53 protein-coding genes and 1 pseudogene (2 of these 54 cut by a window edge) are annotated in these 57,671 nt (G+C 39.6%); 24 read left to right on the plus strand and 30 right to left on the minus strand.

Annotation, left to right across the window (positions count from 1 at the left end; genetic code table 11):
• A protein-coding gene (locus tag QNN06_RS21510; RefSeq protein WP_213120577.1) for an ABC transporter permease/substrate-binding protein crosses the window boundary here: on the plus strand, positions 1-1,548 show its 3' portion. It extends 12 nt beyond the left edge of the window; only the last 1,548 of its 1,560 coding nucleotides appear in the window; its start codon lies off the left edge, out of view; the stop codon is at positions 1,546-1,548.
• A gap of 36 nt (positions 1,549-1,584) precedes the next feature.
• On the opposite strand, the gene QNN06_RS21515 is transcribed toward QNN06_RS21510, so the two are convergent.
• Positions 1,585-2,202, minus strand: coding sequence for a GntR family transcriptional regulator (locus QNN06_RS21515; protein WP_213120576.1), 618 nt, complete (start codon positions 2,200-2,202; stop codon positions 1,585-1,587).
• Between the two features lie 148 nt (positions 2,203-2,350).
• Between QNN06_RS21515 and QNN06_RS21520 the strand changes: the two genes are divergently transcribed.
• Both QNN06_RS21520 and QNN06_RS21525 read left to right on the plus strand, forming a co-directional pair.
• The gene (locus QNN06_RS21520; protein WP_284035933.1) at positions 2,351-2,917 is read left to right on the plus strand and encodes a DUF2238 domain-containing protein; all 567 of its coding nucleotides are present in this window, start codon (positions 2,351-2,353) and stop codon (positions 2,915-2,917) included.
• A gap of 15 nt (positions 2,918-2,932) precedes the next feature.
• A complete protein-coding gene (locus QNN06_RS21525; protein WP_213120574.1) occupies positions 2,933-3,511 on the plus strand; it encodes a DUF2238 domain-containing protein in 579 nt (192 codons plus the stop codon).
• A 32-nt stretch (positions 3,512-3,543) separates the two neighbouring features.
• Here QNN06_RS21525 and QNN06_RS21530 read toward each other — a convergent pair whose 3' ends face one another.
• From QNN06_RS21530 to QNN06_RS21565, 8 genes are all read right to left on the minus strand, one after another.
• Entirely contained in the window at positions 3,544-4,905 is a 1,362-nt protein-coding gene (locus QNN06_RS21530) for an aspartate kinase (protein WP_213120573.1), read from the minus strand.
• 169 nt (positions 4,906-5,074) lie between these two features.
• Positions 5,075-5,695, minus strand: coding sequence for an NUDIX hydrolase (locus tag QNN06_RS21535; protein ID WP_213120572.1), 621 nt, complete (start codon positions 5,693-5,695; stop codon positions 5,075-5,077).
• A gap of 110 nt (positions 5,696-5,805) precedes the next feature.
• Positions 5,806-6,969: a homogentisate 1,2-dioxygenase gene (locus QNN06_RS21540; protein ID WP_217037414.1), complete on the minus strand. Its 1,164-nt coding sequence runs from the start codon at positions 6,967-6,969 to the stop codon at positions 5,806-5,808.
• A 40-nt stretch (positions 6,970-7,009) separates the two neighbouring features.
• Positions 7,010-8,125 (minus strand): 4-hydroxyphenylpyruvate dioxygenase, encoded by a 1,116-nt coding sequence (gene hppD / locus QNN06_RS21545; protein ID WP_284035934.1) that lies wholly within the window; start codon positions 8,123-8,125, stop codon positions 7,010-7,012.
• A 221-nt stretch (positions 8,126-8,346) separates the two neighbouring features.
• Positions 8,347-9,141, minus strand: coding sequence for an ABC transporter ATP-binding protein (locus QNN06_RS21550; protein WP_213120570.1), 795 nt, complete (start codon positions 9,139-9,141; stop codon positions 8,347-8,349).
• The gene (locus QNN06_RS21555) at positions 9,116-10,147 is read right to left on the minus strand and encodes an ABC transporter permease (protein WP_213120569.1); all 1,032 of its coding nucleotides are present in this window, start codon (positions 10,145-10,147) and stop codon (positions 9,116-9,118) included. The genes QNN06_RS21550 and QNN06_RS21555 overlap by 26 nt, the downstream gene beginning before the upstream one ends.
• 122 nt (positions 10,148-10,269) lie before the next feature.
• Positions 10,270-11,268, minus strand: coding sequence for an ABC transporter substrate-binding protein (locus tag QNN06_RS21560; protein ID WP_213120568.1), 999 nt, complete (start codon positions 11,266-11,268; stop codon positions 10,270-10,272).
• A 226-nt stretch (positions 11,269-11,494) separates the two neighbouring features.
• Entirely contained in the window at positions 11,495-11,626 is a 132-nt protein-coding gene (locus QNN06_RS21565) for a hypothetical protein (protein ID WP_284035935.1), read from the minus strand.
• Between the two features lie 204 nt (positions 11,627-11,830).
• Here QNN06_RS21565 and QNN06_RS21570 point away from each other — a divergent pair, with 204 nt between their 5' ends.
• Positions 11,831-13,138 carry a cbb3-type cytochrome c oxidase subunit I gene (locus QNN06_RS21570; protein WP_284035936.1) on the plus strand — a complete coding sequence of 436 codons (1,308 nt, stop codon included), beginning with the start codon at positions 11,831-11,833 and terminating at the stop codon, positions 13,136-13,138.
• A gap of 38 nt (positions 13,139-13,176) precedes the next feature.
• Here QNN06_RS21570 and QNN06_RS21575 read toward each other — a convergent pair whose 3' ends face one another.
• The 3 genes from QNN06_RS21575 to ltaS form a co-directional block, all read right to left on the minus strand.
• On the minus strand, positions 13,177-14,337 hold the full coding sequence (locus QNN06_RS21575) for a cation:proton antiporter (protein ID WP_213120567.1): 1,161 nt from the start codon (positions 14,335-14,337) through the stop codon (positions 13,177-13,179).
• A 206-nt stretch (positions 14,338-14,543) separates the two neighbouring features.
• A complete protein-coding gene (locus tag QNN06_RS21580; RefSeq protein WP_284035937.1) occupies positions 14,544-17,945 on the minus strand; it encodes a hypothetical protein in 3,402 nt (1,133 codons plus the stop codon).
• A 754-nt stretch (positions 17,946-18,699) separates the two neighbouring features.
• Entirely contained in the window at positions 18,700-20,658 is a 1,959-nt protein-coding gene (gene ltaS, locus QNN06_RS21585) for a lipoteichoic acid synthase (RefSeq protein WP_213120565.1), read from the minus strand.
• A gap of 431 nt (positions 20,659-21,089) precedes the next feature.
• Between ltaS and QNN06_RS21590 the strand changes: the two genes are divergently transcribed.
• Entirely contained in the window at positions 21,090-21,269 is a 180-nt protein-coding gene (locus QNN06_RS21590) for an H-type small acid-soluble spore protein (RefSeq protein ID WP_213120564.1), read from the plus strand.
• 36 nt (positions 21,270-21,305) lie between these two features.
• Positions 21,306-21,467, plus strand: a complete 162-nt coding sequence (locus QNN06_RS21595) for a hypothetical protein (protein ID WP_213120563.1) — start codon at positions 21,306-21,308, stop codon at positions 21,465-21,467.
• 70 nt (positions 21,468-21,537) lie between these two features.
• Here QNN06_RS21595 and QNN06_RS21600 read toward each other — a convergent pair whose 3' ends face one another.
• The 3 genes from QNN06_RS21600 to QNN06_RS21610 all read right to left on the minus strand — a co-directional run bounded on the left by QNN06_RS21600 (position 21,538) and on the right by QNN06_RS21610 (position 24,780).
• Positions 21,538-22,686 (minus strand): acyl-CoA dehydrogenase family protein, encoded by a 1,149-nt coding sequence (locus tag QNN06_RS21600; protein ID WP_213120562.1) that lies wholly within the window; start codon positions 22,684-22,686, stop codon positions 21,538-21,540.
• A 71-nt stretch (positions 22,687-22,757) separates the two neighbouring features.
• A complete protein-coding gene (locus tag QNN06_RS21605; protein WP_213120561.1) occupies positions 22,758-23,411 on the minus strand; it encodes a potassium channel family protein in 654 nt (217 codons plus the stop codon).
• 28 nt (positions 23,412-23,439) lie between these two features.
• Positions 23,440-24,780, minus strand: coding sequence for a TrkH family potassium uptake protein (locus QNN06_RS21610; RefSeq protein WP_213120560.1), 1,341 nt, complete (start codon positions 24,778-24,780; stop codon positions 23,440-23,442).
• A 308-nt stretch (positions 24,781-25,088) separates the two neighbouring features.
• Between QNN06_RS21610 and QNN06_RS21615 the strand changes: the two genes are divergently transcribed.
• Together QNN06_RS21615 and QNN06_RS21620 are read left to right on the plus strand one after the other, a co-directional pair.
• Positions 25,089-26,579, plus strand: a complete 1,491-nt coding sequence (locus tag QNN06_RS21615) for a nitrate/nitrite transporter (protein WP_284035938.1) — start codon at positions 25,089-25,091, stop codon at positions 26,577-26,579.
• Positions 26,580-26,797: 218 nt separating this feature from the next.
• Complete coding sequence (locus tag QNN06_RS21620) at positions 26,798-28,105, plus strand: MFS transporter (protein ID WP_213120558.1); 1,308 nt, start codon at positions 26,798-26,800, stop codon at positions 28,103-28,105.
• Positions 28,106-28,381: 276 nt separating this feature from the next.
• Here the strand turns inward: QNN06_RS21620 and QNN06_RS31260 are convergent, their stop codons facing one another.
• From QNN06_RS31260 to QNN06_RS21635, 3 genes are all read right to left on the minus strand, one after another.
• Positions 28,382-29,230 carry a 3D domain-containing protein gene (locus QNN06_RS31260; protein ID WP_213120557.1) on the minus strand — a complete coding sequence of 283 codons (849 nt, stop codon included), beginning with the start codon at positions 29,228-29,230 and terminating at the stop codon, positions 28,382-28,384.
• Between the two features lie 221 nt (positions 29,231-29,451).
• Positions 29,452-31,494, minus strand: coding sequence for a formate dehydrogenase subunit alpha (gene fdhF, locus QNN06_RS21630; RefSeq protein ID WP_284037966.1), 2,043 nt, complete (start codon positions 31,492-31,494; stop codon positions 29,452-29,454).
• A 152-nt stretch (positions 31,495-31,646) separates the two neighbouring features.
• On the minus strand, positions 31,647-33,827 hold the full coding sequence (locus tag QNN06_RS21635) for a PAS domain-containing protein (RefSeq protein ID WP_284035939.1): 2,181 nt from the start codon (positions 33,825-33,827) through the stop codon (positions 31,647-31,649).
• Between the two features lie 269 nt (positions 33,828-34,096).
• On the opposite strand from QNN06_RS21635, the gene yhfH (QNN06_RS21640) reads away from it, so the two are divergent.
• From yhfH (QNN06_RS21640) to QNN06_RS21650, 3 genes are all read left to right on the plus strand, one after another.
• Positions 34,097-34,231 (plus strand): protein YhfH, encoded by a 135-nt coding sequence (yhfH, locus tag QNN06_RS21640; RefSeq protein WP_213120553.1) that lies wholly within the window; start codon positions 34,097-34,099, stop codon positions 34,229-34,231.
• Between the two features lie 86 nt (positions 34,232-34,317).
• A complete protein-coding gene (gene yhfH / locus QNN06_RS21645; protein WP_213120552.1) occupies positions 34,318-34,452 on the plus strand; it encodes a protein YhfH in 135 nt (44 codons plus the stop codon).
• A gap of 105 nt (positions 34,453-34,557) precedes the next feature.
• Complete coding sequence (locus tag QNN06_RS21650; RefSeq protein ID WP_213120551.1) at positions 34,558-34,743, plus strand: hypothetical protein; 186 nt, start codon at positions 34,558-34,560, stop codon at positions 34,741-34,743.
• Between the two features lie 58 nt (positions 34,744-34,801).
• On the opposite strand, the gene QNN06_RS21655 is transcribed toward QNN06_RS21650, so the two are convergent.
• A complete protein-coding gene (locus QNN06_RS21655) occupies positions 34,802-35,056 on the minus strand; it encodes a cold-inducible protein YdjO-related protein (RefSeq protein ID WP_254124869.1) in 255 nt (84 codons plus the stop codon).
• 14 nt (positions 35,057-35,070) lie between these two features.
• Here QNN06_RS21655 and QNN06_RS21660 point away from each other — a divergent pair, with 14 nt between their 5' ends.
• Positions 35,071-35,208 (plus strand): hypothetical protein, encoded by a 138-nt coding sequence (locus QNN06_RS21660; RefSeq protein WP_213120550.1) that lies wholly within the window; start codon positions 35,071-35,073, stop codon positions 35,206-35,208.
• A gap of 292 nt (positions 35,209-35,500) precedes the next feature.
• Here the strand turns inward: QNN06_RS21660 and QNN06_RS21665 are convergent, their stop codons facing one another.
• Positions 35,501-37,426 carry an endonuclease MutS2 gene (locus QNN06_RS21665; protein WP_284035940.1) on the minus strand — a complete coding sequence of 642 codons (1,926 nt, stop codon included), beginning with the start codon at positions 37,424-37,426 and terminating at the stop codon, positions 35,501-35,503.
• Positions 37,427-37,851: 425 nt separating this feature from the next.
• Between QNN06_RS21665 and QNN06_RS21670 the strand changes: the two genes are divergently transcribed.
• Positions 37,852-38,454 carry an SCO family protein gene (locus QNN06_RS21670; protein WP_284035941.1) on the plus strand — a complete coding sequence of 201 codons (603 nt, stop codon included), beginning with the start codon at positions 37,852-37,854 and terminating at the stop codon, positions 38,452-38,454.
• Positions 38,455-38,505: 51 nt separating this feature from the next.
• Here the strand turns inward: QNN06_RS21670 and QNN06_RS21675 are convergent, their stop codons facing one another.
• A complete protein-coding gene (locus tag QNN06_RS21675) occupies positions 38,506-38,643 on the minus strand; it encodes a hypothetical protein (protein WP_213120547.1) in 138 nt (45 codons plus the stop codon).
• A gap of 227 nt (positions 38,644-38,870) precedes the next feature.
• Here QNN06_RS21675 and QNN06_RS21680 point away from each other — a divergent pair, with 227 nt between their 5' ends.
• Positions 38,871-40,490 carry an ABC-F family ATP-binding cassette domain-containing protein gene (locus QNN06_RS21680; RefSeq protein WP_284035942.1) on the plus strand — a complete coding sequence of 540 codons (1,620 nt, stop codon included), beginning with the start codon at positions 38,871-38,873 and terminating at the stop codon, positions 40,488-40,490.
• Between the two features lie 52 nt (positions 40,491-40,542).
• On the opposite strand, the gene QNN06_RS21685 is transcribed toward QNN06_RS21680, so the two are convergent.
• The gene (locus QNN06_RS21685; protein WP_213120545.1) at positions 40,543-40,683 is read right to left on the minus strand and encodes a YuzL family protein; all 141 of its coding nucleotides are present in this window, start codon (positions 40,681-40,683) and stop codon (positions 40,543-40,545) included.
• A 98-nt stretch (positions 40,684-40,781) separates the two neighbouring features.
• On the opposite strand from QNN06_RS21685, the gene QNN06_RS21690 reads away from it, so the two are divergent.
• Positions 40,782-41,024, plus strand: coding sequence for a YkuS family protein (locus QNN06_RS21690; protein WP_217037401.1), 243 nt, complete (start codon positions 40,782-40,784; stop codon positions 41,022-41,024).
• Between the two features lie 40 nt (positions 41,025-41,064).
• On the opposite strand, the gene QNN06_RS21695 is transcribed toward QNN06_RS21690, so the two are convergent.
• Both QNN06_RS21695 and QNN06_RS21700 read right to left on the minus strand, forming a co-directional pair.
• Entirely contained in the window at positions 41,065-41,481 is a 417-nt protein-coding gene (locus QNN06_RS21695; protein WP_217037402.1) for a hypothetical protein, read from the minus strand.
• An 85-nt stretch (positions 41,482-41,566) separates the two neighbouring features.
• Complete coding sequence (locus QNN06_RS21700; RefSeq protein WP_217037403.1) at positions 41,567-42,061, minus strand: Hsp20/alpha crystallin family protein; 495 nt, start codon at positions 42,059-42,061, stop codon at positions 41,567-41,569.
• Positions 42,062-42,209: 148 nt separating this feature from the next.
• On the opposite strand from QNN06_RS21700, the pseudogene QNN06_RS21705 reads away from it, so the two are divergent.
• Together QNN06_RS21705 and modB are read left to right on the plus strand one after the other, a co-directional pair.
• Positions 42,210-42,481, plus strand: a pseudogene (locus tag QNN06_RS21705) (hypothetical protein).
• Positions 42,482-42,586: 105 nt separating this feature from the next.
• The gene (gene modB, locus QNN06_RS21710; protein WP_213120541.1) at positions 42,587-43,249 is read left to right on the plus strand and encodes a molybdate ABC transporter permease subunit; all 663 of its coding nucleotides are present in this window, start codon (positions 42,587-42,589) and stop codon (positions 43,247-43,249) included.
• Between the two features lie 32 nt (positions 43,250-43,281).
• Here the strand turns inward: modB and QNN06_RS21715 are convergent, their stop codons facing one another.
• A complete protein-coding gene (locus QNN06_RS21715) occupies positions 43,282-44,433 on the minus strand; it encodes a D-alanyl-D-alanine carboxypeptidase family protein (RefSeq protein WP_254124870.1) in 1,152 nt (383 codons plus the stop codon).
• Positions 44,434-44,562: 129 nt separating this feature from the next.
• Positions 44,563-47,103, minus strand: a complete 2,541-nt coding sequence (gene mprF / locus QNN06_RS21720) for a bifunctional lysylphosphatidylglycerol flippase/synthetase MprF (protein WP_308170454.1) — start codon at positions 47,101-47,103, stop codon at positions 44,563-44,565.
• Between the two features lie 222 nt (positions 47,104-47,325).
• Between mprF and QNN06_RS21725 the strand changes: the two genes are divergently transcribed.
• The 6 genes from QNN06_RS21725 to QNN06_RS21755 all read left to right on the plus strand — a co-directional run bounded on the left by QNN06_RS21725 (position 47,326) and on the right by QNN06_RS21755 (position 53,963).
• Positions 47,326-47,778: a cupredoxin domain-containing protein gene (locus tag QNN06_RS21725; protein ID WP_217037405.1), complete on the plus strand. Its 453-nt coding sequence runs from the start codon at positions 47,326-47,328 to the stop codon at positions 47,776-47,778.
• A 300-nt stretch (positions 47,779-48,078) separates the two neighbouring features.
• Positions 48,079-50,304 (plus strand): formate C-acetyltransferase, encoded by a 2,226-nt coding sequence (gene pflB / locus QNN06_RS21730; protein WP_284035943.1) that lies wholly within the window; start codon positions 48,079-48,081, stop codon positions 50,302-50,304.
• Between the two features lie 84 nt (positions 50,305-50,388).
• A complete protein-coding gene (gene pflA / locus QNN06_RS21735; RefSeq protein ID WP_217037407.1) occupies positions 50,389-51,138 on the plus strand; it encodes a pyruvate formate-lyase-activating protein in 750 nt (249 codons plus the stop codon).
• Positions 51,139-51,272: 134 nt separating this feature from the next.
• Positions 51,273-51,575, plus strand: coding sequence for a hypothetical protein (locus tag QNN06_RS21740; RefSeq protein WP_284035944.1), 303 nt, complete (start codon positions 51,273-51,275; stop codon positions 51,573-51,575).
• Between the two features lie 21 nt (positions 51,576-51,596).
• Positions 51,597-52,373, plus strand: coding sequence for a membrane protein insertase YidC (gene yidC, locus QNN06_RS21745; RefSeq protein ID WP_213120535.1), 777 nt, complete (start codon positions 51,597-51,599; stop codon positions 52,371-52,373).
• Between the two features lie 1,011 nt (positions 52,374-53,384).
• Positions 53,385-53,963: a YhcN/YlaJ family sporulation lipoprotein gene (locus tag QNN06_RS21755; RefSeq protein WP_213120534.1), complete on the plus strand. Its 579-nt coding sequence runs from the start codon at positions 53,385-53,387 to the stop codon at positions 53,961-53,963.
• Positions 53,964-53,995: 32 nt separating this feature from the next.
• Here the strand turns inward: QNN06_RS21755 and QNN06_RS21760 are convergent, their stop codons facing one another.
• Together QNN06_RS21760 and QNN06_RS21765 are read right to left on the minus strand one after the other, a co-directional pair.
• Positions 53,996-54,199 (minus strand): DUF6501 family protein, encoded by a 204-nt coding sequence (locus QNN06_RS21760; RefSeq protein ID WP_213120533.1) that lies wholly within the window; start codon positions 54,197-54,199, stop codon positions 53,996-53,998.
• A gap of 81 nt (positions 54,200-54,280) precedes the next feature.
• Positions 54,281-55,918: an AMP-binding protein gene (locus QNN06_RS21765; protein ID WP_217037408.1), complete on the minus strand. Its 1,638-nt coding sequence runs from the start codon at positions 55,916-55,918 to the stop codon at positions 54,281-54,283.
• Between the two features lie 257 nt (positions 55,919-56,175).
• Here QNN06_RS21765 and sda point away from each other — a divergent pair, with 257 nt between their 5' ends.
• Entirely contained in the window at positions 56,176-56,301 is a 126-nt protein-coding gene (gene sda, locus QNN06_RS21770; RefSeq protein WP_372447641.1) for a sporulation histidine kinase inhibitor Sda, read from the plus strand.
• A gap of 54 nt (positions 56,302-56,355) precedes the next feature.
• Here the strand turns inward: sda and odhB are convergent, their stop codons facing one another.
• Positions 56,356-57,639 carry a 2-oxoglutarate dehydrogenase complex dihydrolipoyllysine-residue succinyltransferase gene (odhB, locus tag QNN06_RS21775; RefSeq protein ID WP_213120530.1) on the minus strand — a complete coding sequence of 428 codons (1,284 nt, stop codon included), beginning with the start codon at positions 57,637-57,639 and terminating at the stop codon, positions 56,356-56,358.
• Positions 57,632-57,671, minus strand: partial view of a 2-oxoglutarate dehydrogenase E1 component gene (locus QNN06_RS21780; RefSeq protein WP_213120529.1) — the end only. 2,810 nt of this gene lie beyond the right edge of the window; only the last 40 of its 2,850 coding nucleotides appear in the window; its start codon lies off the right edge, out of view — the gene reads right to left on this strand; it ends in the stop codon at positions 57,632-57,634. Before QNN06_RS21780 ends, odhB begins: the two co-directional genes overlap by 8 nt.

The following is a 57,671-nucleotide window of genomic DNA, read 5'->3' on the forward strand; positions in this document are numbered from 1 at the left end:
TGGAACTATGCAAGTAACAACTATAACCAAATCCTTGAACTATTAGGACAGCATATATATCTAAGTATCATTTCTGTTTTGATTGCAACCTTAATTGGAATTCCGCTCGGAATATTGATTTCACGAGAGCCTAAGCTATCAAAATCGGTCATTGGCACAACAAACGTCATTCAAGCCGTGCCGAGTCTGGCCTTGCTAGGATTTCTAATCCCGTTCATTGGCATCGGCAGTACTCCTGCCATAGTAATGGTGGTACTTTACTCGTTGCTGCCAATTGTCAAAAACACCTATACGGGATTAACCAATATTGATCGAGACATTCTGGAAGCCGCCAAAGGCATCGGTCTGACCAAGGGTCAAACAATGAGAAAAGTGCAGCTGCCGCTCGCCTTCCCGATGATTATGGCGGGTATCAGAATTTCAGCCGTTACGGCTGTTGGGTTAATGACGATTGCCGCATTCGTCGGAGCCGGCGGACTTGGTTATCTTGTCTTCTCTGGTGTGCAAACTGTCGACAATGCCATGATTTTGACAGGTGCGATTCCGGCCTGTATTCTGGCACTATTGATCGATTTTATTGTCGGTAAATTAGAGACATCTCTTTCTTATAAGACAAAACAATCTTCTGCATCAAAAACAGGAAAAACAACAAAAAAAATTATTCTTGCCTTTGCGAGTTTGCTTTTGGTTATTGCTGGTGTTTTTACAGTTTATTCAAAGGCCCAGGCTGGCGATAAAATTGTCATTGGTTCAAAGAATTTCAGTGAACAGCTAATTCTTGGTAATATGCTTGCAGATTTAATCGAAAATAAAACCGATTTAGAAGTTGAAAGAAAGCTAAATCTTGGCGGTTCTCAGGTTACCTTCAGCGCCCTTAATAGCGGTGATATTGATGTTTATGTAGAATACACCGGAACAGGACTTGTCAATATTTTAAAACAGCCGCCACAGAATAATCCTGAGCAGGTTTATGATTATGTTCAAACAGAATTTAACAAAAAGTATGGAATTAGATTGTTAAAGCCGCTTGGTTTTAATAACACCTATGCATTGGCCATCCGACAGGATACCGCTAATCAATACGGACTAAAAACCATATCTGATTTGGCCAAGGTCAGCAACGAGTTAATCATGGGTCCGACCATTGAATTCCCTAATCGTGAAGACGGATTAATCGGTCTCTCCAAAACGTATAATATGCAATTTAAGGACGTTAAAGCCGTTGACGGGGGCTTGCGTTATACAGCGCTTGATAATCATAAGAGCGACGTCATTGACGCTTTTTCAACCGATGGCTTAATTGAAGCATTCAAGCTAAAAGTGTTAAAGGATGATAAGAACTTTTTCCCTCCTTATTATGCTGTTCCAATCATTAAGGAGGAAACATTAAAAGAACACCCGGAATTGAAAAATGTCCTTAACAGCTTAGCCGGAAAGCTGACTGAGGAGAAAATGAGGGAACTAAACTATAAGGTAGATAGTTTGAAACAATCCCCAGCAAAAGTAGCAAAGGAATTTTTGGAAAAAGAGGGTTTATTAGATAAATAAAACAACAGGAGGCTGACAACACGTCGCCTCCTGTTCTTATTCCTGTATAAAATGAACCACCCTGTCATAGGTTTCCTCGCTGCCAATCACGAGCAATACATCCCCTTCTAGAATGAGCGCGTACGGTCCTGGAGAGATCACGAGGCCTCCCTGTCTTTTAATCCCAATTACCGTGCCGCCCGTGTTTTGCCAAAATTTCAAATCCGAAATAGTCTTGCCAATATGGCTGCAGTTTGGAAGAATTTCGACTTCAATCGGGGCAAGCGGATTCGTGTGACGAAGCTTCCCTGAATAATCCAATATTTTTCGGAGCGTATCAAACAACTGGTCATCCAGCTTATTTCGTTCCAACATAAGTGTATTCATTTGTTTTTCTAATTCCTTAATGCTAGCCAGATTAGAAAAACGTGAAATATATTTAAAAGCATTTTCACGGGATGAGATGACAATGCCGCTTCCCTTTGTGGACTGGACAATTTCCACATCCTCCAAAATCTTGATGGCCCTCCTGACTGTTTCCGGAGATACCTTGTAATCACTAGCCAATGTCGATCTTCCATGAATCTTATCCCCAACTTTAAATTCCCCATCGTAAATTCGATTGGCCAAATCGATGGCGATTCGTTCATATGTCGGTATTTGTGCCCTTTGCATAAGAAGCCTCCACAAAGTTATTCAATATCTATTCCAGTATTACTATACATTTTTAATTAGCAGTTGGCGAGTGCCGGATACATACTCGGGTAAAATCGGAACATAATGGGCATAATATCAGGCAGGACTCTTGTAATGAGGTGCAATTATGTGGCGAAAGGTTCTTGTTGTTTTAAGTGTGATTTTTATTTTATTTATGACTATCCTATTTATTATATACATCATGAAGGGGGACTCAACCAGATGGCAGGTAGCTCTCGGTGGAATATTAGTCAGCGCCCTTCCACTTTTTTTATTGCGTTTTAAAAAGAATCCCTTCAACCTTCCCATTATCATAGGGTATTATTTCTTTTTATTTTGCACGTTATTTTTAGGGTCAATCTCCAGTTTTTATTTACATTACAAATGGTGGGATTCCACTCTTCATTTTTATAAAGGGGTGTACGTAGGGATTGTGGGAATTGCCTTATTTAAGAATATGATTACAACGAAGGCACGAAATGAAGTCTCCTCTTGGATTCTTTTCCTTTTCGTCCTCTCATTATCCGTTTTGGCCAGTGTACTATGGGAGATTTACGAGTTTTTAGGGGATATCACCTTTACGCACACCATGCAAAGAGGCGGGAATAAAGATACGATGCTTGATTTGCTATTCGGTCTTGCAGGGGGTATTCTCGTGGCTGTTTATGCAAAAATTAGAAAACAGACTGTGTAGGTTAGGGTGGCATATATGAATCGAAAACTTGTCCTTTTATTAAGCGGGTTATACGTAATTTTCATGGCAATTTTAGCTGTCTATTATCATAATCAGGGGCAATCCTTTAAATCAACCGTAGCCATAGGCGGCATCGTCTGCGGTGCAATCCCGCTTCTCTTGGCGTTATTTACAAAACTCCAATTTAATCTGCCCATCGTCATTTCCTATTTAATTTTTTTAGTGGGCTCACAATATTTGGGTTCTATCCGCGGCTGGTATGGGCTCGGGTGGTGGGACACCTTTATGCATGTCGTCAGCGGGGCAATTTTAGCTTTTGCCGCCATCGCCTTGTATGAACGGCTAATTCACCGGTCTGCCGGAGGAGACATATCTCCCTGGTTTGTGTTTTTATTTACGTTATCATTTGCCGTTCTCGGCGGTGTGCTATGGGAGGTTTATGAATTTAGCTGTGACCAGTTTTTTGGGATGACTTTACAAGGCGGCGGGAATAAAGATACGATGACCGACCTGATTGCTGACACCCTTGGCGGTTTAGTGATTGCGATATGGTCCGGGATAAGGACAAAAATAAAACTGAACAAGAGAAGATAAAAGCAGCCCTAATCACTAAGGCTGCTTTTATCTTAAACAGTCACCGCTGTAAAAAACTCCTCATAAATCGCCTTTACCGCTCTTTTTTCGTCAACTGATTTCACACCAAACATCATGCTAACCTCGGAGGAACCCTGGTTAATCATTTCGATATTAACCTTCGCTTCGGCCAAGGCCTTCGAGGCTCTGGCCATAGTGCCTACATTTCGGCGCATTCCCTCTCCAACTACCATGATCAGAGAAAGTCCATGGACAAGCTTTACTTCATCAGCGTGTAGTTCTGTTTTAATACGCTTCAGAATTTCCTTTTCCATTTCCCCGTCAAACTGATTTTCTCGTAAAATCACGGAAATATCATCAATTCCCGACGGGGTATGCTCATATGATAATCCGAAGTCTTCTAAAATCCCGAGAAGTTTACGTCCGAAGCCCACTTCACGGTTCATTAAGTATTTGCTCACATAAATGCTGCAAAAGCCTTTATCACTGGCAATCCCGATGGCAGGCCCGTTGGTGTTTTCCCGCTCAGACACAATCCTCGTACCCGGGGCACTTGGATTATTAGTGTTCTTGACATGAACTGGAATTCCCGCACGGAAGGCCGGTACAAGCGCCTCATCATGTAATACACTAAAACCTGCATAGGAAAGCTCCCGCATTTCTCGGTACGTTAATTCCTTTATTTCCTTTGGTTTTTCAACAATATAAGGATTAACGGAATAAACGGCATCCACATCCGTAAAGTTCTCATACAAATCAGCCTTTAAAGCATTTGCGAGAATGGAGCCAGTAATATCGGAGCCGCTTCGTGAAAACGTAAAGACTTCACCTTCTTCGCTGTAGCCAAAGAATCCTGGAAAAATTAAAATGCCTGGCTGATTACGGAGTGCAAATAAGCGTTTATATGCTTCAGGCAGTGCCTGTGCATTTCCCGGTTCTGGGCTTACAACCAGCCCAGCCTCTTTCGGATCGACATAATAGGCTTCCACTTCCCGCTTGCGGAAAAATGCTGCCACCAATTTGGCATTATTATCTTCACCAGCGGCTTTTAACCGGTCTATGTAACGATCAGGCTTATCCTTGTCACCGTTCAATCTTGCAAATAAATCATCCTCGATATCTGCAATGATTTCTCCCGGAAGCGAAAGCTCCTCTGCAATATCCCGATATCTTGCTAGAACGGTGTTAATTTCTTCTACAGGATTACTGTTTGCCAGCGATTTTTCGGCACATGTTATTAATAAATCAGTTACTTTTATATCTTCCGGGTTCCGCTTACCCGGTGCTGATACAACAACCACTTTGCGTTCAGGATCTGACATGACAATTTGGAATACCTTTTCAAGTTGTTTTCCTGAAGCTAAAGAGGAGCCCCCAAACTTAACGACCTTCATTCTGACATCTCCTAATTTTTAAAAATATAAACTTAATTTTAGTACAATTTTGAAATTATTCAAGTGTTTTTTCCGTTATACGTGTACAAATGTTCATTCCAGGTGGACATTTAGAGAAAACGGAAAAAAACAGTGTATTTTAAGATAAACACACTGCCTGAACGAAAGCTTATTCTCCGCGGATTAGCTCAATAAAATGGGCAAGAATTCTGGCTGTTAATCCCCAAATGACTTTATCTTCATAAAGATAGAAATATTCTTCCATCCCTCGTGCCCGCCAATTATAATTCTCACCGCCCACAATCAAATCAAACGGAAAATTCTTCTCCGGCTCCATTTTAAATTCAATATGATAAATTTCCGGCTCTTTTTCGAAAAAGAATGACAATGGCACGGTAAAAACTTCTCCAACTTCAGATGGATTTGGGTTTACCTTTTCCAAATTCTTTATAAATCCTGCATAAGGATATATAATCATGCCAAAGGGCGAAACCATGTAATCAAGCGGATAGACTTTTGATATCTCTTCTCTGTCAATCCGGAGTTCCTCATTTGTTTCACGGATAGCAGCAGCTTCAGCGTCCTCGTCATGGGAATCAATCTTGCCGCCAGGAAAACAGATTTCACCCGGCTGTCTTTTTAACTGAAGAGACCGAACCTCAAATAAGACATGAACTTCATCACCTTTTAATACAAGCGGCACCATAACCGCATATTTTGAAAATTTCTTGCTCCCTAGTATTTCTGGAGTATGCTCCTTTAATTTTGCTAATATAGCTTCCAATTTCATTCATTTCACCTCTCACAAAAACCTCTATCTAAAGCATACCATTTTTATTAAAATAATCCTCCTTAAAAGAAAAAACAACCCAACCTTAATGTTGGATTGCTTCAGCCATTCTATTCTTTCCTTTCGTACCAAGAATACATATAGGCAGGGTCCTCATATTCATGAGCATTTTTTACAGCCTTCAATGGGTGAAAGGTATCAATCATAACAGCCAATTCAAGTGTCTCTTTCTTCCCAATGCTCGCCTCCGTTTTCCCCGGGTGAGGTCCATGCGGAATTCCGCTCGGGTGCAGGGTAATAGATCCTTCCTGGATACCCTTACGGCTCATAAAATTGCCCTTTACATAATAGAGAAGCTCGTCACTGTTTACATTGCTATGGTAATATGGTGCCGGGATGGCCTCAGGATGATAATCGTAAAGACGTGGAACAAATGAACAAACAACAAAATTGTTTCCTTCAAATGTTTGATGAACCGGCGGCGGCTGATGAATCCTTCCTGTAATTGGTTCAAAGTTTCCTATATTAAAGGCCCACGGGTACAAATAACCGTCCCAGCCCGCCACATCAAGCGGATGATGGCCAATAATGTGCGAATGGATAGCCCCGCGTGACTTCGTTAACACCTCGAATTCCCCAGATTGATTATAGGTTTCTAACCTTTCCGGCCCGCGAATGTCCCGTTCGCAAAACGGACTATGCTCCAGCAGCTGCCCGTATTCGTTCCGATAACGCCGAGGTGTCGTGATTTGACTGAATGCCTCAACAAACAGCATCTTTGTCGGTTCAGCACCTTTAGGAATTAATCTGTGTATTGTTCCAATCGGAATGAGTAGGTAATCACCTGGTCCGTACGATAGCGTCCCAAACATCGTCTCAAGCTTTCCTGTGCCGGTATGAATAAACAGCATCTCATCTCCGTCACTATTTCGATAAAAGCTGTTTATCCCTTCTGTGACAGTCGCCGTCCCGATTAACAGATCTTGATTTCCCAAAAGGTACTCTCTTGCCTTTAAGAAATCCCCACGCTTGTTAATTTTATTTGTAAAAAAATGCCGATGTTTAAGCATTTGCTGTTCTTCATATTCAGGCAGATAACAACCCTTTAATTCCGCTTTTACAACTTCTGTCGGCATGTAATGATGGTAAAGAATTGATTGTGTGCCGGAAAACCCCCTGGTACCCATAACTTGCTCTCTATAAAGGCTCCCATCCTCTTTTTTAAACATTGTATGCCGCTTGCGGGGCAGCTTTCCCATTTGACGGTAGTACATCCGTTCATCACGCCCTTTAAAAACAGCTAATTTTCTATTTTTATAGATTTCCTCTTTTCTCCTGCTCACGTTCAATGGACTCAAATAGGGCCTTAAAGTTTCCTTCACCAAAGCCCCTTGCCCCTTTTCGCTGGATGATTTCAATAAACAGGGTCGGTCGGTCGACAATCGGCTTTGTGAAGATTTGCAGCAAATATCCCTCATCATCACGGTCTACTAAAATATTCAATTCACGCAGTTTTCCAATCTCTTCATCAATCTTTCCAATCCGCTCTGCTAATGAATCATAATAGGCTCCTGGTGTAGATAGGAATTCAACACCATTTTTCCTTAACGCAGTTACCGTTGAAACGATATCCTCAGTTAAAATGGCCAGATGCTGAACCCCCGGGCCATTATAGAATTCTAGGTATTCCTGAATTTGCGACTTGCGCTTACCCTCTGCAGGTTCATTAATCGGGAATTTGATTCTGCCGCCGTTATGCATCACCTTTGACATGAGTGCCGAATATTCGGTTGTGATATCCTTATCACTAAAATGCTTCATTTCCTTAAAGCCCATCACCTTGGAATAGTACTCTACCCATTCCTCCATACTTTCAACATTGCCAACAACATGGTCAAACCCAATTAAGCCTGTTTCCTCTACCGACTGATTGATAGAATAAGGCTTATACCCCGGCAAAAAGGCACCTTGATAATTTTTCCGTTCTATAAGCGTATGAATGGTATCGCCGTAAGTACCGAGAACGGCTTTTTTCACGACACCATTTTCATCTTTCATTTCAAATGGAGCTGCAATTGCAATAGCTCCTCTGTTTACTGCCTCCTCAAAGGCCTTTGTAACATCGTCAACCAGCAGGGCCACATCCTTTACGCCGTCACCATGTTTTTTAACAAATTGGGCTGTCCGCGTATTTTCTGTGTAGGATCCGGTAAGAACAAGGCGGATATTCCCCTGTTTCAATACATAGGAAACGTTTTCACGTTTCCCGGTTTCAAGCCCCGAATAGGCAATTGGCCTAAACCCAAAGGCAGTACAAAAATAATGGCATGCCTGCTTGGCATTCCCGGTATAAATTTCTATATAATCCACGTCCCTTACGGGGAAAAAATCCTCGACCAACTGCTCTGCTCTCGATATCCTTTCTTTCATGTTTTACCCCCCTTATCTTTATTTATAATATAAATACATTGTAAAAAGAGGCAGCCTATTCCCTCAAGAATAGAGTGCAAAGCAATAACGCTTTGAGGCATTAAACACTAATTTTTTTAAAATAAAAAAGAAACATACCAGACAGCGGTATGTTTCGATTATTAAAGTGTTGGAAATGTATTTCAATAAAATATTGTCCGTCTTTCCAGCCAAAAATTTTTTTACGAGAGGACGGCCCGGTCGCTGGCCATTTGGACGCCGCGGATTCGTTTGAATTCCTCGAGTAATCCTTCGATAGTTAGACCTTTCTTCTGTTCCTCGTTTACTTCTAAAATTATTTGACCTTTATCCATCATAATCAAGCGGTTCCCAAGGTCAATAGCCTGCTGCATATTATGGGTAACCATTAAGGTAGTAAGCTTATACTTATCGACGATTTCCTTTGTCAAATTCGTAATTAACTCTGCACGAGATGGATCAAGAGCAGCGGTATGTTCATCCAAAAGGAGAATGGATGGCTCCGTGAACGTTGCCATTAATAATGATAAGGCTTGACGTTCTCCACCTGACAGGAGCCCGACCTTTGCACTGAGACGATTTTCCAGTCCAAGATGAAGCGACTCTAAAACCTCCCTGAAATAATCGCGGCGTTTTTTTGTAACACCCCTCCTAAGGGTTCTTGTTTTATTCCGGGAATATGCCATTGCCAGATTCTCTTCAATTGTCATGCTCGGTGCGGTACCGGCCATCGGATCCTGGAAGACTCGGCCAATCATTTTGGCTCGTTTATACTCGGACATTGTGGTCACATTTTTATCATCGATAAAAACTTCCCCAATATCCGGCAGTATACCGCCGGAAATGATATTCATTAGCGTTGACTTACCCGCTCCGTTACTTCCGATTACTGTTACGAAATCTCCCTTTTTCATCGTTAAATTAATATGATCAATGGCAATCTTTTCATCTGGCGAACCTTCGTTGAAAATTTTATGAATCTGATTTAACTGCAGCATGATTTTCACCCTTCCGCTCTACAGATGCTTGCATTACGCCCAGTTTTTCTGCTTTTCTGCGAGCTTTCCGCTTTTTCTCTTTTGAACGCTCAATAATCTTAGGTGTTGTCAAAGCAAGAATGACAATTATGGCGGTTATCAGCTTCATATCTCCTGGATCGAGAAATTCAATTCTTAGTGCCATTGAAACTACAATCCGGTAGATAATGGAGCCTCCAATAACAGCAAGAGTGGTTCTGGCAATTGTTTTAGTACCGAACAATGCTTCACCAATAATAACAGATGCAAGCCCGATAATAATCATCCCGATACCCATTCCGACATCTGCAAAACCGCCTTGCTGGGCAATCAGTGCTCCGGAAAAAGCTACTAAAGCATTGGAGAGTCCCAAACCAAGAACAGTCAAAAGATTTGTATTGGCTGAAAAACTGCGGATCATGCGCTGATTATTTCCGGTCGCTCTGACAGCAAGCCCAAGTTCCGTTTGTAAAAACCAATCAGTCAGGAATTTAATCATAAAGGTAACGACAAGCATGAAAATAAGAATGCCCCATGTTTCAGGAAGACTGTCACCTAAGCCTGCCGCAGTTAGCAGTCCGTTAAGGAAAGAATCAATTCCTGATTTTTCGAAAATATCGCCAATTTTCGTGAAGGCTGTATCCGTATTTAATAATGGAATGTTGGAACGCCCCATGATTCTTAAGTTAATGGAGTAGAGGGCAATCATCATTAAAATACCGGCAAGCAGATTGTTAATTTTTCCAAAAGTATGCAGGATCCCGGTCATACATCCAGCAAGAAAACCGGCAAATAAAGCCATTATTGTTGCTAAAAAGGGATTTGCTCCCCCTGCAATCATGACCGCAGCAATAGCGCCTCCTGTAACAAAACTTCCATCTACCGTTAAATCTGGGAAATCTAGAATACGAAAGGATAGATAGACGCCCAGCGCCATAATCGCATAGATGATACCTGCCTCGAATGATCCAAATATGGCTGTAAACATTGTGTTCATCCTTTCCTTTTTTGACATCTAGCCAAAAACAATTTGGCCTACATTAATTTGTGTCAAGCACATAAGGAGTCAATCCTAAAGAAAGATTGACTCCTGATAACTATTCGTCGCTCTTATTTCCCGTCATAAAACTCGCCAAGCTTGCTCCATTCTTCTTTCACATCGAGTCCTTGAGCTTCGGCAGCTTTTTTATTAATGACCAATTTTAAGGTCTTCGGCAACTCAACGGGAATTTCGGAAGTTTTTTTCTTTCCGGATAAAATGTCAGCAGCCATTACACCAGATTGATAGCCAATGTCATAATAATTGAAGCCGGTTGCTGCAACGGCACCTTTTTTCATAGAATCAAGTTCACCGACAAACAGAGGAATCTTTTTGCTGTTAGCTACGCTGATAACTGAATCAAGAGCCGTAACAACCGTATTGTCGGTCGGTACGTAAATGGCATCCACTCGGCCTACCAAGGATTCAGCAGCCTGCTTAACCTCTGAAGTATTAGCAACAGAAACCTCTACAAGCTTAGCACCCTTCTCTTCTACTAATTTCTTAACCTCTTTCACTTGGACTTCGGAATTTTGCTCACCGGAGTTATAAATGACGCCAACATTTTTGGCTTTCACTTCATCCGTAATGAAATTTATTGTTTTCTTGGTTGCTTCTGGATGATTATCAGTTGTTCCTGTAATATTTTTTCCAGGCTGGTCAAAAGCCTTTACTAGACCTGCGCCAACTGGATCAGTTACAGATGTAAAAATAATTGGAATATCTTTTGTTGCATTCAAGGCTGCTGTAGCACTTGGAGTAGCATTTGCAAAGATTAAATCAACCTTGTCACCTACAAAATTCTTAGCAATTGTTTGGGTATTATTCATATCTGCTTGAGCATTTTGTTCGTCAAACTTCACTTTGATACCTTTGTCAGCTAATGCCTTCTTAAAGCCTTCAGTTGCTGCATCCAATGAAGGGTGCGGTGCAAACTGGCTGATTCCAACTTTAAATTCTTTATCCGCCCCGCCTTTTTCTGAGCCACTGGAAGTTTCCTTGCTTCCACAGCCGGCAAGAAGCAGCATTCCGGCCAGGGCAATGGAAAGGCCTTTTACTTTTTTCTTCATTGAGTAATCCCCCTAATTTATTTTTCTAAAAATTAATTATATTAAAAATTATTCTAGTATTTTTTTAGTACAAAAGCAATAGAAAATTCAAAATTTATTTTTTGCTTTAAAGCGGCAAATCAAAAGAGTTCCACTGTTTTTATTACATTTTTCAAATAAAAAAAAGCCTTCCAATAATGGAAGGCAATATCTATAAAAAGTATTCGGAGGAACTAGGGTCTATTTTTTACCAATCTTTTGTACGGTCAAGCAGCTTGTCAATTTCTACCGGTTTCAGTTTTCCAATATTTTTCTCAGATGTTAGATCTGAAGTAGCTTCTAGTAATTTGTCAATGTCAATCAATAAGGTTCCCATCATCTAACCTCCCGAGTATAGTAACTTACTAAAATATTCGAAGACATTATGTAAATGTTGGGGGTACTTTCCTATTTTTTTTAAAAAGTTATTTAAATAGGAAAATTTTCAGTTTTACTGGAATGTATGATTTTTTTCACTTTTTTGTCACAAGAAGGACATTAAAATGTAAAAGGAATAACAAGTTGTTGGGGGACGACTTGTTTTTTGAAACAATATTGGGAGGGGATTTCATGTACCAATCTATTGCATGGTACGCTACACTGTTCTTTGTTTTCCTCATTGCACTTGCTTTTTCTTTCGTTTATGGGGAGTCGAGGAAACAACGTAGTCTTAATCCTTACAGCCATATTTGGCTTCAATTTTTCAGATGGCTGGACATTCCTGTATCCGCTTCCTTCCTTCTCAGCCAAATTTAAAGGGATGACAGGAGCGTTACTATTCTTATTCGGTCTTTTAATCCTTGGTGTCGGCTACCTTGTTATGTATTTCTATTTGGCAGCAAGACTTATCAAGGAATACGGCGGCTTAGGAAAATCGCTGGGCTGGGATTATATTTTTAGAGGGAAACAGGGATATGGACCGCCTGCGGCAGTTGTGGCAACGACAATGGTAATTATCGCTAATTCTGTTGGAATTCTTGCTGGTGCTACTGCACTAATGGAATCAATCATAAACATTATCAATCCAGATTTCACCTTTGATCCTATGCTTGCGAAGCATTTGACCTATGCGTTTGGGCATATTTTCGCCAACTGTACAATTTATATGACTGTTATTGCGGTTTATGAAATCCTGCAGGAATATACAGGACGTCCATGGAAATCAAATAAAGCCTTTTTGATTGCTTGGAACTTCTCTACCTTATTCACACTTATGATTTATACTCACCATCTGTTAATGGACTTTGCCGTACCTCGATGGATGCTGATTATCGGACAAGTATTTTCCTATGCAAACGGCCTTCCTGTCATGGTTGTAACAGCCTATGGCGCCTTAATGATTATTTTCCGCTCTAGCGTGAAATGGGATTTTGCCTCAAGCATGATGTTCCTAGCGATGTTCGGCTGGGTGGCAGGCGCTGTACCGGCTATTATTGATGCGACCATTGTCGTTAACCATGTCATGCACAATACGAAATGCGTTCCCGGCCATTTCCATACCTATATGGGAATGGGCGTAATCGCGATGATTTTCGGTTTCATGCATTACTTCAATAAATCAGAAGGTACTCAGAAACAAACAGGTTTTGATAAATTAGCTATTTCCACTTATTTTATTTTCTTTACCGGATTGGTTGGTTCATTCCTTTATGCCGGAAAAATCAGCGCGCCAAGAAGATGGGCCGAACATTTACCAGAATGGACCGGTTCCGACCGGGTTGGGGCATTATGTGGTGTTTTCATAATTGGTGCAGCCTTAATATTTACAACAAGATTTATAATGGGATTGCGGAATGTTGGCAAAAAGACACCTGACAATACACTGTCAAGTCCATTAAAATCTGTCAGCTGATACGGTAAGAGGCTGCCCCAGGAGGGCAGCCTCTTACTTTATGCCGTACTCTTCATTGCATTTTGCTTGACGCCCCGCTGAAAGAAAAACTTCATCATTGGAGGGGTTACAATTGTAGTCACAAGAACAACGATAACTAGGATGGAAAACAGCTGTTGGTTGATTAATTTAGCCTCAATACCGATTGTGGCAAGAATCAAAGCAACTTCACCACGAGAAACCATGGCTGCACCAATTCCAAGTGAACTGTTCCATGAGAAACGGGCCATTTTAGCACCCGCGGCTGCACCAATAAGTTTTGTTAAAATGGCAATTATGCTAAGGACAATAATTAGCCCAATATTTTGCGCAAGGCCTTCGAAGCTAGCCTTTACACCTATCGATGTAAAGAACACTGGAACAAAAAAAGAATAGCCGATCGTTTCCACTTTCTCAAAGACTTCCTTTTTGAAGTCTGTTAAACTGATCGCCACACCCGCAATATACGCTCCAATAATGGCGGCCACACCAGTTACCTCAGCTAAATAGGCATAAAGAAAACAAATGATTAATGCCGCTGAAATGACTGACTCGGTAACCTTTAATGGGGCAAACTTTTTTAAAATCCACGGAACAAGCTTCCAAGCCGCTAAAATGGCGCCACCGAAAAAGAGCACCTTTTTAATAATGACCATGCTTAAATTCACATCGCCGCCAGCCATGCTCATTAAAAACGCCAGGGCAATAATAACCACGACATCATCGATGACGGCTGCCCCAAGAATTGCTGCTCCCTCTTTTGACTGCATTTTATTTAACTCTTTAAGCGCTTGTACAGAAATACTGACACTTGTAGCGGAAAGAAGCAGCCCTAAAAATAAGGCTTCAATCGTGGTCATATTCATGAGAATTCCGGCCAAAAAACCGACCGCCAAAGGAACAATTATTCCGCTTAACCCCACAAATGTGGCAGCTTTTCCTGAACGCTTAAATTCATCCAAATCAGTTTCCATGCCGGCAATGAACATTAACAAAATGACTCCTATTTGGCTGAGCTGTTCCAATGTCGTTGTTTCTTCGACTAGTCCCAAAACAGCCGGCCCTAGAATAATACCGATAACCAGTTTTCCCAACACAGAAGGCTGTCCCAGTCTGGCACTGATATCCCCCGCTATTTTGGAGGCAATTAAAATAACCGCCAATTGAAATAATAACTCCATCAAAATCACCTTTCCTTCTAAAAAATAAAAAAAGAGTCTGAATTTTACAAACAGACTCTTTACAAATGGAGACAAAAAAAGCCTGTCAACAAAGGGCATACGCATCCCTAAGTGACAGACTCCTCCTAATTGACAAATATTAAGTTAACACTATAGTAACAGAATTTATGGTATTTTTCAAGTAAAATAGACAAAATTTCAGATGGTTAATCCCATCTCTTAATTCGATCAATTGTCTTTTCCTTTATAACAGTAATAAAGGTCGTTTCCCCTTTCAGGAGTTTTTGTTTATGCCATTCGTTAAAGCTGGCTACCATAATCAGAATAAGTCCAGCGATTAACAAATAAGCCCACCATGGCATATTCCCCCAATAAGGTCTTGTCTGCAAAAATACATTCAGAAGTAAAACACCTGCACCTGTAAAAAAGTACGCTTTTATTTGCAAATACATTCCCGCAAGCATGGACAGTAAGGAAAGTGAACCAAGAATGATAGCATCATAAATAGTATTGCTTGCCAGCCCATCCTGTATTAATAATAGTGAAACAATGATAAGGACGGCCCATTCAATCGATTTAGTTATTTGTGAGTACCTTCCTTTTAATAGACGGCGAATGAATATCACCAAGACAATGATAGGCAGCACCTGGACTTCCCTCTCCCATAAAAGAGGAATATCGAGGAGCCCAATAATGGCATAGTATGGCTGCAATAAATAAGCGAGGCCGATTATCCCGATTAAAACTGAGAAATTTGCTGGTACTCTTTTTCTTTGCAAGAAAAAGTTACCGGCAATCAATATGCCTGGGAGAGCGTGACTCCATAGTGATTCATCCATAAAGAAGTACATCAGCCAAAAATACAAAAAGGAAATAATGGTATACCCGTCTATTCTGATAGTAATAAGATTTGTTCCCTTGATGATCAGCTGTTCGTATACCTTATGGCCGATTGCCGACATCAAGATCCCCAACCCGCCTGATAGGAGCAAATTTTGTACAGGGGTTAGGTCACCTAAATAAGAAAATTGTGCCGTTGCCGCAAACAAGAAAAACAACGGAATGATACCAAGTACATCCCATTTTGTTTTATGCAAATAAAGTAATGTGACCAAAGTGTAAGCAACTATCACGATATAAGGCTGCCAGTTAAACGGATACGTCCAAAGGAGACAGCCAATTCCGAAAAAAGCGAATGGAATCAAGTAGTAGGCCGTTCTCTTTTTATATTCATCCTTCACCAGCATGGAGAATAATAGAATGAAAGCCGCTGTAATTGGGAATTCATACAATCCCACAACAGAATCCAGCCATTTATCCATACCAGTTGAAATTAGTAAAAATAACGAAGTAAAAGCACCGTAAAGGAATATTTTGATATTCCATTCTATTTTGGCCAAATTTGCACTCAGACCGTATACAATCAATGATATGGCAAAGCTATAAAGCGCCTCCGTGTGATAAAGAACCAACGTAGCCGCCAGCGCAATTGGATACAAGATATGCCCCGTCCAAACAAAGGCAGCTGACAAGACGGAATCTATTTTTCTGGTTAAGTAAGCGATCCCCAGCAAGAAAACTGCACTTGTTGTAGCCATTAAGGAACTCGTGAGTTGGCCAAATTCAACCTTCAGAGAAACGGAATGAATGACCGAAAAATAAACTAGCATTGTGTTGATGCTTACAAGAAACGGTGCCCACTCCGTTCCAATCTTTTTATATAGGTAAAAGTAAAGCGCAACGCCTATTGCAATAATTATTGGCTGTACCCATAACTGGTTAACTGGCCCAAATAAAGCATGGGCAATGGCAATCGCATAAAGGCTGGCCGATGAATAAAGGGAAGTTTTGCTTAACTTTTTCTCACTCCACTTTTTCCAAAGTACTGCTGATAGTACCACCAGAATGGCCCCTGCCGCAAAATTGACTGCATTTCCAAACTCAACGGAATAGTATTCATTTCGTATATTTAATTCCTGTCCAAAGCTAACCACTGAAAAACCAAGTGAAACTGGCAGAGTCCAATGAGCCATTTCCTTAAAAATAACGCCTGCTTCCTTCTTCAAAATCAAATAAGTGACCATAACCGTTAGAAGCAGCATAACTCCAAGCTCCCACCATTGGTTAAACAGGATAGCACTCATAATAGCTGCTGCCATTACTGCTAAGCCAACATCCTTGGAACTTGTATGAATAATAGATAGCCATTTAACTCTTACTACTCCTATTAAAGTGAACAAGAGGAATCCACTGCAAAATATCGAGAGTGAAATATCAATACCTTCTATTTTCCATAAGACTAAAGGGATTGCCTCATAAAGTCCTGATGCCATGAAAGCAGAACTTAAATATGGAAACAGTTTTTTTCCACTGCTATAAGCTAAATAGATAAAGTTTGCTGCTATGATAAAATAGGCAAGCATGAGTACTAGGGAGGGGCTTCCGGAGCGGAGTAAAATGCCCTCCAAGCTAATATAAATAAAAGCTAAACCAGAGATAATGGCACTTGTATATTGAAATACCCGATCAAGTGAAAACTTATTATCTAGCGCTTTCGGAATAAACACAAAGGCAAAACCGATTAAGGCATAGACAATCTCTCCAAAGTAATCCAGGAAGCTGTTTTCAATCAACTGATAAGCTCCATAAACAATCATCACACTAAATATGAAGTGATATTCCTTTCTTCCACTTACATACATCATCGATAAATAAACCACAGCGGTCAAAAGAAGGTTAAAACTATAAAGAACTTCATTGTCATATAAAAACAGCATGAATAAGGTGCAAAGGACGAGATTGACCTGTATATAGGGCACAAATTCTATGGTAAACAATTTATAAGTTTCTTTGCCCTTAAGCTGGTGATAAATAAAAATAAGAACCACATTAAACAGCATCATCCCAAAATAAAAGAAGTCGACATTTAGTTTTAGGCCAGCCAGCAAAAAAGCAGCACCCGCAGAAACCGATACATAGGAAAACCAGACGAACAGCCTAGATTCCAAGTTTTTGGCAAAATGGAGATAAACAATGACCGGAACAATATTCCCCAGCATACCAAGCAAATATCTGCCTTCCCCATTGATGGATAAATACCCGCCTAATAGTCCAAACCAGCCTAACGATAAGATAAAAATAGGCAGAAATAAACTCCCAAGAACAATAAAGGCAAACGCTGTTTTTTCAATTTTCAGTACTTTCTTCGCAAGCATGGCGATTCCAAAAAACATTAATGCAACCACTGCAATGGAACCGCTTTTCATCACACTTGTCATGGATTCCCAATTGCTTGTGGCCACGAATAATCCGCCAATCAACAAAAAGATAACTCCAATGTTTAATGACCAAGTGATATTCCTTTCACGAATCTCTTCCGCTGTTAGTACCTTTTTAGTCTTTTGGGGTTTTGGTGCAATTTTTTTGACAGGCTCCGTGTTTTTCGTTTGAATAGGTATTCTCTCATGTTTTAATAAATCCAAATGGTATTGATGGTGTGCTTTTGCAACCGTTTCGACGATTGCCTCAGAAAGGTATCCTTCTTCTTTAAGGGTGAAAAGCTCCTGGCGAAAAATTTTTCGCCTCTCTTCTCTTTTGCTAGGTTCCATTTCATCACCTTCTCCACAATGAACATTTTCCCATTAAATACAATTATATCCCTTTAGTGAAATTTTACACTATTATTAGGATTTTTCAACATTTTTATTTCAAATAAAAAAAAGAGGGAAGATCCGGCATCTTCCCTCTGTCAGGCTGTCGAAAACTTCAACAGGTCTGTTGATTGGCACTCCCGGCACTTCGCTTTCCGCGGGCGTGCAGGGGAGTCTCCTCGGAGCTATCGCTCCTGCGGGGTCTCCCCTGCCCCGTACTCCCGCAGGAGTCTTCGTGCCTTCCGCGCCAATCAACAGGTGTATTCAAAGAAATCTAAATATTACAATAAATAATAAAAAAAGTGATGAAATCAATTTTTAAGCTAAAGAGTAAAACCAAGGTGAATATGAATTAATGTAAGAGCGCATGCTCTCCATATTGCAGATTTTCAAAATACGAAAAAAAGATTGCAATACACTTATCTAGGTTGGAAAATGTGTGTTGCAATACTTTAGTTTGAATTGCCTCCCTGTTGATTGGAGCGGAGGGCACTCGACTCCTGCGGGATATAGAGGTCACTGGAGACCCCACAGGCGCCTTGGCGCCGAGGAGGCTTCAGGACCTCCCCGCGGAAAGCGAGTGCCCGGAGCGGAAATCAACAGGCCTGGTAGAGGGAAACAATCAATAAAAATTATATATATTAGGTAAAACAAAAAATTGTCGAGAAACACGACAATCTAAAAGAGGGAAGATTTTCATCTTCCCTCTTTGTTAGTTGCTTTCAGTTGTTTTGGACGTCTTGCCTGTCTTAGGTCCCAAGTATTCATAGTCGTTAGGATTGATTGACGTATATCCTTCCGGCTGATAAAAACGAAGCAGGTCTTTGTAGACAACCTCATCAGACATTTGCAGTTCTGAGCTTACCTTGTCTGCAATATCCTTGCAGGCCTCTGAATTCTCTAAAAGCTCACCTGTTTCAGTTGAATAGCATTTGTCTTTTACTTGAATAACATCTGAGGATACAAAATCCCCATTCCTGAATAAAGCCCAATTACGATGATTTGGCGACAGTAAATCTGAGCCAAACTCCAGGTAGTCCTTCGTATCAATACCAAGTAAGTGAAGAACGGTCGGACGAACATCTACTTCGCCGCCAAATTGCTTTTGAATCCCGCCTTGTACTCCTGGTACATGAATAAATAAAGGTACCCGCTGTAATTTAGCATTAATAGCAGGAGTAATTTCATCCACTCCTAGCACTTGTGCCATGGCATCGTTGTGGTTTTCGGAAATGCCATAATGGTCACCGTACATAACAACCATTGTATTATCATATAAACCTGAAGCCTTTAAATCATTAAAGAACTGTTCCAATGCCTGGTCCATATAATGTGCGGATTGGAAATATTGATTAACCACTGTATCCTCGGTATTTCCAGCAGGGAAATCTGTGTCCTCTGGATCCATTTCAAAAGGAAAGTGATTAGATAAGGTAATAAATTTTGTATAGAATGGCTGCTTTAAGCTCTTGAGCATTGGCATGGACTCAGCAAAGAACGGTTTATCCTTTAAGCCATAGTTCTTCGTGTTTTCATCAGTCATGTTGTAATATTCCGCATCAAAAAACTGATCATACCCTAAGGCCTTATACATCACATTCCGATTCCAGAATGTTTTATAGTTGCCATGGAAGACGGCGGAATTATAGCCGTTCCCTTTTAAAATGGCTGGCATAGCCTGATAAGTGTTTTGGGCTTTGTTGACAAACACAGCACCTTGAGCCATCGGGTATAATGAGTTTTCCATTAAAAACTCGGCATCCGAGGTTTTTCCCTGCCCAGTTTGATGGAAAAAGTTTTCAAAATAAAATGTATTCTGATCATGTGTCAATGAATTTAGAAACGGTGTGACTTCCTGGCCATCCGGCATCTTGTAATCAATCATAAAGGTTTGAAATGATTCCATTGAAATAGTAATCACATTCATTCCTTTGGCCTTGCCAAAGAAATCAGGATTAGGTGCTGCATGATTCGCTTTAACATAGTTTTCTACCGCAGTAACATCAGTTGAATTTGCCAGTGCTCTTTGGCTCGATGATTTAATATTTTGAATGACATCATAAATCGTGAAGTTATATGCACCAAGATATTTCACTAAATAATTTCGGTCAAAAGATCGGGTCAATAGCTGTGGACGATCCTTTTCCGCAAGTCCCAAGTTAAACAAAAATGTCGTAATCGAAAACAAAAGAACGATTTTAAATGACTTCCTGTTTGTAACCGTCACTTGTTTGAACACGGTTAAAGCAAGGGCAATTAAAATAAAGAAGTCTGTAAAATAAAAAACATCAAGCGGGGACATGAGTGATAGAGCGCTGTCGCCCAATTGTCCGGCATTTGTCTTTGTCTGCATTAAAACAGGTACGGTTATAAAATCATTAAAAAAGCGATAATAAGCAATGTTTGCATAAAGTAAAAAGGACAATATAAAATTTGTGATAATCATAACAAGCTTAGTACGCTTTTTAAAGAGCAAGGCAATACCAAAAAAGAATAATGCCGAACTCAATGGATTGATAAATAATAAAAATTCTTGTAGGCTGTTATCAATTCCTAAATTAAATTCAATTTGATATGCCGCATAGGTTTTTAGCCAAAATAAAACAACGGCAATGACGTAAAATGTAATATGACTTTTGTTTACTTTTTTTAAAAGTCTTTCCTTAATCATTTTTAAAACTTCTCCTCTCACTTACCAAATTTAACTTCGGTAAACGAACCTCAATTACTATATCATATTTTCTATAAAAAGAAAAACATTAACGGGATGCTGAATGTCCCTTTATTCTTATGCCATTAGAGAGTTGGACATGACTATTTTCAAACTCAATAATATAAGACGAATGAAATTAAATTTAGTTTCAGCATTTTCTTATTAATTTATTTTTTGTGACTGCCTTATTTTTTTTCCGGTTTTCCTGTAGATTTGTGTTTCTAACTAGCATATACATTCGGTTCTTCATGTGCAATCGGATATTAGTCTTATCTTTTATAGGAGTTTTTTCTATATATAATAGAAGAAAGCGGTTACATTTACATCATTGCATAAATTCACTTCTTTCATCACAGACTAAAATGATTATTAATAGAGGAGTGAACGTAATGAATGTCAATAGGGTAAAACAAATCCTATCTTCATCAGCTGATATTGTGGTTAAATACAATGGTGCATCTGTATGGATTGACCAGTTAAATGAGGATGGGGAAACCGCGACTGTCCATTTGCGCGGGCCGCTTGAAGAAAGATCGACGGTGGAAATCAGCGAGCTTATCGAAGAGTAAAATTTTCTTACTTTATAAATAAAGGAATGAATATAAATGCCTCGAGGGAAAGAATTGGAACAGCTGCCTATGTCTAATATTGCGCCGGGTGCGGGAAAAGACTTAGGTAAATATGATAGGGAAGTGCTAGGAACAATTACTCAACAAGCACAGCCGCAGCCGGCTGATCTCGAAAAGGAAAATGAGGACATGGTGTGAGGCAGGAACCCTAGTTCCTGCCTTACACTTTTTTTGATTGTACTTTAATTGGTCGGTTGGTTACTGCAGGTTAGTTATTGGTAATACTATGCTTTGCCAGCAGCTGGATAGTCATGTCATCCATTGGCGGATTATGGAGCCCTGCCCTCACGTCACGGTAATAACGCTGCAGGGGGTTTTGGGATGAAAGACTTTTTGCCCCTACTATTCTCATTGCAAGGTCCACGATGGAAATAGCGGAATTTGTCACCGTTAATTTGGCGGCCCCCAATACAGGAGCGAGCTTTTCTCTTTCTTCCTCAGTTGATTCATCCCATTGTTTGGCGGCACCATACAAGAAAAATTCGGCCTGCATGATTTTCAATTCTATTTCCCCAATTTTTTGCTGAACATTTGGCAAATCAATGATTGTACCTTGGATGCTATTTGGCGAATATTCCTCGGCAAAATTTATGGCATATCTTTTTGCCGCTTTTGCAATTCCTAAATAGCAGGCAGGAATATGAAGCAGCCAACCCATCGCCCTCTTTTTACCCGGTTTAATTGGCTCGACTATATACTCGCCAGGTATAATGACATCCTCCAATACCAAATCATGGCTTCCCGTACCCCTCATGGCTATTACGTCCCACGTTTCTTCGATTTTTAGTCCTTCAGCAGATCGAGGAATAAGAAAATTTGCAATTTCCTCAGTACCCTTTAGACTTGCACTGACGATAAAATAATCAAGAACCGGAGACATGGTAGTAAAGGTTTTCCTGCCATTGAGAAGCCACCTGCCGCTCTTTTGTTCAGCCGTTGTTTCCGGCCTGCCGCCGCGCGTCGGGCTGCCTGTTTTTGGTTCAGTGGCTGCACTGTTAATTAACGATCCTGCCATTACCTGTTCACATAAAAATTTGAAAATAGGTTCTTTCCATGAATTTTTTTCGCTCAAATTATAAATAATGCCCATATGCCAGCCAATCGCTAGGGCAGTTGAACCATCCCCTTCAGCAATCAGTTCTTGAAGTTTAATCATTTCGGAAAGAGAGATTCCCTTGCCGCCGTACTTTTTAGGTACTGTTAATGTGGTATAGCCCGTGTCTTTCAGGTCCTGAATATTATCAAACGGAAACCCACCCTCCACATCTACCTTATGGGCTCTCGATTGGAAACGATTTGCTAATGTTTTCATTAATTCCAGCCGTTCTTTGGTGGTTTCTAATTCAGTAAATTTCATCTCGACCTCTCCTCTCAACATAATTATATTTTCGCAAATAAAATCCCCCCATTCAAATGGAGGGACTTAGGTTATTCGAGATTTGCAAATCGCTCAAGGTCTCGGTTTTCTCCGATGACGACTAGAACATCACCATGGTCGATGATTTTATCAGGTGAAGGGGAAATAAAAATATCGTCATGGTGGCGAATTGCGATGACACTAAGATTGTACTTGGCGCGCAAATCGAGTTCTCTTAAGGTTTTATCCGTCATTTTTTCAGGTATTTTTACTTCTTCAACACTATAATCCTTGGACAATTCAATAAAGTTCAGCACCTTTGGGGATATCAGTTGATGGGCCACTCTTATTCCCATATCCCGCTCCGGAAAGACAACCCAATCGGCCCCTACCTTTTTTAAAACTTCCCCATGGAGTTTATTTAAGGCTTTGGCAATGACTTTATTTACTCCTAATTCCTTTAAAAGCAAGACACTTAAGATGCTGGCCTGAATATCATTGCCGATTGCGACTATAACGGTATCAAAATTGCGAATTCCAATTGATTTTAACGCCTCCGGATCGGTCGAATCAGCGATAACGGAATGGGTTACATAGTTCTGTGCCTCATCTGCCCTTTCCTCGTTTACATCAACACCGAGCACATCCCTTCCAGATTCATATAACTTTTTGGCGATGCTTAGTCCAAATCTGCCTAATCCAATAACTGCAAATTGATCTGCCATTTTTCGAAGTATCCTCCTCGCTGTCAGTTTAGCCAATCATGATTTTGCCTTTAGGATATCGGAAAGCATCCGGGTTTCTGCGTATAGTGACTGCATAAGCGATTGTTAACGGCCCAACCCGGCCAGCAAACATCGTAAATATAATGATTCCTTTGCCAATAGAAGATAGTTCCGGTGTCAGTCCCATTGAGAGGCCGACTGTTGCAAAAGCGGAAGTCGCTTCAAACATTATCATTAAAAAGTCCTTCCCAGTTTCGGTTATAGTGAGGACAAGTGTAACCACCATGACGAGAAACAGTCCACTAAGTGTTACCGTAAGGGCCTTATAAATCGTTTCATAACCAATCCGCTGCCGGTAGAAAATCACATCCTCTTTCCCGCGGATTTGTGACCAAACCGCTCCCATCAAAGTGGTAAAAGTGGTTGTTTTAATCCCACCACCAGTAGAACCTGGGGATGCACCAATAAACATAAGCACAATTATCAAAAATAACGATGCATGTCTTAGGTCGCCGATGCTTAAGGTATTGGCCCCGGCCGTTCTTGCTGTTACGGATTGAAACAGGGAACCAAGGATTTTTCCAGACAGTGTCAATGGCTTAATCGTTTTATCATTTGTAAGTTCAAGGAAGAAAATTCCGACTGTTCCAAGTGCGACAAAAAAAATCGTGGTAACAAGAACAATTTTTGTATGCAGGGACAACTTCTTAGAGAATCGATATTCGTAAAGCTCATTCATAACGATGAAGCCAATTCCGCCTAATACTATTAATGCACAAACTGTTAATGTGACAATTGGGTCGTCTACATAACTTGTTAAGCTATGAAATTCACCCATCAAATCAAAACCGGCATTATTAAAATTTGAAATAGAATGAAATACTCCATAGTAAATGGCTTTTCCAATGGGAAAATCAAATGAAAAACGAATGGTTAATAGTACCGCACCTGTTAATTCAATGACGAATGTAAAAATTAAAATCCGTTTTGCGAGGCGGACAATCCCCTCCATGGAAATATTATTTAAGGATTCCTGAAGGAGGATTCGCTCTTTTAATGATATTCTTTTACCGAGGAGGAGGGCAAACAGGGTTGCGAATGTCATAAAGCCAAGGCCGCCTACTTGAATTAAAGATAAAATAACCAATTGGCCGAACAAAGTAAACGTGGTTCCCGTATCTACCACCACCAGGCCTGTCACGCATGTGGCTGAAGTTGCCGTAAACAAGGCATTTAAAAAATGCAGACCTTTTCCGTCCACTGTAGAAACCGGGAGGGTCAACAGGATTGCGCCAATTAAAATAATGAGAGCAAATCCAAGCACAAGTATTTGTGGCGGGTCAAGATAAAATCTTTTTTTTCGCTTCATACATTCCTTCCTCACCTTTTAACTTTAAAATGCCTAAAAAGTCGAAACTCTTGTCATATATTTTCCATTCCGTCCATGAAATATGAATTCTATTGACATCCTATCCTTCCTCTCACCCTATAACATTGGCTGTTACTGCTGAATTTTGAACTTTATTAAACAATTTTCCTACTTTTATGTGTCATTCCTCACAGAATGTGACAGTTTTATGTATTATAATGCTTCGGAGGAAATAATTCGTTGGTGGTGCATGAAATAAATTAGGAAGATTTATTTTTAATTTATTGTAAGGCAGAGGAGGAATATGAATGAATCAAGGAACAAAGCAGCTATTTTTGCAAACAGGAAGCCTAATCGTCGGGTTTATGGTATGGGTGCTCATTTCTTCATTAATGCCTTTTATTAAGGTAGATATTACACTTTCTTCAACGCAAATTGCCTGGGCCACAGCGGTTCCTGTTATACTTGGGTCACTCCTTAGAGTTCCAATCGGCTATTGGACTAATCGCTTTGGAGCAAGAAAATTATTTTCAATCAGTTTTGTACTTCTCATGGTACCGATTGCCATCATCAGTTATGCCAACTCAATGTTTATGTTAATTGCAGGCGGATTTTTGCTTGGGATTGGCGGGGCGATATTTTCCGTAGGGGTAACTTCTCTCCCAAAATATTATGCCAAAACAAAGCATGGTTTTATTAATGGTATATACGGTGCAGGTAATATCGGCACAGCTGTTACATCCTTCCTCGCACCAGCACTGGCCACTGAGTTTGGCTGGAGAACAACGATACAAATATATCTGATCATTGTGATCATTTTTGCCTTATTAAATTTTCTTTTTGGTGACCGTGAGGAACAAAAGGTTAACCTTCCATTATCTGAACAAATTAATAAAGTTTATCGAAATCCGAAGCTTTGGTTTTTAAGCTTGTTTTATTTTATAACCTTTGGGGCTTTTGTAGCCTTTACGATTTATCTGCCGTCCTTTTTAGTGAATCACTTTGAGCTATCGAAGGTGGACGCAGGTCTGCGTACTGCAGGATTTATTGCTTTGGCTACTCTATTCCGTCCGGTCGGCGGATGGTTAGGGGATAAAGTAAATCCTTTTATGATTCTCGCAACAGTTTTCTTCAGCCTTACATTTGCCGGCTTTTTACTGTCTTTTACACCCTCCCTGCCCATTTATTCTTTTGGCTGTTTATTGGTTGCTTTCTTTGCTGGAATCGGAAATGGGGCTATTTTCAAACTGGTTCCTCTCTATTTTTCAAAGCAGGCAGGAATCGTTAATGGCATTGTTTCAGCGATGGGAGGACTTGGAGGCTTTTTCCCTCCAATTATTCTAACCATTCTCTTTAATCTTACAGGTCATTATGCCATTGGATTCATGGCCCTTTCTGAATTTTCATTGGCCAGTTTGGTCATCGTCGTATGGCTTTACTACCATGAAAAACTTGAGATTTCCGCACAAATTGTGAACCATGCCGTCGATGGAATTTGTGTCACTGATCCAAATGGAATCATTCAAAGAGTGAATCCGGCTTTCACGAAAATTACCGGCTTCAAACAGGAGGAAGTAGTTGGAAAGACCCCAAGCGTCTTGCAATCCGGGGAGCATAACAACGAATTTTATAAACTAATGTGGGCGAGCCTTTCATCGACAGGATACTGGGAAGGGTACGTTTGGAATAAGCGTAAAAATAATGAGATTTATAAGGAATGGCTGACTATAACAGCGATTAAAGATGATTTAGGTGAAACCAAAAATTACCTAGGGATGTTTAAAGAGGAAAGTGCGTAAAGTTAAAAAGCTACAGGGATCTTCGTTAAGAAGGTCTCTTTTTTTTGCTAACAGGATCAATTTATTACAACTTTTTGTCAACTAATGTGTGTTCACAGTTCCTTCACTACTTTTGTGACGTTCGTCACAAAATTCATGCTATCCTATGGTTTATATTAACAACGTAAACAACAAAACTAACAAACTAAAAATAGAAATCCAAATTGGAGGAAATCAAAATGGCTCAAATAACGTATTGGAACCCTGAAGACGAAAAGTTCTGGAAAGCGGAAGGGAAAAAACACGCAAAAAGAAATCTATGGATCTCCGTCCCATCATTAATGCTTGCCTTCATCGTTTGGCAAATCTGGTCAGTGGTTGCCATTCGCTTAAATGATATTGGATTTAACTTTACGGAGGAACAGCTCTTTACTTTAGCCGCCATCCCGGGTCTTGTCGGAGCAACACTTCGCTTTGTTTATACATTTGCAGTCGGAACGATAGGGGGCAAAAACTGGACCGTCATTTCAACTGCGATATTAGCGATACCAGCTATTGGAATCGGCTTTGCAGTACAAAACCCGGATACACCATACTCTATCATGCTGATTCTTGCTGCACTGTGCGGATTAGGCGGCGGTAACTTCTCATCTTCAAGTGCGAATATCAGCTTTTTCTTTCCAAAGAGTGAAAAAGGAACTGCCCTGGGAATTAACGGTGGTTTAGGAAACATGGGAGTTTCAGTTGTTCAATTTATCACACCATTAGTCATTACTTCTGGAACATTTGCCTTAATTGGTGATAAACAAGTTTTATCTAACGGTCAAGAAGTTTGGTTACAAAATGCAGCTTTTATATGGGTCATTCCAATTGTGCTCGTTACATTACTTGCAGCATTTAAAATGGATAACGTACCAGGTGCAAAGCAATCAGTTGCAGACCAATTTGTTATTGTAAAACGTAAACATACCTGGATTATGACCATTCTTTACATCGGTACATTTGGCTCTTTTATTGGGTATTCAGCAGCATTCCCGCTTTTATTAAAGTCTCAGTTCCCAGAATACATTTCACTTGCCTTCCTTGGCGCGCTAGTGGCAGCTGCGGCTAGACCTGTAGGCGGTTGGATTGCAGATAAGCTGGGTGGAGCAATGGTTACAGCCTATGTATTTGTTGTTATGACAATTGGTGCCATTGGAGTAATCTATTTCCTTAATGCTAAACAATTTGCAGGATTTTTAATTTCTTTCTTAATTTTGTTCCTTGCATCAGGGATTGGTTCTGGCTCTACCTTCCAAATGATTCCAAATATTTTCATACCAAAGGAAGCTGCACCAGTTATAGGCTTTTCAGCAGCATTTGCCGCTTACGGATCATTCTTAATTCCAAAACTGTTCGGCTGGTCTGTTAAAGCCACTGGAACACCAGTAACAGCGTTTTATTTCTTTATTGGATTTTATGCTATTTCATTCGTTTTAAACTGGTACTTCTATCAAAGAAAAGCTACTGTTGCAAAAACCCAAGAACTAGCAAAACAAGCCGGATAATCATCCGGCTTCTCAGGCTGTCGAGAAACTTTCGACTGCCTTTTATTTTACTCATTTTATTTAACGATTCACTGCATTATTTGTTGTAATATTATTAATATAAGGCTTTTTAACAAGTCTGTTGATTGGCGCTCCTGGACCTCCCCGAGGAAAGCGAGTGCCCGGAGCGGAAATCAACAGGCCCATTAGCAGAGACAATAAATTTACTAAAAAAAAATTGCCGAGAAGAATACCCTTTCTCGGCAATTTGAAGGCCGGATAATAATCCGGCTTGTTTTAGTTTAATATTTTGACTGTAATTGTTTTACGTCCCCATTTAAGTGCATCTTGTTCTGAAGGGATAAACACATCAATTTCATGTCCATTAATTCCCCCGCCAATATCACCTGCAATTGCTTCACCGTATCCCTCAACATATACCTTGCTTCCAAGTGGTATGACTGCTGGATCTACTGCGATCACTTTTGCATTTGGGTTAGCCTTTATATCTATACCCGTTTTGGTAATGCCGGAGCAGCCTTCACATGAAGCTGTATAAGCAGTAGCATCTACAGTGATCTCCTTTAGTTGATTTTGATTTTCAACCGGCTTTGCATCGATGGTATTGTTGTTATTATTATCATTTGTAGTAGCTTCGATAGTATTATTATTTTGATTGTTATTGTCAGGAGTTTCAGCAGACGGCTTATTTAGGGCAACAGGCTGTTCCTGTGGTTTGCTGTTATCCTGCTCGCTAACGGCTATTTCTGTCTTGTCTTGAATTGGTGCAGCAGTTTCTGGTTTCTGCTCATTTTTCTCCACAACTTTAGGAGCAACAATCTGTGTTTCCGGACTAATGATGGTTTCATTTGCTTTAACGACTGATTCCTGAATGTGATTAGCACTGTCCCAGAAAGTATCTTTTTTGTTAATAATCAGCTGTTTTTCACTTTGTAACATTGGAATATCATTTAGAGTTGATATTTTCATCCAATCATCAAAAGTTTGCACATTTGTAATATTCATTACCGGCTGTTCATTTAAAGAGTCCACTTGAGGCACTGCTAGCGCTGCAGCATGTGCGTGCACCCCAAAACCCGCTGATAATCCAATAGCTGCAATGAATGTTTTTATTTTAAAAATCATTTAACTACCTCCTATGTTCCCATCGAAGCATGTCTAAGGTAATCTTAACATGGTTTTTCAACAGAAAAAGAACAGGGAGATGTTAATTCATTGACAAGAATGGCAATTATATTACAATAGCATTTCTGATACATTAAAAAATTCCAACCCGTCCACGATTTGGAGAAACAGGAATTAAAAAGAATAGTGGATTGCCCATTTCCACTATTCCTTATTGTATATTAGTTTATTCGTTCAATTGCTACTGCACATGCTTTATATTCAGCCGTCCCTGAAATTGGGTCATATTCATTTAAAGTCAATACATTGGTCGGTGTTTCGCTCCAGTGAAAGCTCATAAAGACAAGACCAGGAACAACCTGTTCCGTGATTTTTACTTTTACCTGCAGCTCTCCTCTACGAGAGCGGACTTGGACTATTTCCCCATCCACTATTCCAAGTGCTTTGGCATCTTCGGGATGGATGTCAACAGTCTCCTCTGTTTGTCTAATCTTCACACCCGCAGCATAATGCCGAGTCTGTGTATGCGTGTTGTACGACTCATAACGTCTGCCTGTGGTCAACGTAAAAGGATACTCTTCATCCGGTGGCTCCATAGGCGGTGTATAATCAACAGGCACAAAAGGAGCTTTTTTAGAAGCCGCTTCGTTTTGATGGAACCTTTCATGCATAATAAATGTGCCTGGGTGGTTTTCATCTGGACAAGGGTAATGAATGCTGTATTCCTTCTCCAGCCGCTCATACGAAATGCCCCCGTACATTTCCCATGCGATTTTTCTAACTTCATCCCAAATTTCTTCGCTGTTGTTATAATGCATTGGATAACCCATCAATGTAGCCAGCTCGCAAAGAATGACCCAATCTTCCTTTGTATTCGGACCTGGCTCGACAGCCTTACGTACTCGTTGGATCCGCCGGTCCGTGTTTGTGTAAGTCCCTTCTACTTCACCCCAGGAACGGGCAGGAAGCACAACATCAGCCATTTTCGCGGTTTCAGTCAGAAAAATGTCCTGAACGATTAATAAATCCAGCTTTTTGAACAATGTTTTTGTATGGTTCATATCAACATCGGCGAGAAGTGGATTTTCCCCAATTACATAAAGTCCTTTTAGCTCTCCCATCTCAAGCCGATCAAAGGTCCTGGTTTGGGTATCGCCCGCCTGGGGATTTAGGGTAATATTCCATTCCTTTTCATAACGTGCTCTGTATTCATCATTAGTTAAGCTCATTGCTCCTGCCAATTGATTTGGAAGACAGCCCATATCACCGGCACCTTGAACATTATTTTGTCCCCTTAGCGGCATAATTCCGGAGCCCGGCTTTCCAATGTTTCCTGTTAAAAGGGCAAGATTAGCAATGTCGAAAACATTGTTCACACCACAGTGATGTTCGGTAATTCCCAATGTATAAGCAATCATCGAAGCGCTCGCATTTGCATACTCCCTTGCAGTGGCCACGATCTCTTCCGGGGCAAGACCTGTGATCTTGGCCGCATATTCCGGTGTATATAGCTCAACCTGATTTGTCAACTTATCAAAATCTATTGTAAATTGCTCAATAAATTTTTGATTATAAAGACCTTCCTTTAGAATTACCCGAATTAAGGCATTTATTAGGGCAATATCAGTGCCTACATTGATTTGCAGGTGGCGGTGGGCCACTTTTGTCATTTCTATTTTTCTTGGGTCGACAACAATGATTTTGAGGCCGGCTTTTGCTGCTTTTTTCATGCGATTAGCGATAATTGGGTGTGCCTCTGTCGTGTTAGAGCCCATTAGCAGTAATACTTCCGCTTTGTCAAAATCCTCCAAAGTATTCGTTGGGAAACCGCTTCCAAAAATAGTTGCCAGACCGGCAACGCTTGGGGCATGTCACGTTCGGTTGCAGCCGTCAATATTGTTACTGCCGATGACCGTCCTCATAAATTTTTGCGTTATATAATTTGATTCGTTTGTGCTTCTCGCACAAGCGAACATGCTGATTGCATTTGACCCCCACTTGCTTTTTACGTCAAAAAGTTTGCTTGCAATAAATTGATAAGCTTCTTCCCAAGTGGTTTCCACCAGTTCCCCGGCCCTTCTTATTAAAGGTGCTGTCAGCCGTTTTTTGGCATGAACATACTCATAGGCAAATGCACCTTTGACACAGGTTTGTCCTTTGTTTACAGGTGCTTCCTTGTCACCGCGGATTTTGACGATTTTATTATCCTGAACCTCTAGGACTAATCCGCAGCCTGTACCGCAATAGCCGCAAATTGTCTTCACTAAATTTGCTTCACCCAAAATGCTCCCTCCCTGTGATAACTAAACTATCTATATAATCATATTAATCTATTTATTACATTTATGGTTTCCTTTTTCGCGAAAAATTTTGTCTATTTTTCAAAAAAGAAAAACGGAAGATTGGCTCTTCCGATTTAGGCTGTTTTTGCCGGCAATAGAATATTGAAGGTTGTTCCCTTGTTTGGTTCACTTTCTACAAATACTTTCCCGTTATGGCTTTCGATAATTTTAAAGCTGACCATTAACCCTAGTCCATTACCATTTTTCTTGGTAGTGAAAAAAGGTTCTCCGAGCTTTTTCAGCTTTTCTTTTGGTATGCCAACACCGGTATCTTGAATGGATATTTGCACATTATTCTCATGAATCATCGTGTTAACATGCAGATCCCCACCATTCGGCATGGCCTCTATACCGTTTTTTATAAAGTTTAAAAAGACCTGCTTCAAACGGTTTTCATCACATTCTATCTGGATTATTTCCTGATTGCAGTTAAACATCAGACGGACGTTTTTCTTACGTGCCTCAAACTCAAGCAGTGAAACCACATTCTGGATAACAGGTACAACATTCTTTTCTTCTAATTCCACTGCCTTTGGTTTAGCCAAGACCATGAAGTCCTCGACAATGGTATTGACGCGCTCAATTTCATCTAAAATAATATTTAAAAATTCAAGGCGTTCAGGATCTTGCTCATCTAACTGCAAAAATTCCGTGTAACCCTTCATAGATGTCAGCGGGTTGCGGATTTCATGGGCAACGCCGGCAGCTAATTGCCCAACCGCGGCAAGCTTATCTTGCCGGTGGAGAACTTCTTCTGTCTTCTTCCGTTCTGTTATATCATTGCGGATCGCCAAATACTGATATGGCTTTCTATGTTCATTGAGAAATGGAACGATCGTGGTATCGACCCAATAAAAAGTTCCATCCTTCGCTTTATTACGGATTTCCCCTTTCCAAACCTTTCCTTCCCCAATCGTTTTCCATAGGTTTTTGAAAAAGTCCCTGGAATGGTAACCGGAATTCAATATATTATGGTCCTTTCCAATGATCTCTTCCCGGCTATATTTGGATATCTCACAAAACTTGTCGTTTACGCTGGTAATTTTCCCCCTTGAATCCGTAAAGGCAACAATCGAAGACTGGTCCAAAGCAAATTTAATATCAGTATTTTCCTTCATCGTTTCTTTTAAATGTTCAACAGCACGTTTTCGGTCTGAAATATCCGTCCGAATCGCCACATATTGATACGGCTTCCCTTTACTATTTAAAAAGGGAACAATTGTTGTATCCACCCAATATAGGCCTCCATCCTTGGCACGGTTGCAAATCTCTCCGTGCCAAACATTACCTTGGCCAATTGTTTTCCATAAATCTTTAAAAAAGTCTTTTGAATGGTATCCGGAATTTAAAATGCGGTGATCCTGTCCAATTAATTCATCCCGGCAGTATTTCGATATTTCACTGAATTTATCATTAACAAATGTAATAATACCTTTTGAATTGGTTATCGCTACAATGGATGATTGATCTAAAGCAAAGGTAATATCTTTTACTTCTTTAATTGATTCCTTTAAGTTGTAATCGGATGCGGCTAGCTGTTTGCTAATTAAGGTACTTGAAACAATCAGTCCCGCCATTATAAGGACAGAAACAAACAGCACCAAATAAGTAAAAAACAGACTATCTGGAGCAGAACTATTAACCGTATTGTTATCTGTGATTAATAATGTCGATTTCTTTAATAAAATATGTCCCTCAGCTATCGCTGCAGTTAAGATAATCGAACTTACTGGCTTCAGCCATACTTGATTTTCAGTCGGAAAATTCCTTACAGAAAACAAAATCCAAAAAGAAAAGAAGAATGCTGCGAACATTAACAGTCCAGAAAAAACAAATAAAAGGAAATGGTATTTAATTGTCACACTCATAGAATAAATGCCTATAATATGGATGGAAAAAACGGCTATTGTTAGTAATGAACTACCAGCAAACAGATGTGACATCTTAATTTCTTTTCCAAACAGCGGAAAAAACGCCATTCCAGTGAATGCTACTCCTATAAATATGGAAAGAATCGTTAATGGGATATGGTAATTTGCAAACAGGGTACTATTTGTCGTTAATAATCCAATAAAATTAGTTACCCATACGCCAATTCCCATTGAAAGTGTGCCGCCTATAAAAAGCAGCCTTTTATTTTGATCTGAGGTCCTAATTAAGGAAAACATGTCTAAGGCCGTATAAGAAGCCATAAAGGTTAGTCCAACAGCAATTATAAAAAGATAAGGATGAAAATCTCCTAAAAATGCATTCATTAACGTGCATTCCCCCATTTAACCTATTTCTACTATGATTGTAATGGAAAGCAAAATGTTAGGAAAGATAAATTTTTGTTTAATTTTCCCCAAATTAAATCCTTCATAAATAAACATTAATAAACCTACTTGTCCGGGATAAAAGACTTATTTTTAAAAAAATTTAACTTTTTTAGAAAAAAGGCTACACATTTTTAAATTTTTTGTTTATACTGTACTATAACAAGAGGTATTAAAATAAACTGTATTAATAAAGGGGGGAGTTTTAAATGTTAATGAGTCCGGTTGAATTTTTTCGTAATCTGCCTAAAAAGAAATGCCCTGAGTGTGGTCAGCATATGGAGGAGCAAGCTGAATCTTACCTAATGGAATGTGATCGCTGTTTATCTAAAAAAGCAGAATAAAAAGAGGGTAAGCTTTTATTTTTGACTGCCCTGTACTACAACAAACACAATAATAAACAACTGTACTATAAAGGAGATGTTTAATAATGTTAATGAGCCCAGTTGAATTTTTCCGTAACCTTCCAAAAAAAGAATGTCCTGAATGCGGTCAGCATATGGAAGAGCAAGCTGAATCTTACCTAATGGAATGTGACCGCTGCCTATCAAAGAAAGCAGAATAACAAAAACTCTCCGGACGGACCGGAGAGTTTTTTCCGTTTTGGTCAAAAATAGGGAAGCATAGAAGCCCATTGGAATGCAAAACCTGTACGTAAGGAGATGATGAAATGGCAAAGAAGGAAGATTATTTGACAACCGCTCCAAAAGAAAAATCCATTACCATTAATAATGGGGCCATCTATCCAAATTTAAAAAATGTTCCCGGTGATTCGGTCGATGAGCATGAATTTCTTAAAGAAGCCAATTCAATTATTGCCGCCGGTGAAATCGGCCAGCAAAACGAAAATTTGTAGAAGATTTGAGTATAGATAAAGACTGTCATCAGCAAGACAGTCTTTGTCACGAAACTTATTATATTTTCGGAAGCTCACGAATTTCCTGTATCATTTCATTACCACACATTGGGCACAGTAAATCGTCAGATACAAAATCCTTTCTCATCCAGCCTATACATGAATTATCCATGCATGAATAAATTTCAGTATCAATAAGAATTGTTTCCATTTCTTCTTCTTTTGCACGTTTACCAAAAAAAATCGGAACCGCCTCCTTTTCCTTTAGTATGTCCAAAATTAGCCTTTTCATTTCTTCATTTTTCTTTTTCAATTGGAGGAATTAAGATGAACTCAAATCAGAAGCGTTATTCTATTGTTGGAACAGATATTGAAGAAGTAAAACGTCTAAACAAGCAGTCAGGTCTAAGCTATAACGAAGTAAAGCAGCTACTGGCTAAACAATATTTACAGAATAAAAAATAATTATAAAAGGCTATCCAATTTCGATAGCCTTTTATAATTATTTTATTAACGATTCTTTGTATTGGATTATTAAAAAGTGTGATTGGTAAAGGCAATTAAACAGGACTGTTGATTGGAGCGGAGGGCACTCGACTCCTGCGGGATATAGAGGTCACTGGAGACCCCACAGGCGCTAAAGCGCCGAGGAGGCTTCAGGACCTCCCCGCGGAAAGCGAGTGCCCGGAGCGGAAATCAACAGGCCCCTTAGCATAGATATTAAATTGAGATACGGTAATTCTGAAAAAATAAACGTTTATTCTACATGGTCAATTGTAATCTGGTCATCATGTCTTTTTGATAAAATCTTGCTTTTTTTGCGATTTTCTTTCGTCTGAAAGATAATATCGAAATCATAATCATCAGGATACAATTCATTTGCGGCAATATATAGCTTCATCCTCTTATGGTTAACCGATACTTTTTCACCTTTTATCTGGACAATATAATTTCCTTGCTGATCTGGTCCTTTATAAACAATCCCAAATTCATTTCCCGGTGTGATTTTTACATTGTCCCCCTGCTGATATAAAGGCACTTGTTGGACAGGTTTTACAGCCGGCTTTTTTTCTTGGTATTTGTTGATGATAACCTGCTTTTCCATATCCTTAAGTTTCCAATAGTCCGAAACAGGAGAAACATAGTTTTTTTCTTCTTTATACGTTACGCTATGCGCTTTTTCAATAATTTTCGGGTGGATTCCCAACTGCAAAGCAATCTCAAAGGCCTGGCTTTCGCCCCCTTTCCCTATCATTAAACGATAGGTTGGACTTAAGCTCTTAAGATCAAACTCCATTGACCCATTCATAAATCCCGGATGCTGTTCGGCAAGATCTTTTATTTCACTATAATGGGTTGTGGCCAAAATCACGGCCCCCTTTTCGTAAAGAGTTTCAAGAATGGCTGTTGCCAGACCCATTCCCTCACCCGGATCAGTGCCGGAACCAAGTTCATCTATTAAAGTTAATGTGCGATTGTTTGCATTCTTTAAAATTGCAATGATATTAACGATTCTGGAACTGAACGTACTTAAATTTTCGGCAATACTCTGACCGTCCCCAATATCAACTAAAATAGCTTGAAAAATACTAATATGACTCTTTTCATCTGCAGGTATATGAAGTCCGCATTGAGCCATTAGTGTGAGCAGCCCAACCGTTTTGATGGTAACCGTTTTCCCGCCCGTATTCGGCCCAGTAATAATTAAGGCTCGTTTATTATCACCCATACTAAAAGTCAATGGTACAGCTTTTTCACCTAACAACGGATGCTTTGCCTTAATTAGTTCAATATTACCAGTGTCATTCATTCTCACCTTGGAGCCATTGATGGAACGGGAATACTTTGCTTTTGCAAACAAAAAATCATAGTGAACCATTGTTTCTACTGCCAGACGAATTTGCGTTTCATATAGCTCCACCATTCCAGTTAGACAGCTGAGAACTTTTTGTACCTCGGTCTCTTCATCGGCCATAAGCCAGGTAAGTTGATCTTGAAATATAGCGATATCCTCAGGTTCAATAAACAATGTTGCTCCTGATGCCGATGTATCCAAGACTGTCCCTTTAATTTTGGTCCGATACTCCTTTTTTATCGGTATTACAAATCTTCCATTTCGCTGACTGACAACCTGTTCTTGTAAATATAGCTTATATTTATTTGACCTTACCAGCTGCATGGTTTTTTCCTTCAGGCGCTCCTCCTGAATGGCCATTTGCTTCCTAATTTTTAATAACTCCTTGCTGCCATAATCGTCCACTCTGCTATTACGGATACAACGATTAATTTCATTGGCAAGCTCCGGCAGTTCTTCAATTACATCGACATAGGACGCAACTCTTGGCGCAAAATATTCCTTATCCTTCATATATCTTCTCATCTTCCCGCAGCTATCCAAGAAATCGTACAGCTTCATTAACTGATCCGGACGGAAGACCACTCCTTTATTTAAGTTGGAAAGCATCTGTTCCATCCCATCAAGTCCATGGACAGGAACACTGGCACTTTTTTTCAAAATCTCGACGGCTTCCGTAACCTCATCAAGCCAAGCCTCAATTTGCTTTTTATTAGAAGATGGTGTCAGGCCCTCAATTTTTGCTTTTCCTTCCTTTGTCATGGCAAAGCCTGCAATAGTTTCTTTTATTTGTTTAAATTCCAATACATTAAAGGTATGCTGATTCAACTTAGATTCCTCCCAAAATAAAAATAGCCGCAATGAACAATGTCATTGCGGCAAATGAAAAATACAACAAAATAAACCAAAATAAAAACTGTCTACACGAGTGTACACAGCTACATTGGTTATAAAATGTATGCTTATGACTGCCCATTGTTCTTAACCTCATTCCTTGCCCATACTCAAATAAACCTTTTTTGTTATCAAAAAAACAAAAAGGCGGCCGGAATGAAAATATCCAATTAGTTGGATTAGTTAAGAACGACACCTAACATAAAACATACTCCTTTTAATAAGAAAACTTAAATTTATCTTCAGATTATTACATTTGGCATGAATTGTCAATATTATCACTGCCCATTTTTTGTTCACAAAATATCCATATCATTTTTGTTGAAACTTCTTTATCTTATTGTTAGGAGGGAATCGTAATGAAAAAAATCTACCTTATTTGCAGTTTAGCCATATTTATCGGTATTGCTGCCGGCATTTCATATTTTCTTATTCGGGATGCAAACACTAAAATTCCAGGCAATGTTACATTAATCAATCAAAATGGTGATCAATATACATTTGGCAAGGATCCAACAAAATTAAAGCTCATTGAATTCATTTACACACACTGTCCTGACGTCTGCCCGACCACGACACAAAAGATGGCCGCTTTGAAAAAGGATTTAGAAAAAAGCGGGGTATTCGGCGAGGATATCGAATTCATTACGATTACGATTGACCCCTATCGTGATACTCCAGAAGTATTGTCCAATTATATGAAGGGGTTTGGAATTGAAAATAGCAAAGACTGGGTATTCCTAACAGGAGATAAACAAAATATTAAAATTGAGCAGAAAAAGATTAGGGAGATTGGTGAAGCCTTGCAATTCCAATATAAAGACCCTGGAAACGGACAATTTGTTCACACCACATTCACTTACTTAATTGACGAAAACAATAAATTTGTTGCCAAATTTCCGATGGGTGATGGGTTTAATCGCGAAGAAGTTAAAAATAAAATAATGGACAAAATTAATTAGTATAAAAAAAGCGGTTAGTCCCTAGGATTAATCGCTTTTCACTACATTATATTATTTAACAACAGATGAAGGATATTTTTTTAATTGCTGCAAAGATAAATGATAATTGGACTTTGGTTTTGTTAAACTCACTTTGATACCAGCTTTTTTAAGCTTGTTTACGAGTTCTGCGAGTTGTTTTTTGGCCACACAATTCACCTTCTTTTAACTACTTCTTACATTAATTTTACAACAAAAATATGAATAAAGTGTGAAAACAAAAAAAGTTTTTTAGAAAATTTTTCTTTTTATCACTTTACTGCCCCGCAATACTCCAAAAAATGACGCATTTCCCGCCAAATATTTGTGTAAAATTCGCCCTTTTCCCTTATTAATGGTATAATACAAAGCAATATGTTTTTTTGGAGGATGCAAGAATGATTACTGTAAGTAATGTAAGTTTAAGATACGGAGATCGAAAGCTTTTTGAAGATGTGAATATTAAGTTTACTCCCGGCAATTGCTACGGTCTCATCGGAGCGAACGGTGCCGGAAAATCTACCTTTATAAAAATACTCGCAGGAGAAATTGAAGCGCAGACGGGTACAGTCCAACTAGGACCGAACGAGCGGATGGCTGTTTTAAAGCAGAACCACTTTGAATATGAGGAACATGAAGTTTTAAAAACGGTTATCATGGGTCACACCAGACTTTATCAGGTAATGCAGGAAAAAGACGCCATTTATATGAAGGAAAACTTCACTGATGAGGACGGCATGAAAGCTGCTGAACTCGAGGGTGAATTTGCCGAATTAAACGGCTGGGAAGCGGAATCCGAAGCGGCCATCCTGTTAAAAGGTCTGGGAATTGGCGAAGAGCTTCATTATAAAAAGATGGCAGAATTAACAGGTGCTGAAAAGGTAAAAGTCCTTCTAGCACAAGCTCTATTCGGCCAGCCTGATGTATTACTTTTAGACGAACCAACCAACCATCTGGATATTAAGGCCATCCAATGGCTTGAAGAATTCCTGATCAATTTTGAAAATACAGTGATTGTTGTATCCCATGACCGTCACTTCTTAAATAAGGTTTGTACCCATATTGCGGATTTAGACTTTGGCAAAATCCAAATCTATGTCGGCAACTACGACTTTTGGTATGAATCCAGTCAATTAGCTTCAAAAATGGCGCAGGACGCCAATAAAAAGAAAGAGGAAAAAATTAAAGAGTTACAAAGCTTTATTGCCCGTTTTAGTGCGAATGCTTCAAAATCCAAGCAGGCAACATCACGGAAAAAGCTATTGGACAAAATTACCCTTGATGATATTAGACCATCTTCAAGACGATACCCATATGTCGGCTTTACCCCAGACAGGGAGATTGGTAATGATTTGTTAAGAGTAGAAGGGCTGACGAAAACAATCGATGGCGTGAAGGTACTTGATAACATTAGCTTTATCATGAACAAGGGAGACAAAATTGCCCTCGTCGGGACAAATGAAACAGCCAAAACAACACTTTTTAAAATATTAATGGGTGAAATGGAAGCTGACAGCGGTACCTTTAAATGGGGAATCACCACATCTCAAGCTTACTTCCCGAAGGATAACTCGGAATACTTTGAGAATAGCGACTTAAATCTTGTTGATTGGCTCCGTCAGTTTTCACCAAAAGACGACAGCGAAAGCTTCCTACGTGGATTTTTAGGAAGAATGCTGTTTTCCGGCGAAGAAGTTTTAAAGAAATCAAGCGTCCTTTCAGGAGGAGAAAAAGTCCGCTGTATGCTGTCCAAAATGATGCTTAGCGGCGCAAATGTCCTGCTCTTGGATGAGCCAACCAACCACTTGGATTTGGAGTCCATTACCGCTCTAAACAATGGATTAATTAATTTTAAGGGATCTATGCTGTTTGCTTCCCATGACCATCAGTTTATCCAAACGATTGCCAACCGCATTCTTGAACTAACACCTGCTGGGATGGTCGATAAGCAAATGACTTATGATGAATACCTAGAGAATACTGATATACAAAAACAAGTAGCAGAGATGTATAAATAATTGGAAAAGGACAAATAAGAGGCTGCCAAATGGCAGCCTCTTATTTTCATTATTACATTTGCTTCTGCTTTTTCCTTGAAGATGGCTGCATTCTGGAGCCAGTTTCTGTTGTGGTCGTTCCCTGTCCTTCTACTTCTGGTGAAGCCAACCCTATGGTTGAAGGGTCGGCTTTCTTTTTACTGCGTTTGCCCATAGTACACCTCCCATTTTAGCTTTTGAAAGTTTATCCCCTGCTATTCGGAATATTTCTGTCAAACTTAGGCAACATAAATGACAGGAGGAGGTGTTTGTATGGCAAGGGTTGGAGTAGAACAATCTCTTACAAATGTTCAAGATGCTCTACGTGCAAAAGGATATGATGTTGTCGAACTCAAACAGGAGTCTGACGCCCAAAATTGTGATTGCTGTGTCGTTACCGGCCTTGATTCGAACGTTATGGGAATGGCTGATACCGTTACGAAAGCACCGGTTATTGATGCAAACGGTATGTCTGCTGATGAAGTATGCCAAGCGGTTGAAAGCAGACTTCAATAATGTTAACACAAAGACTAAAGGACTCCTCTTTAGTCTTTTTTTAGTGATCTTTTGGTTTAATATTTACCTTAGGCCCATTCGGTTTTTCTTGCTTCTTGATTCTTTCCTCTTTAGCTTCGGTTCCTTTTTCGTCTTCACCTTCGTTGAGATTTGGTGTAAATTCACTGCCGTATGTGGCACCTATATTTAATTTTCCTTTCAATTCTTTAATGCCTAGCTGTCCAAAGTTATTATTCAATTCATATTTATCCAAAATAATTTTTTCAATATTTATTTTTTCAATTATTATAGGGGGATCCTTTGTTTTCACGGTTTCATCAGGCTTGTTTTGTGCCTTTAAATCCCGCAGCGTTTGTTCCAATTCTTCTATATTTCTTTCTAAGGAAGTTATTTTTTTTCGGAGTTCTTTATCATAATCATTTTTGCGGAAAATAAGGAATAAATTTTTTATTGACATTGGCCTAAAACGCTCCCTTATTTTTAACCTTACTTCATTTATATGGAAAACACTTCTTATCAAGTCCTATTTTCATAAAAACCTGTTATTCAATTGGGATAATTTCGCCCTTTTGTACGAATCGTTGATAACTGACTATTAATAAGCCATTCCAGAATTTAGCACTGATATCCTGCGGATTTACGGTATCAGGTAAGGTAATCTGCCGATTGAATTCACCGTAAAACCTTTCCGAATAAGTATATTTCAAATGTGGATGAATGGGCAGCGCTCTTCCTTTGACGGTGAGTATATTGCCATTAAGACCTAATTCTATGTTTTCTTTTAAAACACCGGGGAGCTCAATCACTACCATTACCTCCTCTTCCCCTTCCATTAAATCTATTGCAGGGAACGTTCTCTCGCTTTTCATATCGGTGCCGGGCTGCTGCCGGTTTGAATGGGCATAAGGTGGTGTCTTAAAAGGCGCATCATTCATAAATTGTTGGGCAAACTCTTGGTCAAAGATATTGTTCCAGAAATCCCCGCCCTGCATATTTTTTGCCATCTCCAGCCATTGTTTCAATTTTTCCATATCCATCAATCCGCACCCCCTCTCCCCTGATTAGGGAAGCAAAAAACAAAGCCTTACTTCATCATACTTAACTGAAAGTTATTTTAATCCTTAATTTCCTCATAACCATTAAGGTATTGCATATATTTAAAAGCAATTATAAGGAGGAGATGACATGCCCACTCCCGTTTCATATATTAATATAAATATATTTATGATTAAAATTAATTCCTTTGAAAATGCTTCCCCGTAAATATTGGCCAAAACCTGCTGGCTGAGTGGCATAATTCCGACAAAAAAAATCAAGGCTACGGCCAAAATTTTGGTGATAAGAGTGATTTCTTTGGAAATAGGAGCTTTGTCGATGACCGAGACCAAATTGATTCTCCGAGCTCCTTTGATTCAGGCGCCCAGCAGCTATTGGCCAAAGACAAAGATGATCTATAAAAACTGCAATTTGGCAGTTTTTTTGTTTTATATCTTTTATGACTTGGTAGCTTTCGCTATAATGAGGGAATAATCAGCCGTTCGAGAGGAAGTATTTTATCTACTATGCTTAATGAATTTTGGCCCCCAATTTTATTGTCACTGAAAGTGGCCATAATTTCTGCACTATTGGCACTAATCTTTGGTATTTTATTTGGCAGGTTATTTGCTGATAAACAGTTTAAAGGAAAAATGATCGTAGAGACCCTGATGCTGTTGCCTATTGTTTTGCCACCCACCGTTATTGGTTTTTTATTAATTTTCTTTTTCGGAAAAAATAGTCCGGCAGGGGCTTTTATCGAAACCCTTTTCGACCGCTCGATCATCTTTACACCGCTTGCAGCAATTATTGCCTCCACTATTGTTGCATTTCCGTTAATGTACCAATCTGTAAAAACTGGATTTCAAGCCGTGGACAAGGATATCGAAGAGGCTGCGAAAATGGACGGGGCAAGTGATTTTAATGTTTTTTTACAAGTAACTCTTCCACTATCAGTAAGATCGATTGTTTCCGGATTCATACTTAGCTTTGCTAGAGCATTAGGCGAATTTGGTGCCACGCTCATGTTTGCCGGCAATATCCCCGGGAAAACCCAGACGGCACCCACTGCTGTATATGTTGCAATGGAAACAGGCAATATGAAATTAGCTTGGCTGTTAGTCATTTCAATGATCTTCATCTCCTTTTTAATGCTATTGACAACCAATTTAACACAAAGAAAGCCATGAAACTTTAGCATTTCATGGCTTTCTATATTCGTCTACATTTTACCTGTTATTTTTTTCCCTGCACCTATCAAAACTGCAGCAGCCGCAGCTATGATAATCCAAAAGTATGGTGCTGCATATTCCTGCTTATTAGTGGATTTACTTGATTTTAAAGAAGTTTCCACAGGTTTTGGTTCTTCCTTTTGTTTTAACTGAGCCACCTGAAGAACCTGCCCATTTGGATTTTCAATAGATAACTGGCCGGTACTGTTGACCTTTTTTACAATTCCATTTTTATCCTCCGTTACAAGGAGATCACTATCCAAAAGAAATTCCTTTTCGCCGCTCTTATAAACTTCCCCATGTTTTAAGGTAGAATGAACATATTCATTAAATCCATAATCAAACAGTATGGCTGTATCATCATATTTGTCTCTTTTTTGGTCTGATTTTAGGACAATCGCCGTTAATTTTAAATTCCCATTATCGGCAGTGGTGGCCAAAGTTTGTTTCGATACCGTGGTATATCCTGTTTTCCCCCCGGTTATTCCCGCGTATGGCAGTTCGCCTTTTAACATAAGATGATGAGTGATAAGGTCAGTATTCCAGGACTGGCCCTCCCAATGTAATCTTTTTGTTCCAAAAATCTCGGCAAATTGGGGATTCTTCATGGCATAGTTCGTAATCAATGCCAAATCCATTGCGGTTGTATAATGATTGTCATCGTGAAGGCCGCTTGGGTTTGTAAAGTGAGTATTTTTAACCCCAATAACTGTTTTTAAATATTCATTTATATGTTCCGCAAAAAGGTCAACACTGCCGTCAATATGTTCCGCAGTCGCCACTGCGGCGTCATTCCCAGAATTGATCAGCATCCCTTGGATTAGTTTTTTTAGCGGCACTTGTTCACCTTCCACTAAATAGACCCTTGTACCATCTTGTCTAACAGCATTGGCACTGACTGTCGCAATACTATCTAAATTCCCTTTTTCAATGGCATAAATTGCTGTAGCGATTTTCGTAACGCTGGCAGGATACATTTTTTCGTCCGCATTTTTCCCGTAGAGAACCGCATTCGTTTCAGTATCCAAAAGCACCGCTGATTCACTTTTTAATGGCAGGTCCCCAGTCCCTTCCGCAAAGGCGGGAATTTGGTTTGAAAATAAGAACAAGACTGTTATGAAAATTAAAATCCATTTACTCAATGACAACACCCTATCCATGACTAATTACCTAATTGATTTTACCAAATATTTATAGATATGAAGAGTCCTTTTTGGAAATTTATATAAAAAAAAGCGGCTGACACATATGTGCCAGCCACCTTTCATTATCTATGCCCTTCTTTTCGAAATCAACAGGGTAATTTGTGCCATAATAAACGGTAGAGAAGATTTTTTCCGATAGGCTAAATATTTTGGTTCCCAAATATTTGTATATTTTTCTTTGAATTTTCTTAAGCCTTGAAAATGATAGAAAAAATGACCGTGCAGGAAAATTTGCGCCGCAATTTTCTCACTTAAAAAAGAAAACTTGGAAAGACCAACATTTGCCAATGGGGCCATACCCATATTAAAACGCCGGTACCCCTGTTCCTTCGCCCAATCCATTAAGGAGAGAAACAGAAAATCCACGCTACCTGATTCTACATCCGGACGGAATCTCATTAAATCCACCGAAATAGTCTGGTTATCATCATAAACATACATCATGCTCATGAAGCCAATAATTCTACTATTACTATCCTTTACAAGTGCAATAGGGGCCTTATTAAGGTAAGCTTCATCAAAGAATCCCAGCGAATATCCCTTTTCCTTGCTTCCCTGGAGCCAATCATTTGAAACTTCCCGCAATTCCTTTAAAAGCTCACTAGAATGAGGCGGATTTACCAATTCATAACGAAAATTTTCACTGGTAAATTTGTTTTTAATGGCCCGTAATCCTTTCATTTTACTTCCAGCTAATGAAAATTCCCGCAATTTCACAAAGGCCTCTTCCCCTAATTTAAAAAAGGCAAATCCATGATTATAAAGGTATGGAAGCATTTCTTCACTAACCTGATAGAATACAAGCGAAAATCCATGCAGGTCGGCAATTTCCTGAAATTCTTCAATGGCGGAGGATAGATCATTTAGTTCACCAATTGGATCACCGAGGATCACCAGTTTATCCGCATATTTTTGAAATGAAATCATAACATTTCTTTTTTTGTTCCAGAAAATATACTTATCGTGCAAGAAAATGAGATGGGACAAGACTTTCCCCTGATATTTATGTAAATGCTGAAGGATTTCCTGTTCCTGTGTCAACGATGATTCAAATTTCCATTTTTTCGATAAGCTGTTCAGATAGCCAATGGCAAGGATTGAAACAGCAATAAACAAACCAATTCCCGCACTCATAAATAAATCGTGATAATCGATAATCACATATGGCAATAATTTTGCAGGCAGCGCCAATTTGGCATCCGGTAAATTTAAATAGCCAATGATGATATACATCGATGTAATTATTACAATTAAAGCAATATCAAAGATTGTTCTTCCCCAGGTTAATACATAGCTTTCCCGATAGAACTGCCCTTTAGAAACTCTAAGTAGGATGGCGACAATAATTAAGAAGATGGCTTCTTCATAATCAATCCCTTTAAAAATGGAAAACAGTGCTGCAAGAATTAAGGCTGCCATCGTTAATTCATATGTCCGTTTCACTCTATATTCAATGCCTCTCGATAATCCTAACAGCAAAAATCCGGCAGCAACAGAGAGTTGATGGGAAACGTTAATAATCGGAAACGATAACAGTTCCTGGGCAATTTTAAGCCTCGACATAATCCCCGGCACACTTGCAGATAAAAGCAGGATAAGCCCTGATAAAAACACTAGCATAGTCAAAATGACGTGGCTAAATACCTCTAATATCGCGTTAGGCAAATTATTCCATGACTGGTTCCATCTTTCCCAATAAAGCTTCACAAAAAAAATGAGACTTACGATAAACGGCAGCAAGTAATAGCCTACCCGATACAACAGAAGCAGAACGAGGACTTTTTCCTCGGCCATATGAAATTCCTGCATCCCCCAAATAAAAACTAAATCGAATGAGCCAAGACCGCCCGGTATCATACTGATGATTCCGGCGCAAACAGCAGCAATATAGACAGGAAAGAGATCTTCGATTCGGATTGGGATACCCAGAATTCTGGTCAATAGATAAATAGCAAAAAAGACAGCTATCCATTCAACAAAGGAAACCCCAATGAGCTTGGTTCCCTCTTTTACCTTAATCAAAGATTGCTTGCCTTTTTTAGCATTCATTCTATGTATGATTAAAAAGACTGGAAGATAAAGGGCGACACCCAAAACTGCAAAATAAAGCCATTTGGTATCGACAAATAAAGGGAACTTCCGGAACCATAGTGCCGCAGCCCACGATAACAATGAGATGCCTGCCAAATAAAATAGGGAAACCGTTGCAATAACACTGAGTAATCGCCGCTTATCCTGTTCAAGTTTGTGAAAAAAGTACGTTCTTAACGCTGCCCCGATTAACCCGCCGAATCCGATTAAATTAGAAAAGGAATTGGCAATAAACGATTGCTCTAACAATTCTTTTTTAGGGACCTTTGCCCCTAAAATCCGAACTAAAATCACATCATACAAAAGCATCGGTAAAACAGCCGAAAAGGTAACGCCAATGATAAGGAGCAGCGTCAAAAAATTGAGTTGATTTAATTCGTTTTCTAGCATATGAACATCTAAATTTCCCACAAACTTTTTTATTTCAAAAATCGCAAAAATTAATAAAAGCAATGGGAATAAAAATTTTACAATCTTAAAAATTTTATCCTTCTGATAACCCTTCAAAATAATCACCTAGTATTCGTATCATCCCTGACTTTACTATAAACGTTTATGAAAGAAATACAAAGCAATTTCTTACTTTCTTGAGGTGACTTATTACAAGTGTAGACATTTTATCGAACGTTCAACCATCGGCCGGAGGCAATTCGAAAATCCAGGAAAAAAAGTAGACAAGTTTTCCTACCTATCCGGCATATGAATAGACTAGGGCAAATATTAGAGGGGGTTATGCTTGTGAAATTTTTAGTATTGAAAAAGGAAACACTGCTTTTCGTTTTAGCTATAGGTATTATGCTTGCTGCAATATCATCCTGGTTTCTATTAAAAGCTGGTGATGCCGCGGTCTTTAACCAGCAAACAGATGGAAAAATACGAGAAATCCATATGGTCACTGTTGAATACAAATCCAAAATGAAAAACGGGAAAGATATTGAGGCCTATCGTTGGGATCCTAGTCAAATCATTATAGAAAAAGACGAAAAGGTGAAATTATTTATTACCGGCATTAACGGGGAAGAGCATCCATTCTATATCGAAGGAACAGATATCAAGGGTACGGTAAAGAAAGGTGAAGAAACTGTCGTGCCGCTGCAATTCAAGAAAGAAGGCACATACCGATTAATCTGTGAAGTTCATTCCAATCGTGCCCATAATGGTCCGATGATTGCTGATATTGTCGTCGATTAAAACAGGAGCGTTTTTCTCCTGTTTTTTTATGCTGTTTCACTAGTAATCACTATATAGATGCTGTTATTGTTGATCCCTTCTTATATAACAGACGTTGTTTGTTATATAAAAAAATGAAACAGTTTGTTAACTTGTTCATAATTCGTTCAAATTCCACTTGAAAAACTCCACCAAATTCTTCATTTCACAATATCTTAACAATTATCCCTTATTACAGATTGTTAACCTGTTATACTTTAAGTGTAGAAATCACAACCAATCTGTTATATAAACTTTTATTTCATTTAGAGGTGAAAAAACATGGAAACATGGAAGGCTTTTACAAAAGGGACTTGGACAAAAGAAGTTAACGTACGTGACTTTATACTAAAGAACTACACTCCATATGAAGGTGATGACCGCTTTTTAGCCAGTGCTACAGATTCGACAAATATCTTATGGCAGCAAGTAATGGAATTGACGAAACAGGAAAGAGAAAATGGCGGAGTCCTAGAAATGGATACCGAAACCGTATCAACCATCACTTCCCATGGCCCAGGCTACTTGGATGAAGATCTTGAAAAAGTAGTCGGCGTGCAGACAGATAAGCCATTTAACCGTTCTCTTCAGCCTTTCGGCGGAATTCGTATGGCTAAACAGGCTTGTGAAGCATATGGCTACAAATTAAATCCAGAGATTGAAAGAATATTTACCGAATTCCGAAAGACACATAACCAAGGTGTTTTCGATGCTTATACGAGTGAAATGATTTTAGCCAGAAAAGCAGGGATTATTACCGGTCTGCCAGATGCGTACGGGCGAGGCCGAATTATCGGGGATTACCGCCGTGTTGCTTTATATGGTGTCGATTTGTTAATGAAAGAAAAACAAAAAGATTTCAATAACACTAGCAAAGTAATGACTGAAGATAATATCCGGCTGCGCGAAGAGCTTTCTGAGCAATACCGGGCCTTGAAGGAACTTAAAGAACTGGCAGCAAGCTATGGGTTCGATATTTCCGGACCAGCAAAAAATGCCGCCGAGGCCTTCCAATGGTTATACTTTGCCTATTTAGCAGCCATTAAAGAACAAAACGGCGCAGCGATGAGCCTTGGCCGCGTCTCCACCTTCCTTGATATTTATATCGAAAGAGACTTACAAAACGGTACCTTATCAGAGGAAGAAGCTCAAGAACTAGTTGACCATTTCGTGATGAAGCTCCGTCTCGTCAAATTTGCGCGTACACCGGATTACAATGAATTATTCAGCGGTGACCCTACCTGGGTAACAGAGTCTATTGGCGGTATGGCTATCGACGGCCGCCCGCTTGTTACAAAAAACTCTTTCCGGTTCCTGCACACCCTTGATAATCTTGGTCCTGCTCCAGAGCCAAACTTAACTGTACTATGGTCCGTACTGCTTCCTGAAAATTTCAAGAAGTATTGTGCAAAAATGTCCATAAAAACTAGCTCTATTCAATATGAAAATGATGATATCATGCGCCTTGAATATGGTGATGATTACGGGATTGCCTGCTGTGTATCCGCCATGGAAATCGGCAAGCAAATGCAGTTCTTCGGTGCCCGTGCCAACTTGGCAAAAGCACTGCTATATGCGATCAACGGCGGCGTCGATGAAAAATTAAAAAAACAGGTAGGACCAGTGTATCGGCCAATCTCTTCAGATATTTTGGATTTCGATGAGGTCATGCAAAAGTTCGATCAAATGATGGAATGGCTCGCCGGCCTATACATTAATACTTTGAATGTCATTCACTACATGCATGACAAATATAGCTATGAGAGAATTGAGATGGCTTTGCATGATACGCAGATTATTCGGACGATGGCAACTGGTATAGCTGGTTTAAGTGTAGTTACCGACTCGCTCAGCGCGATAAAATACGGCCAGGTGAAAGTGATTCGCGATGAAAACGGCCTTGCTGTTGATTTTGAAATAAGCGGCGATTTCCCTAAATACGGAAACAATGATGACCGTGTAGATAGCATTGCCGTTGGAATTGTAGAAAGCTTTATGAAAAAGCTGCGTAAGCATCAAACCTATCGCAACTCTGTTCATACTTTATCAATATTAACCATCACTTCTAACGTGGTTTACGGTAAGAAAACAGGGAATACACCAGATGGCCGCCGTGCTGGCGAACCGTTTGCACCAGGAGCAAACCCAATGCACGGACGGGATACAAAAGGGACATTAGCATCACTTTCCTCTGTTGCCAAGCTTCCATACAGCTATGCAATGGATGGTATTTCCAATACTTTCTCTATCGTTCCAAAAGCATTAGGTAAGGAGGAAAAAAGTCAAATTTGCAACCTAGTGTCCATTTTAGATGGTTATGCCATTAAAGCAGGACATCATTTAAATATAAACGTTTTTAACAGGGAAACACTTTTAGATGCCATGGAACATCCGGAGCTTTATCCGCAATTAACAATCCGCGTATCCGGATATGCTGTTAACTTTATTAAGCTAACAAAAGAACAGCAGCTTGATGTAATCAATCGCACCTTCCATGAATCGTTGTAAGAAATAAAGAAAACTAGCCGATTGGGGAGCCCCTAAGGGCGGTTCATGAGGCTTAGTTGCGCTTTTAATGAGAGGAGAATCACCATGAACGGAAACATTCATTCTATTGAAACATTAGGAACCGTAGATGGGCCAGGAATCCGCTATGTAATTTTTACACAAGGCTGTCTGCTGCGCTGCCAATTTTGTCATAATGCCGATACTTGGGAAATCGGCACTGGAAAGGATATGACAGTTTCCGAAATCATGGATGACTTGGAATCGTATCTACCATTTATCCAAGCCTCAGGAGGCGGCATTACCGTTAGCGGCGGTGAACCCCTCCTGCAGGTTCCCTTTCTCATTGAATTATTTAAGGAGTGTAAAAAGAAAGGAATCCATACAACCATCGATTCCTCCGGGGGCTGCTTTTCCCATTCCAAGCTGTTCATCGAACAGCTTGAAGAACTGTTACTTTACACCGATTTAATATTGCTTGATTTGAAACATATAAACAGGAAAAAGCATATCCAGTTGACCGGTATGGCAAATGACCATATTCTCGAGTTTGCCAAGTTTTTATCAGACCGAAATGTCCCGATTTGGGTTCGTCACGTTTTAGTTCCATCTGTAACTGATGCACAGGAAGACTTGAAGAATCTTGGTGAATTCATTGGTACACTTGAAAACGTTCGAAAAATTGAAATTCTCCCTTACCATAAACTGGGCGTTTATAAATGGGAAGCACTTGGCCATGAATACCCTTTAAAGGATGTGGAACCGCCAAGCGAAGAGAAAGTTAATTTTGCCCATTCAATGTTAACTGCACATTGGCAAAAACCTAAAGAACACTAATTCCTTCCGGGAGTAAGTGTTCTTTACTTTTCATGAACATTTAGACCCAAACATTAACATCACAACAATAATTGATTATTTGGCTATTCTCTTATATACTCATATCATTGGTTACCTGATGCGAGGTGAAATGTTTGTTTCAATTATTAATCGATCATTCGGATATTAATACTTTAACAGCCCTTTATATGAGTATTTATCTAGGACTGGTTTTTAAAAATTTGTGGGCTTGGGGTGTAGAATCCTCATCAGTTGGTTCGCTTTCGAACCCATACGGCTCCAAAATTATTCACCCGCTGTTTTTTTATAAGAAAAAAAGTAGTTTAACGATTAGTTTTATTTTAATAAGAATCGTTAAATTTATGCGAAGAAAAGCGTGTTTCCGGGACGATGATTCTGAAAAGCCAATTTCCTTCTTATTCGCTAATCTTTACTAAATCATACCTTTAGGAGGAAATATGAAAAAACTTAAATCATCGTTACTATTAATTATTCTATCTTTTTCTGTATTACTATTATCTGCATGCTCTTCCCAGCCAAGCGGGAAAAATGATGGTTTCTTCCATACCTACTTTGTTGAACCATTTGCAAAAATTATTCACTTCTTCGCAGAAGTTTTTAGCGGAAACTATGGACTGGCGATTATTTTCGTAACTTTAATCATCAGGCTTGTGTTAATGCCGTTAATGCTTAGACAATATAAAAATCAAATGCATATGAAAGAAAAAATGGATGCCTTAAAGCCTGAGATGGATGCAATTCAAAAGAAGATGAAGGCCGAAAAGGACCCAAAGAAAAAACAAGAACTGCAAGCTGAAATGATGGGACTATATCAAAAGCATGGTGTTAACCCATTAAATATGGGCTGCCTTCCAATTCTTATTCAGATGCCGATTTTAACAGGCTTTTACTATGCAATTCGCGGCTCCCAAGAAATTGCTTCCCATAAATTTTTATGGTTTAGTTTGGGGCATCCTGATATCGTAATCACTATCATTGCAGGGATTATTTATTATTTCCAATTTAGAGTTTCTCAGTCAACCATGCCAGAACAGCAGCGTCAACAAATGAAATTTATGGGGTTAATGTCCCCACTTATGATCGTCATGTTTTCTTTCAGTGCACCGGCCGCTCTGCCGCTTTACTGGGTTGTGGGGGGAACGTTCCTGACTGTTCAAACTTTAATTAGTCAAAAGCTGTATGCAAAAAAACCTGCAGAAGCACAGGCAAAATAACCTAGTCATTAAAAGAAGCATCGTCACCGATGCTTCTCAGATTGTCGAGAAATGGTATTTTTCTCGGCAATTTTTTATTTTGTCTAAACCTAAATTACCGTTTTTTTTATTGATTGTCCATGCTATTGGGCCTGTTGATTTCCGCTCCAGGCATTCGCTTTCCGCGGGGAGGACCTGGAGCCTCCTCGGCGCTTAGGGCGCCTGCGGGGTCTCCAGTGTCCTCAATATCCCGCAGGAGTCGAATGCCCTCCGCTCCAATCAACAGGGAGGCAAATCAACAGAAAGTATTGCAACACACATTTTCCAGCCTTGATAAGTGAGTTGCAGTACTTTCTATATTTTGACAGACTTTAGTAAGGAGAGCCTGTTCTCTTCCATTATTCAATCCCCGTAACCGACAGTTACAAATCCCATGTAGCTCTTTTGAGTCTGCTAAGCTTCGTCAATTTTTTCCTTTCTAAATTAATAAAGCATTTTTTCTGACTATAAAATGGACGAACTTTTTCAGGAAGAAACGATAAATCACAGTATTTGTTAATACGCGAAGAAGGTGGTCATCTGGAACCAATTCATCAATAGAAACAAATTCATATTCACTTTAGCTATACTCTTTTGACTTAAACATTAAATTGACCACTTATTTTATTGGAGTTGAAGGACTTTATTGAATACACCTGTTGTTTGGCGCGGAAGGCACGAAGACTCCTGCGGGAGTACGGGGCAGGAGACCCCGCAGGAGCGAAGCGACGAGGAGGCTCCCCGTCACGCCCGCGGAAAGCGAAGTGCCTGGAGCGCCAATCAACAGACTTGTTGAAAAGCCTTTTTATTAATTACATTAAAATAAATTAACTCGATAAATCATTAATGAAGGCGAATAAAATAAAAGGCTATCGATAGTTTTTCGACAGCAAGAGAAGCATCGTCAGTGATGCTTCTTTTCTTTTTCACTGGATAGTTTATTTTTATGTTTGGAAACCTAATTCTGTAACCTTAAATAAAGGAGTGCAAAAAATGAAATTAAGACTTTTCTTTACTGCTTCCATCATGTTTACTCTGTGCTTAATTGGCTGTGCGCGAAATGATGTGAATGACGATACGGCTGTTCGTAATGAGGTAAACCCTGGTAATGAAAAATATAATATTCCAAATCACGGCGGGCCGGCCATTTCAGGTGTTGATGTCAGCAATCAAGAATTGGATAGAAATATAAACAAACAAGATATCCGTGGGACAAATGTGCGAAGTACTACGGGTTCCAAGATGCGTGTTGCCGAGGAAGCAGCCCGCAAGGTATCGGACCTGCCTGAGGTAAATCACGCCAATATTATCGTCGCGAATCATAATGCCTATGTTGCCGCAAAACTGAAACGTACGGCACGAAATGGACTTACAGCCAATATCAAAGATACGATTTCTAGAACAGTTAAATTAGTGGATCCAGATATTGATAACGTCTATGTTTCCGTTAATCCAGATTTTTATGAACGAATGAATCGTTTTGAAAGAGACGTCCGGAAAGGCCGGCCAGTTTCCGGTTTTTTTGACGAATTTACAGATACCATCCGACGAGTATTCCCGGATGCAAAATAGAAAAATGCCTGGCTTAAAGTGCCAGGCATTTTCTATGCATCTTGAAAATAATCCTTATAAAATCCGCCAATTTTGCCGGAGTTGTCAATAATGTAATAGAATTCTTCCGTTTCATTTTTTACATCGTACACTTTTCCAACAGTCAACATGTTTTTTACCATATATTTTTCAGCGTTTGTATGCACACATTTAACTTTTTTAATCGTTTCGCGTTCACGCCATTTCAGATGAATCATGCTTTCACCGTCCTTTTTTCTCGATTGTCCAAGTTTAAGTATAATCAAAAGGGCCGGTATCGTGCAACAACATTGAAAATATTATCTTTTCACTACTTCTTTGGCCTTCTCCCTTAACCGGTATTTTTGTATTTTCCCCGACGCTGTCATTGGATAGGAGTCAGTAAATTCTATATACCGCGGGATTTTATGTTTCGAGATTTTCCCTTTGCAGAATTCCCTGACCTCCTCAGCATTTGCCGCTTCCCCTTCTTTTAAAATGATCCAGGCCATTACCTCTTCCCCATACACTTCATCAGGGATTCCTACCACCTGGACATCTAAAATTTTGGGATTTGTATATAAAAATTCTTCAATTTCACGCGGATAAATATTTTCTCCGCCTCTTATAATCATATCCTTCAAACGTCCAGTGATTTTGCAGTAGCCGTTTTCATCCATGACCGCCAAGTCTCCTGTATGCAGCCAGCCCTCTTGATCAATCGCTTGTGTCGTTGCCTCGATATTTTTGTAGTAGCCTTTCATGACATGGTAGCCTCTGGTGCAAAGCTCACCCTGAACTCCACGCGGCACTTCCCTACTCGTTCCCGGTTCAACGATTTTCACCTCAACATTTGGCAGAGCTTTTCCGACTGTTTCTACCCGTAATTCAATGGGGTCATCTGTCCGCGTCTGGGTAATCACCGGTGAGGACTCTGTTTGTCCATAGGCAATCGTAATTTCCGTGGCCCCCATCCTTTCGATAACGGCTTTCATGACTTCAATCGGACAATTCGATCCAGCCATGATCCCGGTTCTTAAGGACGACAGGTTATACTTTTCAAACTCAGGATCATTCAGTTCCGCGATAAACATGGTCGGAACACCGTGAAGACCCGTGCATTTTTCATCTTGAACCGTCTGAAGTACCTTTTTCGGGCTGAATTCCTGTACCGGAACCATGGTAGCTCCTACAGTCATGCAAGCCATCGTGCCAAGAACACATCCGAAGCAGTGAAAAAATGGAACTGGTATACAAAGGCGGTCTTGAACGGTCAGCTTCATGCAATTTGCAATATTTAAGGCGTTATTAACAATATTATTATGGGTCAGCATAACCCCCTTGGGGAAACCTGTGGTTCCTGAAGTATATTGCATGTTAATCACATCATCCGGTTCAAGTGAGTTCATCCTGTCATCCAGTTCTTGATCTGAAACCAATTCACCTAAGCGAATAATATCTTCCCATGAAAAGGTACCCGGGTATCTCTTCTCCCCCAATATGATGACATTCTTAAGAAATGGCAGCTTGCTGCTTTTCAACCTGCCCGGTTCTGAAGTTTTTAATTCAGGTGCAATTTCGTAAAGCATATCGACATAAGAAGAATCCTTCATTTTATCCATTAAAATAATCGTAGTAGAGTCTGATTGTTTTAAAAGATATTCCAATTCTGCTGTTCGATAGTTTGTGTTTACCGTAACCAGTACTGCCCCCATCTTTCCGGTAGCAAATTGGGTAATCAGCCACTCAGGAGTGTTTGTCGACCATGCTGCAAGATGCTCTCCCTTTTCGATTCCAAGCTTCATTAAGCCTTTTGCAGCGGTCCGGCAAACTTGGTTGAACCTGCTGTAGGTCCATCTCAGATTCCGGTCTGAATACACGACTGCTTCATGCTCTGGGTGTAATTTTGCTTTTTCTTCTAACAGTTCTCCAACTGTTACAGTTAATAATTCCGACATCCTTACAACCCCCTAAAAACACTTAACTATTCAATAAAATAAAACGCTTACAAAATGTATGTTAACATATTTTTGTGAATATTCAATATTTTTCAAATATAGTATTTCCAATTATAGTAAACATAGCCCGTAATTAAGAATGACAAATTTGTGAAATTTTTATCAGTTAGGGTTCTCAAATCAATTGTAAACCATTACAATAGTAAAAACTGAATATTCAATCCATTTTCCAAGGAGGGCATTCTTAATTGAAGATTATGAGTAATGAACAGCTAATTCTTTCGTATCGGGATGCATTGAAGTCTGGTAAGGAAAAGGAATGGATAAAAATTCTTAAAGATGAAATTGAACGACGTGGATTAAGACCATTTAAAAATCGCTAGACATTAAAAACCGCTGATCCGATTATCAGCGGTTTTTCTAATTAATTTTACATATTACCCTTCAAGCAGTAACGTTTCCGGGTCCTCAAGGAGTTTCTTAATTGTACTTAAAAAGCTTACAGCCTCTTTGCCATCGACAATTCGGTGATCATAAGAAAGGGCAACATACATCATCGGGCGATTCTCCATTTTGTCCTTGTCAACCGCCACAGGGCGAAGCTGGATTGTGTGCATGCCAAGAATCCCTACCTGCGGCCCGTTTAAAATTGGCGTTGAAAGTAATGACCCGAAAACCCCACCGTTCGTGATCGTAAAGGTGCCTCCTTGTAAATCCTTTAATGATAATTTATTTGCTCTTGCTTTTTCAGCAAGCTGCATAATATCACTTTCAATTTCAGCGAATGATTTTCGGTCGGCATCTCTAACAACCGGTACTACTAGACCTTCTTCTGCAGCTACAGCAATGCCAATATCATAAAACTTTTTAACTAAAATTTGATCGCCTTGAATTTCTGCATTTAAATAAGGGTATTTTTTCAATGCAGCAACTACAGCTTTTGTGAAGAAGGACATAAAGCCCAGCCGAACATCATGCTCTTCGAAAAATTTATCCTTTCGGCGTTTTCGCAGGTCCATTACCGCTGTCATGTCAATTTCATTAAAAGTTGTTAACATGGCGGTTGACTGCTTTACCTCGAGCAACCGCTTAGCAATGGTCTGGCGACGTCTGGACATTCTCTCATTGATAACTGGTTTTGCCGGATTTTCAACTTTCATTGGTTCCACTGATGTTTCCCTTTTAGGAGCTGACGGTCCAGCAGGGTTCATCCCAGACTGAAATAATGAGACATCTTGTTTTCTTAATCTTCCTAATGGGTCAGATGACGGGATTTCTTGTAAATTGATACCTTTCTCCCTAGCTAGTTTGCGGGCAGCAGGCGAAGCGATTGGGCGCTTTCCTGATTCCTCTTTTCTATCCTGCTGTATACCAGACCTCTCAACCGGACCTGTATTATTCGGCGGTGCAGGTGGAACCTCTGTTGGGACTACAGTTTGAAGCTGTGGAGCCGGTTCTGAGACAGCAGCAGGAGCGGCTTGCCCCACGCCCTCCTCAACCACAGCGATTGTTTCTCCGACACGTACGGTGTCTCCTTCAGAAAATTTCTGATCTGTCAGGGTACCGGAAAAATCGGATATGATTTCGATATTGACCTTATCCGTTTCCAATTCAACTAAATATTCACCCTTCTCAACATGTTCCCCTGTGTTTTTTAGCCACTTAGCAATTGTTCCTTCTGTGATTGATTCGGCTAACTCTGGGACTTTAATTTCAGCCATGGCTAGATCCTCCTTCTTCAGCCCTTGAAAGT

Origin of the sequence: Neobacillus sp. 114, assembly GCF_030127045.1 — a bacterium.
GTDB classification, from domain to species: domain Bacteria; phylum Bacillota; class Bacilli; order Bacillales; family Cytobacillaceae; genus Neobacillus; species Neobacillus rhizophilus.

Excerpts from the sequence above, each read along its gene's own strand:
- sda (WP_372447641.1), top strand. The coding sequence starts at position 56,176 with ATGAGTAATGAACAGCTAATTCTTTCGTATCGGGATGCATTGAAGTCT.
- QNN06_RS21695 (WP_217037402.1), bottom strand. The coding sequence starts at position 41,481 with ATGTCAATAAAAAATTTATTCCTTATTTTCCGCAAAAATGATTATGAT.
- QNN06_RS21530 (WP_213120573.1), bottom strand. The coding sequence starts at position 4,905 with ATGAAGGTCGTTAAGTTTGGGGGCTCCTCTTTAGCTTCAGGAAAACAA.
- QNN06_RS21760 (WP_213120533.1), bottom strand. The coding sequence starts at position 54,199 with ATGATTCATCTGAAATGGCGTGAACGCGAAACGATTAAAAAAGTTAAA.
- QNN06_RS21515 (WP_213120576.1), bottom strand. The coding sequence starts at position 2,202 with ATGCAAAGGGCACAAATACCGACATATGAACGAATCGCCATCGATTTG.
- QNN06_RS21525 (WP_213120574.1), top strand. The coding sequence starts at position 2,933 with ATGAATCGAAAACTTGTCCTTTTATTAAGCGGGTTATACGTAATTTTC.
- QNN06_RS21520 (WP_284035933.1), top strand. The coding sequence starts at position 2,351 with ATGTGGCGAAAGGTTCTTGTTGTTTTAAGTGTGATTTTTATTTTATTT.
- QNN06_RS21535 (WP_213120572.1), bottom strand. The coding sequence starts at position 5,695 with ATGAAATTGGAAGCTATATTAGCAAAATTAAAGGAGCATACTCCAGAA.
- QNN06_RS21670 (WP_284035941.1), top strand. The coding sequence starts at position 37,852 with ATGAAAAAAATCTACCTTATTTGCAGTTTAGCCATATTTATCGGTATT.
- QNN06_RS21590 (WP_213120564.1), top strand. The coding sequence starts at position 21,090 with ATGAATGTCAATAGGGTAAAACAAATCCTATCTTCATCAGCTGATATT.
- yhfH (WP_213120552.1), top strand. The coding sequence starts at position 34,318 with ATGTTAATGAGCCCAGTTGAATTTTTCCGTAACCTTCCAAAAAAAGAA.
- QNN06_RS21680 (WP_284035942.1), top strand. The coding sequence starts at position 38,871 with ATGATTACTGTAAGTAATGTAAGTTTAAGATACGGAGATCGAAAGCTT.
- QNN06_RS21650 (WP_213120551.1), top strand. The coding sequence starts at position 34,558 with ATGGCAAAGAAGGAAGATTATTTGACAACCGCTCCAAAAGAAAAATCC.
- QNN06_RS21555 (WP_213120569.1), bottom strand. The coding sequence starts at position 10,147 with ATGTTTACAGCCATATTTGGATCATTCGAGGCAGGTATCATCTATGCG.
- QNN06_RS21600 (WP_213120562.1), bottom strand. The coding sequence starts at position 22,686 with ATGAAATTTACTGAATTAGAAACCACCAAAGAACGGCTGGAATTAATG.
- QNN06_RS21620 (WP_213120558.1), top strand. The coding sequence starts at position 26,798 with ATGGCTCAAATAACGTATTGGAACCCTGAAGACGAAAAGTTCTGGAAA.
- ltaS (WP_213120565.1), bottom strand. The coding sequence starts at position 20,658 with ATGATTAAGGAAAGACTTTTAAAAAAAGTAAACAAAAGTCATATTACA.
- QNN06_RS21635 (WP_284035939.1), bottom strand. The coding sequence starts at position 33,827 with ATGAATGCATTTTTAGGAGATTTTCATCCTTATCTTTTTATAATTGCT.
- QNN06_RS21575 (WP_213120567.1), bottom strand. The coding sequence starts at position 14,337 with ATGGAGTTATTATTTCAATTGGCGGTTATTTTAATTGCCTCCAAAATA.
- QNN06_RS21595 (WP_213120563.1), top strand. The coding sequence starts at position 21,306 with ATGCCTCGAGGGAAAGAATTGGAACAGCTGCCTATGTCTAATATTGCG.
- QNN06_RS21565 (WP_284035935.1), bottom strand. The coding sequence starts at position 11,626 with ATGATGGGAACCTTATTGATTGACATTGACAAATTACTAGAAGCTACT.
- yidC (WP_213120535.1), top strand. The coding sequence starts at position 51,597 with ATGAAAAAACTTAAATCATCGTTACTATTAATTATTCTATCTTTTTCT.
- QNN06_RS21550 (WP_213120570.1), bottom strand. The coding sequence starts at position 9,141 with ATGCTGCAGTTAAATCAGATTCATAAAATTTTCAACGAAGGTTCGCCA.
- QNN06_RS21615 (WP_284035938.1), top strand. The coding sequence starts at position 25,089 with ATGAATCAAGGAACAAAGCAGCTATTTTTGCAAACAGGAAGCCTAATC.
- pflB (WP_284035943.1), top strand. The coding sequence starts at position 48,079 with ATGGAAACATGGAAGGCTTTTACAAAAGGGACTTGGACAAAAGAAGTT.
- yhfH (WP_213120553.1), top strand. The coding sequence starts at position 34,097 with ATGTTAATGAGTCCGGTTGAATTTTTTCGTAATCTGCCTAAAAAGAAA.
- odhB (WP_213120530.1), bottom strand. The coding sequence starts at position 57,639 with ATGGCTGAAATTAAAGTCCCAGAGTTAGCCGAATCAATCACAGAAGGA.
- QNN06_RS21685 (WP_213120545.1), bottom strand. The coding sequence starts at position 40,683 with ATGGGCAAACGCAGTAAAAAGAAAGCCGACCCTTCAACCATAGGGTTG.
- QNN06_RS21660 (WP_213120550.1), top strand. The coding sequence starts at position 35,071 with ATGAACTCAAATCAGAAGCGTTATTCTATTGTTGGAACAGATATTGAA.
- QNN06_RS21580 (WP_284035937.1), bottom strand. The coding sequence starts at position 17,945 with ATGGAACCTAGCAAAAGAGAAGAGAGGCGAAAAATTTTTCGCCAGGAG.
- QNN06_RS21610 (WP_213120560.1), bottom strand. The coding sequence starts at position 24,780 with ATGAAGCGAAAAAAAAGATTTTATCTTGACCCGCCACAAATACTTGTG.
- QNN06_RS21690 (WP_217037401.1), top strand. The coding sequence starts at position 40,782 with ATGGCAAGGGTTGGAGTAGAACAATCTCTTACAAATGTTCAAGATGCT.
- pflA (WP_217037407.1), top strand. The coding sequence starts at position 50,389 with ATGAACGGAAACATTCATTCTATTGAAACATTAGGAACCGTAGATGGG.
- QNN06_RS21540 (WP_217037414.1), bottom strand. The coding sequence starts at position 6,969 with ATGTACTACCGTCAAATGGGAAAGCTGCCCCGCAAGCGGCATACAATG.
- hppD (WP_284035934.1), bottom strand. The coding sequence starts at position 8,125 with ATGAAAGAAAGGATATCGAGAGCAGAGCAGTTGGTCGAGGATTTTTTC.
- QNN06_RS31260 (WP_213120557.1), bottom strand. The coding sequence starts at position 29,230 with ATGATTTTTAAAATAAAAACATTCATTGCAGCTATTGGATTATCAGCG.
- QNN06_RS21560 (WP_213120568.1), bottom strand. The coding sequence starts at position 11,268 with ATGAAGAAAAAAGTAAAAGGCCTTTCCATTGCCCTGGCCGGAATGCTG.
- QNN06_RS21755 (WP_213120534.1), top strand. The coding sequence starts at position 53,385 with ATGAAATTAAGACTTTTCTTTACTGCTTCCATCATGTTTACTCTGTGC.
- QNN06_RS21605 (WP_213120561.1), bottom strand. The coding sequence starts at position 23,411 with ATGGCAGATCAATTTGCAGTTATTGGATTAGGCAGATTTGGACTAAGC.
- QNN06_RS21765 (WP_217037408.1), bottom strand. The coding sequence starts at position 55,918 with ATGTCGGAATTATTAACTGTAACAGTTGGAGAACTGTTAGAAGAAAAA.
- QNN06_RS21700 (WP_217037403.1), bottom strand. The coding sequence starts at position 42,061 with ATGGATATGGAAAAATTGAAACAATGGCTGGAGATGGCAAAAAATATG.
- modB (WP_213120541.1), top strand. The coding sequence starts at position 42,587 with ATGCTTAATGAATTTTGGCCCCCAATTTTATTGTCACTGAAAGTGGCC.